This is a genomic window from Pseudomonas sp. MG-9 (genome assembly GCF_018729515.1).
Classification (GTDB): domain Bacteria; phylum Pseudomonadota; class Gammaproteobacteria; order Pseudomonadales; family Pseudomonadaceae; genus Aquipseudomonas; species Aquipseudomonas serboccidentalis.
Genome location: NZ_JAHHZH010000009.1, coordinates 172608 through 230278 on the forward strand (window position 1 = coordinate 172608; position 57671 = coordinate 230278).

The 57671-nt window shown below is 60.8% G+C and carries 53 protein-coding genes and 1 other RNA gene (1 of these 54 only partly in view); 20 read left to right on the plus strand and 34 right to left on the minus strand.

Translation table 11 applies throughout. The features are described 5' to 3' along the window. On the plus strand, positions 1–86 hold the final stretch of the coding sequence (locus KKQ10_RS22805; RefSeq protein WP_215502332.1) for a GNAT family N-acetyltransferase. Its footprint begins 319 nt before the window's first position; the window shows 86 of its 405 coding nt (coding positions 320–405); the start codon falls outside the window, past its left edge; the stop codon is at positions 84–86. 10 nt (positions 87–96) lie between these two features. On the opposite strand, the gene msrA is transcribed toward KKQ10_RS22805, so the two are convergent. The 3 genes from msrA to msrB are packed head-to-tail and all read right to left on the minus strand — an operon-like array spanning position 97 to position 3154. Further along, positions 97–801 (minus strand): peptide-methionine (S)-S-oxide reductase MsrA, encoded by a 705-nt coding sequence (gene msrA / locus KKQ10_RS22810; RefSeq protein WP_215502333.1) that lies wholly within the window; start codon positions 799–801, stop codon positions 97–99. A 15-nt stretch (positions 802–816) separates the two neighbouring features. Further along, the gene (locus tag KKQ10_RS22815; RefSeq protein WP_215502334.1) at positions 817–2592 is read right to left on the minus strand and encodes a cytochrome c biogenesis protein DipZ; all 1776 of its coding nucleotides are present in this window, start codon (positions 2590–2592) and stop codon (positions 817–819) included. Positions 2593–2635: 43 nt separating this feature from the next. Continuing rightward, on the minus strand, positions 2636–3154 hold the full coding sequence (gene msrB, locus KKQ10_RS22820) for a peptide-methionine (R)-S-oxide reductase MsrB (RefSeq protein ID WP_215502335.1): 519 nt from the start codon (positions 3152–3154) through the stop codon (positions 2636–2638). A gap of 151 nt (positions 3155–3305) precedes the next feature. Between msrB and KKQ10_RS22825 the strand changes: the two genes are divergently transcribed. The 3 genes from KKQ10_RS22825 (at position 3306) to KKQ10_RS22835 (ending at position 6354) form a co-directional block, all read left to right on the plus strand. Continuing rightward, a complete protein-coding gene (locus KKQ10_RS22825) occupies positions 3306–4016 on the plus strand; it encodes a response regulator transcription factor (protein WP_215502336.1) in 711 nt (236 codons plus the stop codon). Next, entirely contained in the window at positions 4013–5533 is a 1521-nt protein-coding gene (locus KKQ10_RS22830; protein ID WP_215502337.1) for a sensor histidine kinase, read from the plus strand. Before KKQ10_RS22825 ends, KKQ10_RS22830 begins: the two co-directional genes overlap by 4 nt. 119 nt (positions 5534–5652) lie before the next feature. Then, positions 5653–6354 (plus strand): hypothetical protein, encoded by a 702-nt coding sequence (locus KKQ10_RS22835; RefSeq protein WP_127648188.1) that lies wholly within the window; start codon positions 5653–5655, stop codon positions 6352–6354. 67 nt (positions 6355–6421) lie between these two features. Here the strand turns inward: KKQ10_RS22835 and KKQ10_RS22840 are convergent, their stop codons facing one another. The 9 genes from KKQ10_RS22840 to hmpA all read right to left on the minus strand — a co-directional run bounded on the left by KKQ10_RS22840 (position 6422) and on the right by hmpA (position 15394). After that, the gene (locus KKQ10_RS22840) at positions 6422–6913 is read right to left on the minus strand and encodes a RidA family protein (protein ID WP_127648187.1); all 492 of its coding nucleotides are present in this window, start codon (positions 6911–6913) and stop codon (positions 6422–6424) included. Between the two features lie 295 nt (positions 6914–7208). Next, the gene (cyoE, locus tag KKQ10_RS22845) at positions 7209–8096 is read right to left on the minus strand and encodes a heme o synthase (protein WP_003227980.1); all 888 of its coding nucleotides are present in this window, start codon (positions 8094–8096) and stop codon (positions 7209–7211) included. A 10-nt stretch (positions 8097–8106) separates the two neighbouring features. Continuing rightward, positions 8107–8442, minus strand: a complete 336-nt coding sequence (cyoD, locus tag KKQ10_RS22850; protein WP_003227981.1) for a cytochrome o ubiquinol oxidase subunit IV — start codon at positions 8440–8442, stop codon at positions 8107–8109. Next, positions 8442–9065, minus strand: a complete 624-nt coding sequence (cyoC, locus tag KKQ10_RS22855; protein WP_003227982.1) for a cytochrome o ubiquinol oxidase subunit III — start codon at positions 9063–9065, stop codon at positions 8442–8444. Before cyoC ends, cyoD begins: the two co-directional genes overlap by 1 nt. 3 nt (positions 9066–9068) lie before the next feature. Next, positions 9069–11096: a cytochrome o ubiquinol oxidase subunit I gene (gene cyoB / locus KKQ10_RS22860; RefSeq protein WP_127648186.1), complete on the minus strand. Its 2028-nt coding sequence runs from the start codon at positions 11094–11096 to the stop codon at positions 9069–9071. Positions 11097–11099: 3 nt separating this feature from the next. Then, positions 11100–12041 carry a ubiquinol oxidase subunit II gene (gene cyoA / locus KKQ10_RS22865; protein ID WP_127648185.1) on the minus strand — a complete coding sequence of 314 codons (942 nt, stop codon included), beginning with the start codon at positions 12039–12041 and terminating at the stop codon, positions 11100–11102. A gap of 838 nt (positions 12042–12879) precedes the next feature. Then, positions 12880–13389, minus strand: coding sequence for a disulfide bond formation protein B (locus KKQ10_RS22870; RefSeq protein WP_025109264.1), 510 nt, complete (start codon positions 13387–13389; stop codon positions 12880–12882). Positions 13390–13414: 25 nt separating this feature from the next. Further along, entirely contained in the window at positions 13415–13975 is a 561-nt protein-coding gene (locus KKQ10_RS22875) for an ester cyclase (protein ID WP_215502338.1), read from the minus strand. Between the two features lie 237 nt (positions 13976–14212). Next, positions 14213–15394: an NO-inducible flavohemoprotein gene (hmpA, locus tag KKQ10_RS22880; protein ID WP_127648183.1), complete on the minus strand. Its 1182-nt coding sequence runs from the start codon at positions 15392–15394 to the stop codon at positions 14213–14215. Between the two features lie 162 nt (positions 15395–15556). On the opposite strand from hmpA, the gene norR reads away from it, so the two are divergent. From norR to KKQ10_RS22905, 5 genes are all read left to right on the plus strand, one after another. Then, positions 15557–17110: a nitric oxide reductase transcriptional regulator NorR gene (norR, locus tag KKQ10_RS22885; protein WP_215502339.1), complete on the plus strand. Its 1554-nt coding sequence runs from the start codon at positions 15557–15559 to the stop codon at positions 17108–17110. Positions 17111–17368: 258 nt separating this feature from the next. After that, complete coding sequence (locus KKQ10_RS22890; protein WP_025109268.1) at positions 17369–18271, plus strand: chemotaxis protein CheV; 903 nt, start codon at positions 17369–17371, stop codon at positions 18269–18271. 27 nt (positions 18272–18298) lie between these two features. After that, positions 18299–18757 (plus strand): GNAT family N-acetyltransferase, encoded by a 459-nt coding sequence (locus tag KKQ10_RS22895; protein WP_215502340.1) that lies wholly within the window; start codon positions 18299–18301, stop codon positions 18755–18757. Between the two features lie 150 nt (positions 18758–18907). Then, a complete protein-coding gene (locus KKQ10_RS22900) occupies positions 18908–19234 on the plus strand; it encodes a hypothetical protein (RefSeq protein ID WP_127648180.1) in 327 nt (108 codons plus the stop codon). Positions 19235–19317: 83 nt separating this feature from the next. After that, on the plus strand, positions 19318–20067 hold the full coding sequence (locus KKQ10_RS22905; RefSeq protein WP_215502341.1) for a YkgJ family cysteine cluster protein: 750 nt from the start codon (positions 19318–19320) through the stop codon (positions 20065–20067). Positions 20068–20180: 113 nt separating this feature from the next. On the opposite strand, the gene KKQ10_RS22910 is transcribed toward KKQ10_RS22905, so the two are convergent. The 4 genes from KKQ10_RS22910 to KKQ10_RS22925 form a co-directional block, all read right to left on the minus strand. Beyond that, a complete protein-coding gene (locus tag KKQ10_RS22910) occupies positions 20181–21770 on the minus strand; it encodes a methyl-accepting chemotaxis protein (protein WP_215502342.1) in 1590 nt (529 codons plus the stop codon). A gap of 150 nt (positions 21771–21920) precedes the next feature. Further along, positions 21921–22160, minus strand: coding sequence for a hypothetical protein (locus tag KKQ10_RS22915; RefSeq protein WP_127648177.1), 240 nt, complete (start codon positions 22158–22160; stop codon positions 21921–21923). Between the two features lie 111 nt (positions 22161–22271). Then, a complete protein-coding gene (locus KKQ10_RS22920; protein ID WP_215502343.1) occupies positions 22272–22577 on the minus strand; it encodes a fimbrial protein in 306 nt (101 codons plus the stop codon). A gap of 265 nt (positions 22578–22842) precedes the next feature. Beyond that, the gene (locus tag KKQ10_RS22925; protein WP_215502344.1) at positions 22843–23205 is read right to left on the minus strand and encodes a DUF6124 family protein; all 363 of its coding nucleotides are present in this window, start codon (positions 23203–23205) and stop codon (positions 22843–22845) included. A 945-nt stretch (positions 23206–24150) separates the two neighbouring features. Here KKQ10_RS22925 and KKQ10_RS22930 point away from each other — a divergent pair. From KKQ10_RS22930 to KKQ10_RS22960, 7 genes are all read left to right on the plus strand, one after another. Then, complete coding sequence (locus KKQ10_RS22930) at positions 24151–25308, plus strand: efflux RND transporter periplasmic adaptor subunit (protein WP_215502345.1); 1158 nt, start codon at positions 24151–24153, stop codon at positions 25306–25308. Next, complete coding sequence (locus KKQ10_RS22935; protein WP_215502346.1) at positions 25305–28406, plus strand: multidrug efflux RND transporter permease subunit; 3102 nt, start codon at positions 25305–25307, stop codon at positions 28404–28406. The genes KKQ10_RS22930 and KKQ10_RS22935 overlap by 4 nt, the downstream gene beginning before the upstream one ends. 9 nt (positions 28407–28415) lie before the next feature. After that, positions 28416–29093 carry a heavy metal response regulator transcription factor gene (locus KKQ10_RS22940; protein ID WP_025109277.1) on the plus strand — a complete coding sequence of 226 codons (678 nt, stop codon included), beginning with the start codon at positions 28416–28418 and terminating at the stop codon, positions 29091–29093. Beyond that, the gene (locus KKQ10_RS22945; protein ID WP_215502347.1) at positions 29083–30447 is read left to right on the plus strand and encodes a heavy metal sensor histidine kinase; all 1365 of its coding nucleotides are present in this window, start codon (positions 29083–29085) and stop codon (positions 30445–30447) included. The genes KKQ10_RS22940 and KKQ10_RS22945 overlap by 11 nt, the downstream gene beginning before the upstream one ends. Before the next feature lie 298 nt (positions 30448–30745). After that, the gene (locus tag KKQ10_RS22950) at positions 30746–30967 is read left to right on the plus strand and encodes a hypothetical protein (protein ID WP_215502348.1); all 222 of its coding nucleotides are present in this window, start codon (positions 30746–30748) and stop codon (positions 30965–30967) included. Between the two features lie 196 nt (positions 30968–31163). Beyond that, complete coding sequence (locus KKQ10_RS22955; RefSeq protein ID WP_127648170.1) at positions 31164–32480, plus strand: OprD family porin; 1317 nt, start codon at positions 31164–31166, stop codon at positions 32478–32480. Positions 32481–32672: 192 nt separating this feature from the next. After that, the gene (locus KKQ10_RS22960; RefSeq protein ID WP_127648168.1) at positions 32673–34178 is read left to right on the plus strand and encodes a sensor domain-containing diguanylate cyclase; all 1506 of its coding nucleotides are present in this window, start codon (positions 32673–32675) and stop codon (positions 34176–34178) included. Positions 34179–34327: 149 nt separating this feature from the next. Here KKQ10_RS22960 and lpxC read toward each other — a convergent pair whose 3' ends face one another. The 18 genes from lpxC to rsmI form a co-directional block, all read right to left on the minus strand. Then, entirely contained in the window at positions 34328–35239 is a 912-nt protein-coding gene (lpxC, locus tag KKQ10_RS22965; RefSeq protein ID WP_007916984.1) for a UDP-3-O-acyl-N-acetylglucosamine deacetylase, read from the minus strand. Positions 35240–35351: 112 nt separating this feature from the next. Further along, positions 35352–36548 carry a cell division protein FtsZ gene (gene ftsZ, locus KKQ10_RS22970; RefSeq protein ID WP_025109282.1) on the minus strand — a complete coding sequence of 399 codons (1197 nt, stop codon included), beginning with the start codon at positions 36546–36548 and terminating at the stop codon, positions 35352–35354. A 104-nt stretch (positions 36549–36652) separates the two neighbouring features. After that, on the minus strand, positions 36653–37912 hold the full coding sequence (gene ftsA, locus KKQ10_RS22975) for a cell division protein FtsA (RefSeq protein WP_003228014.1): 1260 nt from the start codon (positions 37910–37912) through the stop codon (positions 36653–36655). 15 nt (positions 37913–37927) lie between these two features. Continuing rightward, entirely contained in the window at positions 37928–38794 is an 867-nt protein-coding gene (locus KKQ10_RS22980; protein ID WP_041073143.1) for a cell division protein FtsQ/DivIB, read from the minus strand. A gap of 4 nt (positions 38795–38798) precedes the next feature. Beyond that, entirely contained in the window at positions 38799–39773 is a 975-nt protein-coding gene (locus KKQ10_RS22985; protein ID WP_127648167.1) for a D-alanine--D-alanine ligase, read from the minus strand. Further along, complete coding sequence (gene murC, locus KKQ10_RS22990; protein WP_127648166.1) at positions 39770–41230, minus strand: UDP-N-acetylmuramate--L-alanine ligase; 1461 nt, start codon at positions 41228–41230, stop codon at positions 39770–39772. The genes KKQ10_RS22985 and murC overlap by 4 nt, the downstream gene beginning before the upstream one ends. Next, positions 41223–42293, minus strand: coding sequence for an undecaprenyldiphospho-muramoylpentapeptide beta-N-acetylglucosaminyltransferase (gene murG / locus KKQ10_RS22995; RefSeq protein WP_127648165.1), 1071 nt, complete (start codon positions 42291–42293; stop codon positions 41223–41225). Before murG ends, murC begins: the two co-directional genes overlap by 8 nt. Beyond that, a complete protein-coding gene (gene ftsW / locus KKQ10_RS23000) occupies positions 42283–43500 on the minus strand; it encodes a putative lipid II flippase FtsW (protein WP_127648164.1) in 1218 nt (405 codons plus the stop codon). The genes murG and ftsW overlap by 11 nt, the downstream gene beginning before the upstream one ends. Beyond that, on the minus strand, positions 43497–44843 hold the full coding sequence (murD, locus tag KKQ10_RS23005; RefSeq protein ID WP_215502349.1) for a UDP-N-acetylmuramoyl-L-alanine--D-glutamate ligase: 1347 nt from the start codon (positions 44841–44843) through the stop codon (positions 43497–43499). Before murD ends, ftsW begins: the two co-directional genes overlap by 4 nt. A 5-nt stretch (positions 44844–44848) precedes the next feature. After that, positions 44849–45931 (minus strand): phospho-N-acetylmuramoyl-pentapeptide-transferase, encoded by a 1083-nt coding sequence (mraY, locus tag KKQ10_RS23010; protein WP_215502350.1) that lies wholly within the window; start codon positions 45929–45931, stop codon positions 44849–44851. After that, complete coding sequence (locus tag KKQ10_RS23015; RefSeq protein WP_215502351.1) at positions 45931–47298, minus strand: UDP-N-acetylmuramoyl-tripeptide--D-alanyl-D-alanine ligase; 1368 nt, start codon at positions 47296–47298, stop codon at positions 45931–45933. Before KKQ10_RS23015 ends, mraY begins: the two co-directional genes overlap by 1 nt. Further along, on the minus strand, positions 47291–48754 hold the full coding sequence (locus KKQ10_RS23020) for a UDP-N-acetylmuramoyl-L-alanyl-D-glutamate--2,6-diaminopimelate ligase (RefSeq protein ID WP_127648161.1): 1464 nt from the start codon (positions 48752–48754) through the stop codon (positions 47291–47293). Before KKQ10_RS23020 ends, KKQ10_RS23015 begins: the two co-directional genes overlap by 8 nt. Next, on the minus strand, positions 48754–50493 hold the full coding sequence (locus KKQ10_RS23025) for a peptidoglycan D,D-transpeptidase FtsI family protein (protein WP_174823762.1): 1740 nt from the start codon (positions 50491–50493) through the stop codon (positions 48754–48756). Before KKQ10_RS23025 ends, KKQ10_RS23020 begins: the two co-directional genes overlap by 1 nt. Continuing rightward, complete coding sequence (ftsL, locus tag KKQ10_RS23030; protein WP_003228022.1) at positions 50493–50786, minus strand: cell division protein FtsL; 294 nt, start codon at positions 50784–50786, stop codon at positions 50493–50495. Before ftsL ends, KKQ10_RS23025 begins: the two co-directional genes overlap by 1 nt. After that, entirely contained in the window at positions 50783–51730 is a 948-nt protein-coding gene (rsmH, locus tag KKQ10_RS23035; RefSeq protein WP_164747831.1) for a 16S rRNA (cytosine(1402)-N(4))-methyltransferase RsmH, read from the minus strand. The genes ftsL and rsmH overlap by 4 nt, the downstream gene beginning before the upstream one ends. Continuing rightward, positions 51727–52182, minus strand: coding sequence for a division/cell wall cluster transcriptional repressor MraZ (gene mraZ, locus KKQ10_RS23040; RefSeq protein ID WP_003205355.1), 456 nt, complete (start codon positions 52180–52182; stop codon positions 51727–51729). Before mraZ ends, rsmH begins: the two co-directional genes overlap by 4 nt. A 401-nt stretch (positions 52183–52583) precedes the next feature. After that, positions 52584–52937: RNase P RNA component class A (rnpB, locus tag KKQ10_RS23045), an RNA gene on the minus strand. 73 nt (positions 52938–53010) lie between these two features. Continuing rightward, on the minus strand, positions 53011–53916 hold the full coding sequence (gene rsmI / locus KKQ10_RS23050) for a 16S rRNA (cytidine(1402)-2'-O)-methyltransferase (RefSeq protein WP_127648159.1): 906 nt from the start codon (positions 53914–53916) through the stop codon (positions 53011–53013). 177 nt (positions 53917–54093) lie between these two features. On the opposite strand from rsmI, the gene KKQ10_RS23055 reads away from it, so the two are divergent. From KKQ10_RS23055 to KKQ10_RS23070, 4 genes are all read left to right on the plus strand, one after another. Next, positions 54094–55905, plus strand: coding sequence for a penicillin-binding protein activator (locus KKQ10_RS23055; protein ID WP_215502352.1), 1812 nt, complete (start codon positions 54094–54096; stop codon positions 55903–55905). Beyond that, positions 55905–56267, plus strand: coding sequence for a YraN family protein (locus KKQ10_RS23060; RefSeq protein WP_025109296.1), 363 nt, complete (start codon positions 55905–55907; stop codon positions 56265–56267). Before KKQ10_RS23055 ends, KKQ10_RS23060 begins: the two co-directional genes overlap by 1 nt. A gap of 104 nt (positions 56268–56371) precedes the next feature. Further along, positions 56372–56965, plus strand: a complete 594-nt coding sequence (locus tag KKQ10_RS23065; RefSeq protein WP_007961622.1) for a phosphoheptose isomerase — start codon at positions 56372–56374, stop codon at positions 56963–56965. After that, positions 56962–57540 (plus strand): BON domain-containing protein, encoded by a 579-nt coding sequence (locus tag KKQ10_RS23070; protein ID WP_127648157.1) that lies wholly within the window; start codon positions 56962–56964, stop codon positions 57538–57540. Before KKQ10_RS23065 ends, KKQ10_RS23070 begins: the two co-directional genes overlap by 4 nt. The last annotated feature ends 131 nt before the right edge of the window (positions 57541–57671 follow it).

Here is a 57671-nt window from a genome sequence, read left to right on the forward strand (position 1 = left end):
CCGGACGTGAAAGCGCGGAGGCATTTTTTACCAGCCTGGGGTTCGCAACGTCGGTGATTGCCATGGAGCGGCCAAGGCCCAAGTAACAGGCCTGGATCAGGTCCCGCTTTTCACCAACACCGGCTTCTCCTGATAACGCTGCGCAAACAACTGCTTCAACTGCGCGACCTTGGGCATGTCGTTGATCACGATGTACGGGTAGGTCGGGTGCTCGGTCAGGAAGTCCTGGTGATAATCCTCTGCCGGGTAGAAGCCGTTGTAGGTTTCCAGTTTCGTGACGATGGGCTGGCTGTAGGCATGCGCCGCGTCGAGTTGAGCGATGTAGGCCTGCGCCACGCGTTGTTGGTCAGCGTTGACCGGGAACAGCGCCGAACGGTATTGCGTGCCGCTGTCGGGGCCCTGACGGTTGAGTTCGGTCGGGTTGTGGGCCACCGAGAAGTAGATCTGCAGCAGGCTGCCATAGCTGACTTGCGTCGGGTCGAAGGTGACTTGTACCGACTCGGCATGACCAGTGTCGCCATCGCTGACCCGCTCGTATTGCGCCGTGTTCGCGGCACCGCCGGCGTAACCGGAAACGGCTTTCTGCACGCCTTTGACGTGTTGAAAAACCCCTTGCACGCCCCAGAAGCAACCACCGGCAAACACTGCGGTTTCACTGTGCGCCTGCGTGGTTTCATCAAGAGCCGGCGGCGGAATGACCACCGCGTCTTCGGCCCCGAAAGAAAACGCCGAGCACTGACCAATCACCCCGGCCATCGCGACGCCCAATAACCCACGCCGCCAATTGTTTTGAAATTTCATGTTGCGCACTCCCGATCAGCCGAAGGTGAAGGCGTAGGCCGATACGCCCGGGTCAAGAAATTCGATGCTGAAGGTTCGATCCCTCACCGCATCGGTTTGTCGCACCAACTGGTACAGGCGCTGCTCGGTCACGCGGCCACTGCCATCCGCAGCGACATCCACCCCGTGGGCATCACCCGGCGCCTGACCGTCAATCGACACTTTGAACCGCACCGGTTTGCCATCCGCGCCGGGCCCCAGCACCAGATGCAGATCGCGGGCGTGAAAGCGGTAGACGATGCGACTGGCCGGCGCGCTGGCGGTGGCGCGCTCGGCACCGACGGCCCATTGGCCGCCGAGGCTCCAGTCATTGAGGGCCAGGTTGGCCGGTGGGTTATAGGTCGCGACCTTGTCAGGCACCAGCCCGCTTTGCGCTACGAAATGTTCCGCGCGCTGGTAGCCGACATAGGTTTCCGGCGACAGCACCTGATTCATGTCCGGCGCCTGTTGCACACCTTTGGCATCGGCGTTGATCAAGCCGTCGGCCACGGTTTTCGCTCCGGCCTCACGCAGCAACTGCTGGATGACCCGTTCCGATTCGGCGTAGTCGCCTTCGCCAAAATGGTGATAACGAATGCGTCCCTGAGCGTCGGCAAAGTAATGCGCCGGCCAGTATTCATTGTTGAAGGCGCGCCAGATCCTGTAGTCGTTATCGATCGCCACCGGGTAGTTGATGCCCAGCGCCTTCATGGCTTTGGTGACGTTGCCCACATCGCGTTCGAAGGCGAATTCCGGGGCGTGCACGCCGATCACTACCAGGCCCTGATCACGGTATTTCTCGGCCCAGGCTTTGACGTATGGCAGCGTGCGCAGGCAGTTGATGCAGGAGTAGGTCCAGAAATCCACCAACACCACTTTGCCCTTGAGTGCCTGGGCGTCCAGCGGTGGCGAGTTGAGCCATTGCACGGCGCCATTGAGCGGCGGCAACTGGCCTTCAACCGGGAGTGTTCCCGGTGCCTTGTCGGCAACTTTCATTGCTCCGCCCATGGCAGGAATCTGCGCCATCATCGTTCCGTTATCAGACGCAGACTTGCCGGACAGTTTGCCGACCAGTGCTTGTTCAATCCCGCCAGTGGACGCTGTCGACAGCCGTGCCAGCAATCCGGTATCGAGGCCCAGCGCAATCGCCGCGACACCCGCGAGCATCGCCGCACCCAACCCACGCCGGATCCACTCCCCGGTGCCGATCGAGCGCTTCATCAGCGCAAACACCTTACCGCCCAGCAACAGCGCCGCTGCCAGCGAAGTCGCGGCGCCCGCCGCGTAGGCGAGCAACAACAGCGTGGTGGCGGTGCTTGCCCCTTGCAGCGCGGCCCCGGTCAGAATCAAGCCGAGAATGGGCCCGGCGCACGGTGCCCAGAGCAGTCCCGTGGCGACGCCGATCAGAAACGACGCGCCGGGACGCGGACGATTGTCCTGCCCGGCGGCCTCGGACAAGCGGCTGCCGGCCGACACCAGCGGCCGGGTCAGGCGCTCGGCGAGGCGCGGCAGCAGCAGCGTCAGCCCGAACAGTGCAACGAACAGCAACGCGAGCCAGCGACCGTACTGATTGACTTGCACCACCCAGCCGCCGCCCACCGCCGCCAGCGTGGCGACGAGGGCGAAGGTCAGCGCCATCCCGGCCAATAGCGGCAAGCCACTCTTGATAAACGGCTGCCCGGTGCGAGCGAAGACAAAAGGCAGAACAGGCAGGATGCACGGACTGACGATCGTCAGCACACCGCCCAGATAAGCGAGAACCAAGAGCCACATGGTGTCGTCCTGTAGAAAGTGAAAATCGAATACGGGCCATGGCTTATGCCGCCACGGGTTTGAAGGTCATCGCCAGGCCATTCATGCAATAGCGCAGGCCGGTGGGTTTCGGGCCGTCGTCGAAGACATGCCCCAGGTGCCCGCCACAGCGTCGACAGTGGACTTCATTGCGGGACATGCCGAAGGAACGGTCTTGCCGCGTGGCCACTGCGTGCTCCAGCGGCGCCCAGAAACTCGGCCAACCGGTGCGGCTGTCGAACTTGGTGGCCGATGAAAACAGCGCCAGCTCACAGCCCGCGCAGACGAACGTGCCGCTGCGATGCTCGTTGTTGAGCGGGCTGGTATAGGCCCGCTCAGTGCCTTCCTCACGCAGGATGGCGTACTGCTCGTCGGAGAGCCGCGCGCGCCACTCACTGTCGCTGTGGGTGATCTCAAACACCTCATCGGCATGGGCCTGATCAATCAGCGCAGCGCCCGGGGACAATTTTGGCAATACACCCGCCACCAGGGCTGCAACGCCCAGCCCGCCGCTCGCTACGAGAATCTGTCGCCGTGTAAACATGGCCGTCTCCAAAAATTCCAAGTGCCTGTCATGGAACACAGCCTAGGCTTGGGTTGATCGCCAAATCCTCACGGGAAGTTAACGAATTCGTGATAACTCGCCCCGGGGAAAAGCCGCACAATGCGTTCACTGCACCGAAGGATTGAGCTTGATGGAACCGACCAGACGCATCCTCGTGGTCGAGGATGACCAACACATCGCCGACCTGATTTGCCTGCACCTGCGCGACGAGCATTACGACGTCGTGCACTGCGCCGACGGCGACGAAGGCATGCGCCTGTTGCAACAGGGACAATGGGATGCGCTGATCCTCGATCTGATGCTGCCGGGCGTCGACGGCCTGGAAATCTGTCGCCGCGCCCGAGCGATGGCGCGCTACACACCAATCATCATCACCAGCGCGCGCTCCAGTGAATTGCACCGCATCCTCGGTCTGGAACTGGGGGCCGACGATTACCTCGCCAAACCGTTTTCGATGCTGGAGCTGGTGGCGCGGGTCAAAGCCTTGCTGCGCCGGGTCGACGCCATGGCGCGCAACCTGAAGATGGACGCCGGCAGCCTGAGTCTCGATGGCCTGAGCATCGACCCGATCAACCGCGACGTCGCCCTCAATGGCGCCCGCCTGGACCTCACGCCGAGGGAATTCGATCTGCTGTATTTCTTCGCCCGGCAACCGGGCAAGGTGTTCTCGCGCATGGACCTGCTCAACGCGGTGTGGGGCTACAGCCATGAAGGTTACGAGCACACGGTCAACACCCACATCAACCGCCTGCGGGCGAAAATCGAAAGCGATCCGGCGCAACCGACGCGCATCCTCACCGTGTGGGGCCGCGGCTATAAATTCGGCACGGAACAACCATGAAACTGACCCTGTCGCAGCGCCTGTCACTGGTGTTCGCCGTGTTGCTGCTGGTGTGCTGCGGCACCTCGGCATGGCTGCAGGTGCGCTCGAGCAAGATGCATGAGCTGGAAGTGGTGCAAGGCCTGTCGCGGGATCTGGCGCAGCACATCGCCCATGACACGGTGCTGATGGACAGCAATGGCCTGATGCCCGGTGCCGTGCGCGAGCTGTTCAGCAAGCTGATGCTGGTCAACCCGAGCGTCGAGGTGTACCTGCTCGACCCTGAGGGGCGGATTGTCGGCAACGCGGCGCCAGAGGGACGGCTGCGCCGGGAGACAGTCGATCTGGCGCCAATCCGCCGGCTGCTCAATGACCAGCCGCTGCCGATCCTCGGCGATGATCCGCGCAGCGTCGACGGGCGCAAGGTGTTCAGCGCCGCGCCGTTGCGAGTCAACGGCAAACCGGCCGGCTATCTGTACGTGGTGCTGCTCAGTGAAGAACACGATCGTTATGCCGAACGCGGTGCGACCAGCGCCGCACTCAATACGGCTCTGCTGTCCATCGCCCTGGTCGCGCTGCTGTGCCTGATTGCCGGCCTCACGGCATTCAACCTGATCACCCGTCCGTTACGTCGGCTGACCGAGACTGTCAGCCGCTTCGACATCGACGGTGCGCCGCAACCGCTGCCTGCCCCGCCGACCGCTGTGGATAAAAGCGCTGACCCGGATGAAATCGCCGTACTCGATAGCGCCTTCCGGCAGATGCAAAACCGTCTCGGTGAGCAATGGCGCTCGCTGACCCGCCAGGATCAGGAGCGCCGCGAGCTGGTGGCGAACATCTCCCATGACCTGCGCACGCCGCTGGCTTCGCTGCACGGCTATCTGGAAACCCTGTCACTCAAGGACGCCACACTCACCGCCGAAGAACGCCGGCGTTATCTGGGTATCGCCCTCGATCAAAGCCGCAAGGTCGGCGGGTTGGCGCAATCGCTGCTGGAACTGGTGCGCCTGGAACACGGTTTTGTGCAGCCGGTGCTGGAGCGCTTCTCCCTGATCGATCTGCTGCAGGACATCTTCCAGAAGTTCGAACTGGCCGCCGAAGCCCGCCACGTCGAACTCAAGGCCAGTTTCGTGCCGAACCTGCCGACCGTCTGCGCGGACCTCGGGCTGATCGAACGGGTGCTGACCAATCTGGTGGACAACGCCTTGCGCCATACCCCTCAGGGCGGTGAGATTGAGCTGGATTTGAAGCCCCGTGGCGCCTTGGTCGAAGTGACGGTCAGCGACACCGGCCCCGGCATCGCACCCCAGTTGCGCGAAGGTCTGTTCCTGCGGCCGTTCAATATCGGCGGGGCGCGGCGCGACGGTGGATTGGGGCTGCGCATCGTGCATCGCATCCTGCAATTGCACGGGCGTGAGATTCAACTGCTGGATGTCGCGGGGCGCGGCGCGACTTTTCGCTTCTCGTTGCCGACCGATCAGCAAACCGCTGAACAGTGGATGATGCGCTCGATGAATTCGGACACGCCGGACAAATAATCCGCACCGCCGGCCTGTTGCTCCGTGACAACACAGCCCCGCTCCCCTAAATTAACCGGCCTGAAAAAGACCTCGCGCTTTCTCATCTCCACTCAAGTTAAAAAAGTAGTGAAATTTCAATGTCCGATTTCAACACCGCTGAATCCGTAGTCACCGAATCGTCCAAAGCGGAATACGAAAACTCCATCAATCTTTCACAACACCTTCCACAAGCCAAAATCATCAGCGAGATGGTGCTGGATGCTTTCCAGTCGACCCGCGAAAGCGACCAGATCCGCGAGCTGCGCGCCGCGATCCGTCAGGCGCACGACAGCTTCGATGACGACAAGGCCTACGAGCTGATGGGCGAACTCAAGCGCCTGAAGGACGCGGAAGCCGCCGACGTCGCCGCCCTGGAAGACCTGAGCAGCAAGTTCTCGATCGGCCGCATCCTGTCCAGCTTCAAGGACGATCCGGCGTTCCAGGAAATCGTCTACGGCCTGGCCCTCAAAGTGCTGAACCAGACCCATCAGGCGATCAGCAACCCGAGCGGCGGCAAGGGCAAGGCTGCCAAGAAAAAAGAACTCGAAATCTTCACCATCAGCAAGGACGGCACCAGCGTGACCCTGCCCCTGCGCACGCCACGTTCGCGCTTGAATGTTGACCGTGAAGCGCTGGAGTTCCTTGGTTTCAGCTTCGTCGGTGAAGGCGAAGAAGCCGAGCTGGACGGCGAAACCTTCGTCGACAACGCCGGCACCGAACACGCGATCAACCGCAAGAACATCATCACCGCCCTGCAACAGCAGACCGCGTTCGATGGCTACAGCATCGCCGCGCAGTAAGCCCCGGCGCAGAAAAAAAGCCCCGCTCTGAGGTTCAGGCGGGGCTTTTTGTCGGGCGGCGCGGGCGTCAGGCTTCCGGCTGCACCGCGACGATCATGTCGACCTCGATTGCCGCGTTCTTCGGCAACTGATACACACCGACCGTGGTGCGGGTGTGTCGGCCAGCGTCACCGAGCACATGGCTGAACACGTCCGATGCACCGTTGGCCACCTCGCTCAGGTCAACGAAGTCCGGGGTGGACTTCACATACACCGTGACCCGCAACAGCGCCCGAATCTTGTCCAGCGACCCTACCGCATCGACGATCAGCGCCAGGCAACGCATGGCACTGATGCTCGCAGCGGCCTGAGCATCCTTGAGCGTCAACTCCAGCCCCACACGACCGGGATACAGAATCCTGCCATTGACCCGTGGCACCATGCCGCTGATGTACAACTCATCGCGATGGCGGATCAGCGGCGCGTAATTGCCGCCGGCGGTGTTCTCGCCATAGATGTCGTAGTTCAGCTCTTCTGCCAGGGCAATGAAGCGTTCATCACAGGTCATCCTCTCAGTCATTTCGCCCAGCCTCTTGATCTATGCAAGCAGTATCGTGGAGTAGAACAGTTGAACGCCGAGGGAATGGCATGGCGCTACCACTGAAGGTTGGATCCAAATCTAGGTGTTTTGACAGTACTCCGCAACCTTCGAAATCGGCGGCGCACGCCATCGCGAGCAGGCTCCCACACATTTGATTGGCGTCGTTCACAAATCCCCTGCTCGCGATGGTGTCACCTCGATTCAGCATAATTCACCCAACAAAAAACCCCGCACATCTCTCAATGTGCGGGGTTTTTCTTGAAGCCATCCAGCCTTACGGCGCGTACGTCAGCAGCAGCTCGGCCGGCACCTTGAAGTCCAGGGACATCATGACGCTCAGTGCGGTGATGGTGAAGATCGAGAACACGAACAGCTTGCGTGCCCAGACCGTGTCATCCACTGCCTTGTAGCCGGTCCAGGCCATGTACAACCAGTACATGCCCATGGCCGCGGCAACGGCGAGGTAGCTCATGCCGGCGTAACCGCTGAAGGTCAGCATCAAGGTCGCCACGAGGAACGCCAGGATGTAGAGCAGGATGTGCTTCTTGGCCACTTCGATTCCGCGCTTGACGGGCAACACCGGAATCGATGCGGCCAGGTAGTCGTTGAAGCGGAAGATCGCGATGGCGTAGGAATGCGGCATCTGCCACAGGCTGAACATCACCAGCAGGGTCAGTGCGGCCATGTCGAAGCTGTTGGTTACGGCAACGTAACCGATCACTGGCGGCATGGCGCCCGACAGACTGCCCACCAGCGTGCCGTGAACCGACTTGCGCTTGAGGTACAGGCTGTAGAAGCCGACGTAGATGATGAAGCCGATTACCGCGAACAGGGCGGCCAACGGGTTGGCCACCTTGTACAACAAGGCAACGCCGAGAACACCCAGGATGGTCGCGTAGACCAGGGCCAGTTTCAGGGAGATCAAGCCCTGGACCAGCACCCGGTTCTTGGTGCGTTCCATCTTCAGGTCGATGTCGCGGTCGATGCAGTTGTTGAACACGCAACCGGAGGCCACAACCAGGGATGTGCCGATCATGGCGGCCAGGAACACCGCCAGATCTACATGCCCTTTCGAGGCCAGGAAGAACCCGCCTGCCACAGAAAGCACGTTACCGAAAATGATCCCCGGTTTGGTGATTTGGATAAAGTGCTTGAGCGACATCGGGTCTACCTCACTTCGCCATCATGTACGTGTGGATGCTGAACATGATCCACAGCGACAGGCCAACCAGCAGCAGGATCACGATGGCCGTAAAGACAAACGCGATCACGTTGTTACGTTGTGCAATCGAACGGTCCAGGTGCAGGAAGTAGTACAGGTGAACGATCACCTGGATTACCGCGAACAGCAGGACGATTGCCAGCGTGGTCGACTTCGGCAAGGTCGGGAACATCACCAGGCCGAACGGGATGGCAGTCAGGATCACCGACAGGATGAAGCCGATGGCGTACGACTTTACGCTGCCGTGGCCAGCATCATGGCTGTCATGGGAGTGTGCATTAGCCATTACAGAGTCCCCATCAGGTAAACAACGGTGAATACGCAGATCCACACCACGTCCAGGAAGTGCCAGAACAGGCTCAGGCAGCTCAGACGGGTCTTGTTGGTCGCCGTCAGGCCGTGCTTGTTGACCTGGTACATCATGATGCCCATCCAGATCAGACCCGCGGATACGTGCAGACCGTGGGTACCGACCAGGGTGAAGAACGCCGACAGGAAGCCCGAACGGCTAGGACCGAAGCCCTCGGAGATCAGCAGGTGGAACTCGTTGATCTCCATGGCGATGAAGCCTGCGCCGAGCAGGAAGGTCATGAACAACCAGCCCAGAACCTGCTGCTTTTTACCTTTGTACAACGCCAGCATGGCGAAGCCGTAGGTGATCGAACTGAACAACAGCAGAGCGGTTTCGCCCAGCACGTATGGCAGCTCGAAGATGTCGTGGCCCGACGGGCCACCGGCGACGTTGTTTACCAGTACTGCGTACACCGCGAAGATCGACGCAAACAGAATGCAGTCGGTCATCAGGTAGAGCCAGAAACCGTATACGGTCATCTCGCCCGAGTCGTGGTGATGGTCATCGTGCCCATGGTCACCATGGGCGTGTCCAACATTGGTCACTAAGTTCGACATGGTTTAAGCCTGTTCCAACGAGGTTACACGGGTGGCATTGGCCGGGATTTTCCCTGCCGCGACCAGACGCTTGTGCTGCTCGGCTTCGATGCGTTCGATCGTTTCAACCGGAACCATATAGCCCTGGTCGTCACGTGCCGCGTGGATCACGAAGTAGATGACAGTGCCGGCCAGGCTGGCGATCGCCAACCACCAGATGTGCCAGATCATCGCGAAACCGAAGACGGTCAGCAGTGCGCCCATCACCACGCCAGTGGCGGTGTTGTTCGGCATGTGGATCGGCTCGTACTTGGCCGGAGCCTGGTACGCGGTACCGTTTTCCTTGGCTTCGGTGAACGGGTCGATGCAGTCAGCCTTAGGCAGCACAGCGAAGTTGTAGAACGGAGGTGGCGACGAGGTCGACCATTCCAGAGTGTGGCCATTCCACGGGTCACCGTGATCGCAAACGTTCTCTGGCTTCTTGCGGTCACGCACACTGACGTACAGCTGGATCAGTTGGCAGGCGATACCGACAGCGATCATCACCGCACCGAACATGGCAACGTACAGGTACGGTACCCACTCAGGGTTGGTGGTGGCGTTCAGACGACGGGTCATGCCCATGAAGCCCAGTGCATAGAGCGGCATGAACGCGACGAAGAAGCCCGAGATCCAGAACCAGAACGCTGCTTTACCCCAGCCTTCGTGCAGCTTGAAGCCGAACGCTTTCGGGAAGTAGAAGCCGAAACCTGCGATGTAGCCGAATACCGCGCCGCCGATGATCACGTTGTGGAAGTGCGCGATCACGAACAGGCTGTTGTGCAGAACGAAGTCAGCACCCGGGATGGCCAGCAGTACGCCGGTCATGCCGCCGATGGCGAAGGTCACCATGAAGCCCAGGGTCCACATCACCTGGCTGGTGAAGCGCAGACGGCCCTGGTAGATGGTGAACAGCCAGTTGAACAGCTTCACACCCGTAGGGATGGAAATCAGCATCGTCGCCAGACCGAAGAAGGCGTTGACGCTGGCACCCGAACCCATGGTGAAGAAGTGGTGCAGCCAAACCATGAAACCCAGTACCGAGATCGCGCCCGAAGCGTAGATCATCGAGTGGTGGCCGAACAGTTTCTTGCCGGTGAACGCCGAGATCACTTCCGAGAAGATGCCGAATGCCGGCAGGATCAGGATGTAAACCTCAGGGTGGCCCCAGGCCCAGAACAGGTTGACGTACATCATCGGATTGCCACCAAGTTCATTGGTGAAAATGTGGAAATCCATGTAACGGTCGAGGGTCAGCAGTGCCAGGGTAGCGGTCAGGATCGGGAACGAAGCCACGATCAGGACGTTAGCCCAGGTGCAGGTCCAGGTGAAGATCGGCATGTCCATCAGCTTCATGCCAGGGGTACGCATTTTCAGCACGGTCGCCAGGAAGTTGACCCCCGTCAGCGTCGTACCTAACCCGGATAGCTGTAGCGCCCAGATGTAGTAGTCCATACCCACGCCAGGGCTGTATTGCAGACCCGACAGCGGCGGATAGGCAACCCAACCGGTCTTGGCGAATTCGCCGACGCCCAGGGACAGGTTGATCAGCACAACGCCGGACACCAGCAGCCAGAAGCTCAGGGAGTTCAGGAACGGGAAGGCAACGTCACGCGCGCCGATCTGCAGCGGCACTGCAAGGTTCATCAGGCCGGTGAAAAATGGCATCGCCATGAAGATGATCATGATCACACCGTGAGCGGTGAAGATCTGGTCATAGTGTTCAGGTGGCAGGTAGCCAGGCGAACCCTCGGTGGCCATGGCCAACTGGGTACGCATCATGATGGCGTCGGCAAAGCCACGCAGCAGCATGACCATGGCAACGACGATGTACATCACGCCGATTTTCTTGTGGTCGACCGACGTCAGCCACTCGGTCCACAAGTACGTCCACTTCTTGAAGTAGGTGATTGCAGCGAACAACGCCAGACCACCGAGCGCGATCATGGAGATGGTCACCATGACAATCGGCTCGTGGAAAGGGATCGCTTCCCAACTTAATTTACCAAACATCGTTTACTCCTCTGCCCCGGCAGCTGAATGCGAATTCGAGTCCATGTCCGTTGCCGCCACTTCTTTCTCTTTCTTCTCGTGCTTCAGCGGCTTGCCCGGTTTCATGCCTTCGTACTTGTCGACGATGGTCTGGAACAGGTTCGGCGTGACCGAGGAGTAGAGCTCGACTGGATTGTTCTGGCTTGGCTTGGCAAGGGCTGCGTATTCAGCTTGTTCAAGCTGTTTAGGTGCCTTTTTGACTTCACTTACCCAGGCGTCGAAATCTTCCTGAGAAGTTGCGATCGCTTTGAATTTCATACCGGTGAAACCAGCGCCGCTGTAGTTGGCGGAGATACCGTCCATTTCAGCGTTGCGGTCAGCGATCAGGTGCAGCTTGGTGGTCATGCCCGCCATCGCGTAGATCTGGCCGCCCAGGCCCGGGATGAAGAACGAGTTCATCACGGCGTCGGAGGTGATGCGGAAATTGACCGGGGTGTGCGCCGGGAACACGATCTTGTTGACCGTGGCAATGCCTTGTTCCGGGTAGATGAACAGCCACTTCCAGTCCAGCGCGACCACTTCGATGGTCACAGGCTTGACGTCAGACTCGATCGGACGATACGGGTCCAGCTTGTGGGTCGAAATGTAGGTGATGTAACCCAGGGCAACGATGATCAGGACCGGGATGGTCCAGACTGCCACTTCGATTTTGGTCGAGTGCGACCATTTCGGGGTGTAGACGGCATCCTTGTTGGATGCGCGGTACTTCCAGGCGAACAGGAAGGTCATGACGATAACCGGCACAACGACCAACAGCATCAGCAGCGTGGCGGTGATGATCAGGTTGCGCTGTTCCAGGCCGACCTGGCCCGTTGGATTGAGCAGGGTCATGTTGCAGCCTCCCAGCAACAACGTGCCGAGCAGCGGCACTAGGCCTAGTAATCTGGGGTACCTGTTTTTACTCATCTCACGACCTCTAAAGCAGCTTGCGCAATGCAGTTGGGTTTTGATCGCCAACACTTCACCCTGCCAAGGGTTGGCATTTTCTTTGGATTGAATAAGGGCCGCCCGTCGCGCGTCAGACGCTCGACAAAACCTGGGACAGCGGTCAGTTCTTATTCGAATTCGTGGTCAAAGGCCTTGTTACAGACCAATTCCATTTGGTGCGGAAAGTTGGAAGGCACCGACACCTGGGTGTCTCGCAGCCTTTCGGCCCCTCGACACCCGACTTCCTGCGCAGCGCCTTATTAAAAAGTTCCTTAATAAAGGCTGAACAGTGCCGGGAATTCAGTGCGGGCGATTGTAGATAGGTAGCGCCCTATACACCATGTCTTATCCCGAAATAATTTTTATCGCTCAGAGCAACAATCCATCACCGTTTTTGCAAAAGTGACCCATGTTATCGAAATCGATTCTCAACAAAAACACCAAAAAACGTAGGTCTATCCACCTCAGTTCAGACAGCTCCGAAGGCTTTTTCCCAGATCCAAAACGGCGCAAAGCCCGATATTCCAAGGCCTCTGGCCATCTGCCAGCGCTTGTTAAAACTGCCTGCTCTGGCACACGCGTGCAAAACCAGAAAAATGCCGAATCAGACCAATCCTTTTTTGTAACAGCGCAGCAATCCGCATCGGCGAAATGCCCTGCGACACGGCGCGTGTGACAACATGTCGCACACCTGCCGCACTCTCTATTGCCGTCCGTCACGGTGATTTCACAAACACTCTGAAATGCAAAACGCCCCGATCGGCTGATCCGCAAATCGGGGCGTTTTCTGTATCGGCCAATCAGCCGAAGAGTTGATTCAGCGCAGGGCTTTTCGGTTACGCGAGGTCAGCAGCGGCACCAGGATCACCACCAGCACGAACGCCACCAGCGCCCATTGCGCCAGCGACAGACCGAGGATCGGCGGATACGGCGTCGAGCAGAAACCGTCGACCTGGAAGCCCAGCGGGAAGATCTTCGCCAGCGGCAGGTCATCGACAATCGGCTGCAACACATCGATGCCGCAGCTCACCGCCGGATAGAACTGGGTGTAAACGTGATGCCCGGCGACGCCGGCGCCGGCGATCGCGCAGATCACCACCAGCACTTCGAACACCGTGATGCTGCGTCGAGTGCGCATGGCCGCGCCAATGAAGGCGAACAGCGCGATCAGCAGCAATGCATAACGCTGCAGAATGCACAGCGGGCATGGCGCCTCGCCCAGCACGATCTGCATGTACAGCGCGCCACCAATCAACGCCAGGCAGATAATGCCCAGCAGCACCAGAAAGCGCCGCTCACGCCCCAGTCGAATCGTTTCCTCGCTCATCGCGTTTCCCTTGTATGTCCATGGTTCAGCTGGCCGGCGGCTGCGCTTGCAGTTGCGCCATCAGGCTGATGTTGTCTTCGATATGCCAATTGGCCGCGATGCGACCGTTGTCGATCTGATAGATATCGGTTGCCCGGAAGTCTACACGCTGGCCCTGCCCTTTGAGAGCCTTGAACGTGCCGTTGAAGTGGCCGCGAAAGTGCAGATGCACCACCACGCGGTCACCGGCGATGATCATTTGCTCGATCTCGCAGCTCAGGTCCGGCACCGCCGTGCGAAAGAACTTCGACGCCAGCAACGGCCCGGTCGGCCCCTGCACCCGACCTTCGGGCGGAGTCTTGTCGACGAACTGCGGCGACAAGGCTGCCGTGGCCAAGGCCTCTTCCCCACTGTTCCAGAAACTGCCGTAACGCCGCGCCGCCAACTCCATCGCCTCTCGTTGAGCCTTGGGCAGATTCTGATCGACAATCAGGCTCTGCGGTGTGATCAAGGCCGATTCGGCAGAAGCAAACGGACTGGCCAGCAACGCGGCCGACAGGCCCAGGGTTGCCAGGCTCAAACGAGAGGAGAAGATGATGTGCGACATGGGGGCGATCCTGATCAGTTAAACGAACGAGCGCCTATCATCAGCATCGGGGAATAAACGATAAACCGGTTAAGAAACGATTAACCTTTAAACAGAATTTAATAATAGAGACCGCGTAACGGCCATCGCGAGCAGGCTCACTCCTACAAGGGATCTGCGTGGTACACCATTTTCATGTACACCACCGCCCCTGTAGGAGTGAGCCTGCTCGCGATGAAGGCGACTCGGTTTTAAGGATTATTCCAAAGCAGCCGCCGGCCCGAAGAATTCGTAACGGCTCTGCTTCTCAGGCACACCCAAGGCTTTTAGATGGCGCTTGATCGCGCCCATGAAACCTTTCGGCCCAAGGAAGTAAGCGTCGACATCCCGTTGCGCCGGCAGCCACTCGCCCAACTGTTCCTGACTCAAGATCCCGACCTTGTCCGCCGCCGGGCTCACGCCGTCATCCTCGGCATAGCAATAGAAGCGCTTGAGCTGCGGATGACGCGCCGCCAACCCGTCGATCCAGTCGCGGAACGCATGCACGCTGCCGTTGCGCGCGCAGTGGATAAAGTGCACCGGGCGCTCGGTTTGCAGCGCCGCTTCGAGCATCGCCAGGGTCGGCGTGATGCCGACACCGCCACTGATCAGCACCAGCGGTTTGTCGCTGGCAGTCAGGGTGAACTCGCCCGATGGCGGGAACAGCTGAATGCTCGCGCCGACGTGCAGTTGATCGTGCAAGTGGTTGGACGCACGACCACCCGGTTCGCGTTTGACGCTGATGCGGTACTGACCTTTATTGGCCAGCGCCGACAGCGAGTAGTTGCGGCGGACTTCTTCGCCGTCGAGGATCAGCTTCATACCGATGTACTGGCCCGGTTCGGCGGCGAGGATCGGACCTTTGTCCACTGGCTCGAAGTAGAACGAAGTGATCTCCGCGCTCTCCTCGACCCGGTCCACCACGATGAACTCCCGCGCCCCACGCCAGCCGCCGACCGCCTGCTCTTTCTGGTCGTAGATCGCCGCTTCGGCACCGATCAGGATCTCGGCCAGTTGCCCGTAAGCGGCGCCCCACGCGCTCATCACTTCAGGCGTGGCGATCTCGTCGCCCAGCACTTCGGAGATGGCGCGCAGCAGGCACGAACCAACAATCGGGTAATGCTCCGGCAGGATCTGCAGGGCCACGTGCTTGTTGATGATCTTCGCCACCAGATCGCCCAACTGGTCGAGCTGGTCGATGTGCCGGGCGTACATCAACACACCATTGGCCAAGGCACGCGGCTGGTCGCCACTGGCCTGGTGCGCCTGGTTGAACAGCGGGCGAACTTCGGGGTATTCAGAGAGCATCATGCGGTAGAAGTGGGTGATCAGCGCTTCACCACCGCTTTCCAGCAGGGGCACAGTGGACTTGATGATGGCACGATCCTGGACGCTAAGCATAAGAGTGACTCCTGAGCTTTCTGAGAATTACCTTAGGCTCTTCAGTTTTCGTGCCATGTTTTTTATCTATATAAATCAATAGCTTATATTTTACGTAGTCATTTAGACTCAAAGCGCTTTATAGTCATAGCGACTACATCGTGTCTCTTTGACTGCAGGATCATGACCGCCAAACCTCTGCTCACCGCTTTACTGCCGCTGGTCTCCGACCTGTCCCGCGAACTGCCCGAAGGCGAGCGCTACCGGCGCCTGCTCGAAGCCATGCGCGCCCTGCTGCCGTGCGACGCCGCCGCGTTGCTGCGCCTGGACGGCGAATGGCTGGTGCCGCTGGCGGTGGATGGTTTGAGCACCGACACCCTCGGCCGGCGCTTCAAGGTCAGCGAACACCCACGCTTTGCGATCCTGCTCGACGGCGCCGGGCCGACGCGGTTCGCCGCCGACAGCGACTTGCCTGATCCGTATGACGGCCTGGTCGATGGTCACGGCGATCACCTCGAAGTGCACGACTGCCTCGGTTGCCCGTTGTTCGTCGATGAAAAACTCTGGGGCCTGATCACCCTCGATGCCCTCGACCCGGAGCGTTTCGAGCCGATCGAACTCGATGTCCTGCAAGCCTTCGCCAGCCTTGCCTCGGCCACGGTCAACGCCGCCGAGCGCATCGAACGCCTGGCGTTGCGCGCCGAGGACGAGCACCAGCGCGCTGAGGTCTACCGCCAGGCCAGCGGCCAGCAGCAGCGTGAAATGATCGGCCAGAGCAAGACGCACAAACGTCTGGTGGAGGAAATCAATCTGGTCGGCGGCAGCGATCTGACCGTGCTGATCACCGGCGAAACCGGGGTCGGCAAGGAACTGGTGGCGCAGGCGATCCACGCCGCCTCCCCGCGCGCCGACAAACCGATCATCAGCCTCAACTGCGCCGCGCTGCCCGACACTCTGGTCGAGAGCGAACTGTTCGGCCACGTGCGCGGAGCCTTCACCGGCGCCACCAGCGACCGTCGCGGCAAGTTCGAACTGGCCAATGGCGGCACGCTGTTTCTCGATGAAGTCGGCGAGCTGTCGCTGACCGTGCAGGCCAAGTTGCTGCGGGTGCTGCAAAGCGGCCAATTGCAGCGCCTGGGTTCGGACAGGGAACATCAGGTCGACGTGCGCCTGATCGCCGCGACCAACCGCGATCTGGCCGAAGAGGTGCGCAGCGGCCGTTACCGCGCCGACTTCTATCACCGCTTGAGCGTGTATCCGCTGCGGGTCCCGGCGCTGCGTGATCGTGGGCGCGATGTGTTGCTGCTCAGCGGCTTCTTTCTGGAACAGAACCGCTCGCGCATGGGCCTCAACAGCCTGCGCCTGAGCAGCGACGCTCAGGAAGCGTTGCTCGCCTACACTTGGCCGGGCAACGTGCGAGAGCTGGAGCATTTGATTGGTCGCAGCGCGTTGAAGGCGCTGGGCAACTGCAAGGTACGGCCGAAGATACTCAGCCTGAGCGCGGCGGATCTGGATTTACCGCGTGAGGTTGTGGATAACTCGCCCGAGCCTGTCACTGACTTGAATACTGCGCCGTTGCCGACCGGCGACTTGCGCAGTGCCACCGAGCAATATCAGCGGCAATTGATCAGCGCGGCGCTGGCGCGCCATCAGGATAACTGGGCGAGTGCGGCGCGGGAGTTGGGGCTGGATCGGGCGAACCTAGGCCGAATGGCTAAACGGCTGGGCATGAAATAGAACTCTATTGTGGTGAGGGGGCTTGCCCCCGTTCGGCCGCGAAGCGGTCGTAAAACCAGCAATGCCTCACTGCCAGAGGAACAGGGCGCGCTTCGCACTCCAACGGGGGCAAGCCCCCTCGCCACAAAGGTCTCAGCACCGTTTGGCCGAGATTGGGGATTGAGCCTAAAGCCTGCCCCCGACAAGTCGATAACCCGGCATCAATAGTTTTTGGCGATTTGCACCCTCGCCCATCACCTTTTTCAACAGAAGGTTTATATGTCTTCCACCAAAGCCCGCGCAGACTCACTTTCGCTTCTGCTGTTTACCTTGCGCAGCGGCAAGCTGATGGCGATCAACCTGCTGAAAGTCAGTGAAATCATCCCCTGCCCGCCGCTGACCAAACTGCCGGAGTCGCACCCGCACGTCAAAGGCATCGCCACCCTGCGCGGCGCGTCGCTGTCGGTGATCGACCTCAGCCGCGCCATCGGCGAGCGGCCGCTGGAAGACCCGAATGGCGGTTGCCTGATCGTCACCGACGTCAGCCGCTCAAAGCAGGGTCTGCATGTGCAGGCCGTGAGCAAAATCGTCCATTGCCTGACCACCGACATCAAACCACCGCCGTTCGGCTCCGGCGGCTCGCGCGCCTACATCACCGGCGTGACCTCGGTCGACGGCACGCTGGTGCAAGTGCTGGACATCGAGAAAGTCATCCACAGCATCGCCCCGGCGCAAATTGAAATGGCCCCGACCGACCTGAGCATGGAAGACGCCGAAGTCCTCGGCAATGCGCGGATTCTGGTGGTCGACGACAGCCAGGTGGCGTTGCAGCAATCGGTGCACACCCTGCGCAATCTCGGTCTGCAGTGCCACACCGCGCGCAGTGCCAAGGAAGCCATCGATTGCCTGCTGGATCTGCAAGGCACCGCGCAGCAGATCAACCTGATCGTCTCCGACATCGAAATGTCCGAAATGGACGGCTATGCCTTCACCCGCACCCTGCGCGAAACCCCGGATTTTGCCCACCTCTACGTGCTGCTGCACACCTCGCTCGACAGCGCGATGAACAGCGAAAAAGCCCGTCTGGCCGGCGCCAACGCAGTGCTGACCAAGTTCTCCTCGCCAGAACTGACCCAGCGCCTGATCGAAGCGGCCAAACACGTCGCGGCCAACGGTCACTGAGTCTTGGCCCAGATCTATTGCTTGCTGATGCGGCGCGACCTTCGCCAAGGCGTGCCGCCGATCGACTGGCCGGATGATGTCGAGCTGAGCACCTACCGCCCGGAACTGGCGTCGGCCGTGCATCAACTGATGCAGCTCGGCTACCGCGAAGGCGGCGGTCGGGTGCCGACGCTTGATGAGTGGCAACAACGGTTTGAAAGCGACCCCGAATACGATCCCCAGTTGTGCTTCATCGTCAGCGATGCCGAAGGCGTGATCGGTGTGGCGCAGTGTTGGACCAGTTCGTATATCAAGAATCTGGTGGTGCATCCGCGTCTGCAAGGACGTGGTCTGGGACGGGCGTTGCTGCTGAATGCATTCAAGGTGTTTCAGCAGCGCCGTGAAGGTTTTGTCGATCTGAAGGTGCTGGAAGACAACCTGCGGGCGCAGCGTTTGTATGAAAGTGCCGGGATGTATGTGGTTCGCCGGGAGTTGGTGCCGGACTGACTCAAAGTCAAAAGATCGCAGCCTTCGGCAGCTCCTACACGGATCTCTGTGGGAGCTGCCGAAGGCTGCGATCTTTTAGCGGTGCCCCAGGCAACAAAACTCCTTAGGCATACTCCAACGCTTGGACACTCAAGACCAAGGATGCCGCCCATGAAGCTCCTCACTTTCAGCCTGCTCTGCCTTACCGCCCTCGCCTCCCAGGCCCACGCCTCCAGCCCCGACGCCTGGGCCGCCTACGACAAAACCGTCCTCGCCAGTTGCACCAAGGCCAGTGGCCTCAAAGACGTCAAACCCGTCGGCACACCCGCGCAATTCGATGACCGCGTCGGCTACACCGCCGTGCTGCTGCAAGGCCAATACCCGCAAAAGCACATGAAAGGCCAGCAAGGCACCGAGCTGTGCCTGTACAACAAAAAGTCGAAAACCGCGTTCATCACCGAGTGGGACTCGATCCGCCCGAGCGCCAAGGCACAATGAATGGCGCATAACTTGCTTCGACCAGGTTCTGCACGGCGATTTTACGTCGCCGTTTCACCCCCGGATTGAAGATTGATCGTTCGATGAATACGACGTTTTCCTGCGTCGGTTGCGGCAAATGCTGCACCGACCACCATGTCCCCCTGACCCTCGCCGAAGCCCGCATGTGGGCGGCGGATGGCGGTCAGGTGATCGTGCTGGCGGAGGCTTTTCTCGGCAACGGCCTGGGTTTGCCGGCGCAGCAGCGTGAGCACGCCGAGCGGCGTTCGCTGGAAGTGCGCAGCGGCACCACGGATGCCCACGTGGCAATCACCTTTGCCGCCTACAACGTCGGTCGCTGCCGGAATCTTGACGAAGACAACCTGTGCCGCATCTACGAACGCCGGCCGCTGGTGTGCAGGATTTATCCTGCGGAAATCAACCCGCACATCCCGCTCAACCCGGCCGCCAAGGATTGCCCGCCGGAGTCGTGGCAACAGGGGCCACTGTTGATTGTCGGCGGGGAGTTGGTCGATCAGGAACTGGTCGAGCTGATCCAGCGTTCGCGCCAGGCGGATCGGGATGACATCCGCATCAAAGATGCGATCTGCGCCGCGCTGGGCATTCGCACCACGGCGCTCAAGGGTGATGGGTTTACCGCGTATTTGCCGGACATGAGCGCGTTTGCGTCGGTGATCGATCAGGTTTCAGTACAGCCGCCGGGCGAGACACCCAGTGAATGGCTGTTTCATTTGTCCGGTGATGACGTGGCCGGGCAATTGTTGGCGGCCGGGGCGCTGGTGGTGACGGAGCCGGCGCAGACGTATGCGTTTATCTCTCTGCGCGCGGCTTGATCCAGAATTTTCGCCGGGGCTGGCCCCTTCGCGAGCAGGCTCGCGCCCACATTTGAAATGCATTCTTCTGTAGGAGTGAGCCTGCTCGCGATAGGGCCAGTCTGAACAAAACCTCAATCCCGAACCCGGCGCCGCCCCCAAAACTCCCGCGCCAGCAACCGCAAATCCCCCGCCAACCCCGCCACATCTTCAGAATTGCGCTGACTCTGCCGCCCCTCATCCACCGTCAACTCCGACGCCGCCCGAATGCTGACGATGTTGCGGTTGATGTCTTCGCTCACCGCGCTCTGCTGCTCCACCGCGGCGGCGATCTGCAGGCTCATCTCGGTGATCTGCTCGACCCGCTCGCTGATCCCGTCCAGCGCCCGCGCCGCGCGCTGTGCCTGTTCGACACTGTTATCCACATGCTCGCTGCTCTGCTGCATCACCAGCACCGCGTCCCGCGCGCCGTTCTGCAGGGTGCTGATCATCCGTTGAATCTCGTTGGTCGATTGCTGCGTACGTTGCGCCAACCCGCGCACCTCATCGGCCACCACCGCAAACCCGCGCCCGGCATCCCCGGCCCGCGCCGCTTCGATCGCCGCGTTGAGCGCCAGCAGATTGGTCTGCTCGGCGATGCTGCGGATCACCTCCAGCACCCCGGAAATCTCGCTGCTGTGGCCTTCGAGCTGATGGATCACCTGGGTCGCCCGCCCAAGTTCTTCCGCCAGACGCAACACCGCACTGCGACTTTCACCGACCAGCAAATGCCCCTCACGGGTTTCCGTACCCGCCATGTCCGCCGCGTCCGATGCCTGCTGCGCATGGCTGGCGACCTGCGCCACACTCGCGGCCATCTGATGAATCGCCGCCGCCACCTGATCGGTTTCCGCCTGCTGGGCCAGCGAGCTGCTGTGGCTGCTTTGCAGATGATCAACCAATTGCGCTGCGTGTCCGGCCAACTGCTGCGACGCATCGCCGATACGCCCGACCACCGCGCCAACCTGGGCCTCGAGCATCTGCAGGGCAAACTCGATCTGGCCGAATTCATCGCGGCGCCCGGTGTAGATGCTCTGGCTCAGCGGATTGTCCGCAACCTCACGCGCCCGCTCGGTCAGCCGCTCCAGCGGCCGCAAGATCCAGCGCACGCCCAACGCACAAAGACTGCTGCCGGCAACAAACGCCAGCCCATCGATCCACGCCGACTCCGGGCGCAACCACGCCTCGATCCCCAACACCAGCCCCAGCAACACGCTGGCCAACGTCGTGATCCTGCCGCGCAAACCGAGGCGCGGCAGCGGCCGCCGCCCCTTCAACTCACCGCGCAACTGCGCATACACCCGCTCGGCCACCGGCACCAGCCGCGCATCCGGCCGGGTGCGCACCGACTGATACTCCACCGCCACACCGTTCTGCGTGACCGGCGTGACATACGCGCTGACCCAGTAGTGATCACCGTTCTTGCAGCGATTCTTCACCAGCCCCATCCACGAGCGCCCGCTTTTGAGTGTCTGCCACATGTGCGCAAACGCCTGCGTCGGCATGTCCGGGTGACGCAACAGGTTGTGTGGCGTACCGAGCAATTCGTCGCGGCTGTAACCGCTGATCCTGATGAAGTCGTCGTTGGCGTAGGTGATCGCGCTGGTCAGATCGGTGGTCGAAAGAATGTTCGCATCCAGCGCCACATCGACATTACGGCCAGTTACCGGGAGATTGATCTTCATGCAATAGCGCGCTCGTTTTATTGAAAGAGTCGGCAGGGCTGCTGACTCTAAGCGCACCAATTGGTTAAATATTGATCTGGCTCAGGGGATGAGCACTTAGCCATCACTGCGACGGAAAATCGCAGTCGATGGCTGAAGGCGGGATAAAACTCAGCGCTTGCCCATCGACCGACGGGTGCCCGGCGGCGCCATGCCCGGGGTCTTGGTGTGGCCATTCTTGGCGCCGTTCTTGTACCACGGCTGGTTCGAACCCTTGGCAGCCGCCAGCTCACCCGGTTTGAACGGGAACTTGAAAGTCGGGATCTCGGGTTTGGTTTCGCTGGCGTCAGTCAGCTCGGCCGGGACATCGCTCACGGCGTCGTCAACCGGTGGTTGGGTCGGGGAAGTCATAAAAGCTCCGCAAAGCAAAAAGTCGGGCCCGAACAATGAGCCGCGAAGGCGCGCAGTATACCTGCGCGCCCGGCCTCGGCACCTGAAGATTTGCAGCGCACGCCGAACGGTTTACAGGTAGGTGATGGTGACGATGCCTTGGTCGGTTGAGGTCTTCAACGGTTGATAGGACATGGAAACCGGCAGCGTCTGATGGCTGCAGGCGTTGCGATACGTGTCCACATCGACTTGCACACCGGGCTTGATTTCAACCCGACGGAACTCGCTGGAAGACGACGTTCCGGCACGTCCTATTGCACAGCCGGGATCGACGATTTGCCCGGTGAAACGGATCTCGCCGGATTGACTGCCTGGCGCGGCGAACGCGGTAAGTGGAAGCAAAAGAAGCACACACGACATTGCGGTTTTCAGCTTCATATCTAGACACTCCCGAAGTGAGGCCCAGCGAAACCCGGGCTACACGATGTTTATCCGCGCACAGGGCTCGATCTTGAGAAGCGTAGTCGGCAAATGAGTCCCGAATTGGGGATGATCGATCCCTTTTGAGGACCACTTAACAAAAATGGCCGCTAGAGATGTGTCGCCCGACCAGACGTCTTCGCAAGCAGGCTCGCTTACAGGTGGACGGCGCTTCCCTGTGCGAGCCTGCTCGCGAAGAACGATGACGCGGTCTTCAGTTGGATTAAGTGCGAGGATCAACCCGATCCAGCGCCCGGTTCACCGCCAGTTCGGCGAGCATGACGATCTGCTGGATCGCCAGCGCCGTACTGCGCTGCGGACGACTGAGCTGATCGGCCAGATCACCGGCCATGACATTGGCTGAAGCCAGCGATTCGCAGGCGTGGGCGAGCAGGTTTTCGGTGTCGATATTCGGGTGGATGAGGAACATCGTACTGGGCTGACGCGGCTTGACCGGTTCGGGGCAGAGGTAGAAATCGAGGGCGCGCTTGATGGCTTCACGGGTTTTGATCTGATCGTCAGCGCGGATGGCGTCTTTGAGTGGGGTGGTGGGATCGATGGGTGGATCTGGAACTGGCTTAGTCATTGGAAACCCTATTTTGCAAATGGGAGCCATCCCTTGCCGTTTCTCACGCGGCGAAGTGGGTGGCAGCTATGTGCGGGGTGAGAAACCGGAAAAATAGGAAACCGGCCAGACCGAAGTCTGCCCGCACATAGCCGCCATAACGTATTTGCAGGCAGCGGATAGCCGCCGGCAATTATGCGGACTGATGGACTGAATCACTAATTTTTCAGGGTTCTCACACCCGATCGCCGAGTTTTCGGCGACGACCCAAGACTAGAGAGCGCATGTCCGACGGACAACCTGAAAACCTTGTGGGAAGGTTCTGGTTATTCCACACATTTTTAAACACAACCACACTCACTGTAGGAGCTGCCGAAGGCTGCGATCTTTTGACTTTGGCTTTCACAACTCAAAAGCAAGATCAAAAGATCGCAGCCTTCGGCAGCTCCTACAGGGGGACTGGGTGTATTCAGTTAGAGATTGGTCAGCTGGCAGGCCCCACAATTTAGATTTGTGTGCCCCGAACACGGCGCAGCCGCCCCACTCAACAGGATGAGCGTTAGCTCGGCTGCAGCTCTTGATCCACCGGCGACGTCGGAAGGCTGAGTGGAGGGATTGATCCGGGGGTGGGAGCGCAGCGACCGTTTGACGCAGCCAAACACAGCGAAAGGAGGTGCAGCGAAGCAAACCGGAGACGCTGCGCCCGGATCGATCCCGGAGCGAAGGAACCCCGAGCCCCAGCGAGCGGGCCGCACGTAGGAGCAAGCGTTTTTTGCTTACTTTTTTTGGCGTTTGAAAAAAAGTGAGTCGCCGTAAGGGCGAAACCCTAAGCCGCCGTTACCGCAGCAACGGATATGTACACAACGAAACTGACAGCGCTGACAGCCAGCCGTCACCCTCCTGACCCCCAAACAAGTTTATAAAGACCCAACCTGCCCAAACTCCAGACCCTGGCGCCCCAATCGCATGCGAATCCAGAAAAACAAAGCCCTGCCAGCCTTGGTGATCGCCCTGGCCGCCGCAGGCATATGGTGGGCAAGCAAACCCGCTCCGACCAAACTGACAACCCCGACCGCCATCCCGGTGCGCGTCGTCGCCGTCAGCGAAAAAGACGTCCCCCGCTACACCAGCGGCATCGGCTCGGTGCTCTCGCTACACAGCGTGGTCGTGCGCCCACAAGTCGACGGCATCCTCACCAAAATCCTCGTCAAGGAAGGCCAACTGGTAAAAACCGGCGACCTACTGGCCACCATCGACGACCGCTCGATCCGCGCCAGCCTCGACCAGGCCCGGGCGCAACTGGGCGAAAGCCAGGCGCAACTGCAAGTCGCCCTGGTCAATCTCAAACGCTACAAACTGCTCAGCGTCGACGACGGCGTCTCCAAGCAGACCTACGACCAGCAACAAGCGCTGGTCAACCAATTGAAAGCCACTGCCCAAGGCAACCAGGCCTCGATCGACGCGGCGCAGGTACAACTTTCCTACACGCAGATTCGCTCCCCGGTCACCGGCCGCGTCGGTATTCGCACGGTCGATGAAGGCAACTTCCTGCGCATGACCGACACCACTGGCCTGTTCACCGTGACCCAGATCGACCCGATTGCCGTCGAGTTCTCCCTGCCCCAGCAAATGCTGCCGACCCTGCAAGGCCTGATCAACGACCCGCAACACGCGCAGGTCAAGGCGTACATCGGCGCCGATACCGATGGCGAAACCGGCAACCTGCTCGGCGAAGGTCACCTGACGCTGATCGACAACCAGATCAACGCCAACACCGGCACCATCCGCGCCAAGGCCGAGTTCGACAACGCCAGCCAGAAGCTCTGGCCGGGCCTGCTGGTGACGGTAAAAATTCAGACGGCGCTGGACAAGGATGCGCTGGTGGTCCCGCCCACCGTCGTACAACGCGGTCTCGACCAACATTTCGTTTACCGCGTGAACGGCGACAAGGTCGAAGCCGTACAAGTGCAGATGGTTTATCAGGGCAGCGGCCAGGACATCATCAAAGGCGTGAAGGCCGGTGATGTGCTGGTGACCGACGGCCAGTCGCGGCTCAAACCCGGCTCGACCGTGCAAGTCATGAGCGAGCCGCCGCAAGTGGTGCAAGCGGAGCCGAAACCATGAAGGCGCACAAAGGCGTCTCTACCTGGTGCATCGATCACCCGGTCGCGACGATTCTGCTGACCATCGCTCTGGTGCTGGTCGGGTTGATTGCCTTCCCGCAATTACCAATTGCCCCACTGCCGGAAGCGGAATTTCCGACGATTCAGGTCTCGGCGCAGTTGCCCGGGGCCAGCCCCGACACCATGGCCTCGTCCGTGGCCACGCCGCTGGAGGTGCAATTCAGCGCCATCCCCGGCATGACCCAGATGACCTCCAGCAGCGCGCTCGGCTCCAGCTTGCTGACCCTGCAATTCACCCTCGACAAGAGCATCGACACCGCCGCCCAGGAAGTACAAGCGGCGATCAACACCGCCGCCGGCAAACTGCCCAAGGACATGCCGACGCTACCGACCTGGAAGAAGGTCAACCCGGCTGACAGCCCGGTGCTGATCCTCAGCGTCAGCTCGACGCAAATGCCCGGCACCGAACTCAGCGACCTGGTGGAAACCCTGCTGTCGCGTCAGATCAGTCAGATCGACGGTGTCGGCCAGATCAACATCACCGGTCAGCAACGTCCGGCGATCCGCGTGCAGGTTTCGGCCAACAAACTGGCCGCCATCGGCCTGACCCTGGCCGACATTCGTCTGGCGATCCAGCAGACCAGCCTCAACCTCGCCAAAGGTGCGTTGTACGGCGAATCGAGCATCTCCACGCTGTCGACCAACGACCAGTTGTTCCACCCCGAGGACTACAGCCAGCTCATCGTTTCCTACAAGGATGGCGCCCCGGTTCATCTGCGCGATGTCGCCAAAGTCGTCAACGGTTCGGAAAATGCCTACGTGCAAGCGTGGGCCGGTGATCAGCCGGGGGTGAATCTGGTGATCTCCCGTCAACCGGGCGCGAACATTGTTGAAACCGTGGACCGCATTCAAGCCGCCCTGCCCGGCCTCGAAGCCATGCTGCCGGCGTCGGTGCAGGTGAAAACCCTGATCGACCGCACCCAGACCATCCGCGCCTCGCTGCATGAAGTCGAAATCACCCTGTTGATCGCGATCCTGCTGGTGGTCGCGGTGATGGCGTTGTTCTTGCGCCAGTTGTCGGCGACGCTGATTGTGTCGGCGGTGCTCGGCGTGTCGCTGATCGCCAGTTTCGCCCTGATGTACCTCTTGGGGTTCAGCCTGAACAACCTGACGCTGGTGGCGATTGTCGTGGCGGTCGGGTTTGTGGTGGACGATGCGATTGTGGTGGTGGAGAACATCCACCGGCATCTGGAGGCCGGAGACAACATGCGCGAAGCGGCGATCAAGGGCGCCGGGGAGATCGGCTTCACCGTGGTCTCGATCAGCTTCTCGCTGGTGGCGGCGTTCATTCCGCTGCTGTTCATGGGGGGTGTGGTCGGACGGCTGTTCAAGGAGTTCGCCCTGACCGCGACCTCGACCATCATGATTTCCGTGGTGGTGTCGCTGACCCTGGCGCCAACGCTGGCAGCGCTGTTCATGCGCAAACCGGTGCATCACACCCACGACAAACCGGGCTTCAGCGAACGCCTGCTGGGCTGGTACGAAAAAGGCCTGCGCCGCGCCCTCGCCCATCAGAAGCTGATGATTGGCGTGTTCGGCCTGTCGCTGGCGATGGCGATTGGCGGTTACATTTTTATCCCCAAAGGTTTCTTCCCGGTACAGGACACCGGTTTTGTCCTCGGCACCACCGAAGCCGCTGCGGATATCTCCTACGGCGACATGGTGAAAAAACACCTGGCGATGGCCGAAATCGTCGCTGCCGACCCGGCCGTGCAGGCGTTTTCCCACTCGGTGGGTGTGTCCGGCAGTAACCAGACCATCGCCAACGGGCGCTTCTGGATCGCCCTGAAAAAACGTGGTGACCGTGATGTCTCGGCCAGCCAGTTCATCGACCGGATTCGTCCGCAACTGATGAAAGTCCCCGGCATCGTCCTGTACCTGCGCGCAGGGCAAGACATCAACCTCAGTTCCGGCCCGAGCCGTGCGCAGTATCAATACGTGCTCAAGAGCAATGACGGCGCGACCCTCGCCACCTGGACCCAGCGTCTGACGGAAAAACTGCGCAGCAACCCGGCGTTCCGCGACATTTCCAACGACCTGCAACTGGGCGGCAGCATCACTCACATCAGCATCGACCGCAGCGCCGCCGCGCGTTTCGGCCTCACCGCCAGCGATGTCGACGAGGCGCTGTACGACGCCTTCGGCCAGCGCCAGATCAACGAGTTCCAGACCCAGGTGAACCAGTACAACGTGATTCTGGAGCTGAACACCCAACAACGCGGCAAGGCCGAAAGCCTCAACTATTTCTACCTGCGCTCGCCGCTGAGTGGCGAGATGGTGCCGCTGTCGGCGCTGGCCAAATTCGATGCGCCGACCATCGGCCCGCTGTCGATTGCCCATGACGGTATGTTCCCGGCCGCCAACCTGTCGTTCAACCTCGCGCCCGGCGTGGCGTTGGGCGATGCGGTGATCCTGCTCAATCAGGCCAAGGCCGAGATCGGCATGCCGACCGCCATCAGCGGCAACTTCCAGGGCGCGGCGCAGGCGTTCCAGAGTTCGCTGGCCAGTCAGCCGTGGCTGATTCTCGCGGCGCTGGTGGCGGTGTACATCATTCTCGGCGTGCTTTATGAGAGTTTCGTGCATCCGCTGACGATCATTTCGACGCTGCCGGCAGCCGGTCTTGGCGCGGTGATCATGCTGTGGATCTGCGGCCAGGACTTCTCGATCATGGCGTTGATCGGGCTGGTGCTGCTGATCGGTATCGTCAAGAAAAACGGCATCCTGATGATCGACTTCGCCCTCGAGGCGCAGCGCAATCGTGGACTGCCACCGCAGGATGCGATTTACGAGGCGTGCATCACGCGGTTCCGGCCAATCATCATGACCACCCTCGCCGCCCTGCTCGGCGCCCTGCCGCTGATGCTCGGCTACGGCACCGGCGCCGAACTGCGTCAACCGTTGGGGATCGCGGTAGTGGGCGGTTTGCTGGTCAGCCAGATGCTGACGCTGTTTACTACGCCGGTCATATACTTGTGGCTTGAGCGGCTGTTCCACCGGCCCAAACCAATGCCCACGGCGGCACTGGCGACCACAGACTGAGGCAGGGTCATGCGCGTTCTGATTATCGAAGACGAGGAAAAAACTGCGGATTATTTGCACCGCGGTCTGACGGAACAGGGTTACACCGTGGACCTGGCCCGCGACGGCGTTGAGGGCCTGCACCTGGCGCTGGAAGGCGACTACGCGGTGATCGTCCTCGACGTGATGTTGCCGGGCCTGGATGGCTTTGGCGTGCTGCGCGCGTTGCGGGCGCGCAAGCAGACCCCGGTGATCATGCTCACCGCTCGCGAACGGGTCGAAGACCGGATCAAGGGCTTGCGCGACGGCGCCGACGATTACCTCGGCAAACCGTTCTCCTTCCTCGAACTGGTGGCGCGCCTGCAAGCGCTGACCCGGCGCAGCGGTGGCCATGAACCGGTGCAGGTGAGCATCGCCGACCTGTGGATCGATCTGATCAGCCGCAAGGCGACGCGCGCCGGCACCCGGCTGGATCTGACCGCGAAAGAGTTCTCGCTGCTCAGCGTATTGGCCCGACGTCAGGGTGAAATCCTTTCGAAAACCGCGATTGCCGAGATGGTCTGGGACATCAATTTCGACAGCGACGCCAACGTCGTCGAAGTCGCGATCAAACGCCTGCGGGCCAAGCTCGACGGACCGTTTGACGAAAAACTGCTGCACACCATTCGCGGCATGGGTTATGTGCTGGAGAGCCGTGGTGTCCAGTAATTCGATTGCCCTGCGTTTGAGCGGCATGTTCACCCTGGTGGCGCTGCTGGTGTTTCTGTTGATCGGCGGCGCGCTGTATCAGCAGGTCGACAAGGGCTTGGGCCTGCTGCCGGAAGCCGAGCTGGACGCGCGTTACAGCGTGCTCGAATCGGCCCTCAATCGTTATGGCACCCCCGAGCATTGGGTGAAGATCAATGCCAAGCTCAAGCTGCTCGGCGAGGAAGACAAACGCATCCGTTTCTGGGTGGTCAGCGGTAATCCCGGTTACGAGTATGGCGAGCCGGACGCGCGGATCCGCGACTTCGCCAAGGGCCCGACGGGCATGCATGACCTGCAGTTGCCCGAACATCCTTATCCGCTGAAAGTGCTGTTGACTGAATTGCCGGCCAAGGATCAGCGCCCGCCGCTGCGCTTCATGATCGGCATCGACACCGAGACCTTTCACGAGACCCAACACAACCTGCTGATCGCCTTGGTCAGCCTGGCAATTATCGGTGTGCTGATGGCCTCGGCATTGGGTTACTGGGTCGCACGGATCGGCCTCAAACCGCTGATCAAACTGTCCCACGAAGCCCAGCGCCTGGCGCCGCCACTACGGGCCGGGCGCTTGCGAATGTCACCCTTGCCGCCGGAGCTTGAGCAGTTTGTCGAGTCGTTCAACTCGACGCTGGAGCGGGTCGAACAGGCCTATTCGCGCCTGGAGTCGTTCAACGCCGACGTGGCCCATGAACTGCGCTCGCCGCTGACCAACCTGATTGGCCAGACCCAGGTCGCACTGACGCGTGGACGCTCCGCCGAACACTACTTCGAAGTGCTGCAATCCAATCTCGAAGAGCTGGAGCGCCTGCGCTCGATCATCAACGACATGCTGTTTCTCGCGAGCGCCGACCAGGGCAGCAAAGCGACCAAACTCACCGAAACTTCGTTGGCCGATGAAGTCGCGACCACGCTGGAGTATCTGGATTTCATCCTCGAAGACGCGCAAGTGCAGGTACACGTCAGTGGCGATGCGCAGGTGCGGATCGAGATCGCGCATCTGCGCCGTGCGTTGATCAATCTGCTGAGCAATGCGGTGCAGCACACCGAGCCGGGCAAGGTGATCGAGGTGCACATTGAGGTTGAAGCACATCAGGTCAGCATCGGCGTGGCCAACCCGGGATCGCCGATTGCCAGCGAGCACTTGCCGCGTCTGTTCGAGCGCTTCTACCGGGTCGATGCGTCGCGCAGCAACAGCGGCAATAACCATGGGCTGGGGCTGGCGATCGTCAAGGCGATTGCGCTGATGCATGGCGGCGATGTGTTTGTGCGCAGTGATCGCGGGATGAATACCTTCGGGATTCACCTGCCGGTCTGACGGTGTATGTTCCAGTGACAGCCAGACGTTGTGGCGAGGGGGCTTGCCCCGTTCGATGGCGAAGCCGTCGTAGAATCCGATTTCCCCGATTACTCAAGTGAATCGCGTTTGAGGTTTTGGGGCGGCTTCGCATCCCAACGGGGGCAAGCCCCCTCGCCACAGAGTTCTGTACGCTTCGGCACTTTATCTTTGCTTCTGCTGTAACAGTCATTTATGAAAATCATGCTGTTTCCCGGCGCCCGGCAACCTTATCTTTGCCCGCACCAAACAGCACTTGCCAAGCAAGAAGGTTTTCAAGATGTCCAACAGTATGGGTATTGCCAGCGCTTTCGTTTTGTCCTCATTGTTCCTGTCGCCGATGGCGATGGCTGAAGAATCGCAGTCGTTCGTAGCGCACAATGCCGCTCGCGCTCACGCATTCGAACAGTCTCAGGCAGACGTGATGGCCGAGTCGCAAGACGCCTCGCAAGCCCCACAGGCCGCCACTTCCCAAGCTCAAGCGTCTGAGAAAGACAGCTGAGTCGCGCACCACGAAAAATTTCCCTCGACGCGGTGGTTCGGCTCTTCCCGTTCAACCGTCGTCCTTCCAGGCCGCTGTCTTTCAGCGGCCTTTTTTTCGTTGTGGTCTGAAAGCCGTTTGGTTCGTCTGTAACAACAAGAAATATCCCGCCCCTCAAGACATTGAGTGTCAGTTGACCCAAGGAGCTCCATCGCAAGTGCGTTACCCAGTCAGCTTCACCCCGCTGTTCATTGCAATTGCCGCAACGATTGCCCCCACCGCCCATGCCGACGAAACCGCCAAAGAAGGTTTCGTCGAAGGTTCGAGCCTCAACCTCAACGCTCGCAACTACTACATGAATCGCAACCGTTTGCAGCAGACGGACGACAACATCGAGTGGGGCCAGGGGTTTCTCGGGATCTTCAAGTCGGGTTACACCGAAGGCACGGTCGGTTTCGGCATCGATGCCCACGCCATGCTCGGGTTGAAACTCGACGGCGGTGGCGGTACCGATGGTTCGAGCATCCTGCCGATCAGCGATGGCAACGGCAAAGCCCCGGGCGCGTTCTCGACCGCCGGCGGCACGCTGAAAATGCGTGCGTTTGATACTGAACTGAAGGCCGGCGACCTGTTCCTGACCAACCCGGTGATTGCCGGCGGTGACAGCCGCATGCTGCCGCAGACCTTTCGTGGCGTCAGCCTGACCAACCACAGCTTCGACGGCTGGATGTTCGAAGGTGGCCAGGCCAGCTTCACCAAGCCTTACAACCAGAGCGGTCGCCAGCGCATCGGCACCTCGTACGGCAAACTTGCCGACGGCGACGAAAGCCGCCACCTGAACTGGGCCGGGGTTTCCTGGAGTGGCGTCGAAGGCCTGACCAGCAACCTGTACGCCGCCGAGCTGAAGGACATCTGGAACCAGTACTACTACGACCTCGACTACACGTGGCAGTTGAACGATCTGGTCAGCCTCAACCCGGGCCTGCACTTCTATCACACGCAAGACACCGGCGACGCGCTGCTGGGCGACATCGACAACAACACCTACAGTCTGCACTTCACCGTCGGCATCGGCAGCCACAGCGTTACTGCTGCGTATCAGCGGGTCAACGGCAACACGCCGTTCGACTACATCAGCCAGGGCGACAGCGTTTACCTCGACAACTCCCAGCAGTACTCGGACTTCAACGGTCCGAACGAGCGCTCGTGGAAGCTCAAGTACGCCTACGACTTCGCCGGTCTCGGCCTGCCGGGCCTGACATCGGCGGTCTCTTATTCGCGCGGCACCGTGGACCTGACCAAGGTCGATCCGGACAGTAAGGGCTATGCTTCGTGGTACAGCGCCGATGGTCGCAACGCCAAGCACTGGGAGCGCGACATCGACTTGAAATACGTGGTACAGAGCGGTCAGGCGAAAGATCTCGCAGTACGCCTGCAGTGGGCGACCAACCGTGGCGGCAACGGCTACGGCGCGATCGACACCGACACAGATGAATACCGTGTAATTGTCGACTACCCGATCAACGTCTTCTAAGATCCACCAAAGTCAGTCGCGACTGGCACAGAACCTGTGGCGAGGGAGCTTGCTCCCGCTGGACTGCGCAGCAGCCCCCTCTTCAAAAACGGGGGCCGCTAGGCGCCCCAGCGGGAGCAAGCTCCCTCGCCACAGATGGTTCAGTGTTTGTGCAACTACGCTTATAAGACTTCCCCAACCGACAACCCCACCATGATCGCGAGCCGTACCCCACCTGCTGCGGGCAAGACCGGACGTCCCGAATTGCTGCTGATCTGCGGCAGTTCGCTGACGGTGATCGCGATTCTGTGCATCGTCACGTTTTTGCTGATCCGCGAGCACGCCAACGCTCAGGAGTCGGCCACCCGCAGCGCCACCACCATCGCGCAGTTGATCGACGCTGACGTCCTGCGCACCGTCGAGTTGTACGACCTGACCCTGCAAGGCTTGATCGCCGCCGCGCAGCGCGATGACTTGCGCGACGTCAGCCCGCAAATCCGCCATCTGGCCCTGTTCGATCGCTCGACCGCTGCGCGCTTCAAGGGCGACATCCTGTTGCTCGACAAGCATGGCGATGTGGTCGCCGATTCATCGCGGATCGAACCCAAACCGGGCAACTTCGCTGACCGCGAATACTTCCTCGCCCACGCGTTCAACCGCGACACCGGCATGTTCATCAGCCGCCCCTTCAAGACCCGCTGCAATTGCGACGAAGCCAACCAGTGGCGTATCAGCTTCAGCCGGCGGATCTCCTCGGACACCGGCGAATTCGCCGGCGTGGCCGTGGCGTCGATGAAGCTCGATTATTTCGATCAGCTGTTCAACAGCCTCGACATTGGCAAAGACAGCACACTGAACATCATCAACAGCGACGGCATCCTGTTGGCGCAGAAGCCGTACCTGCAAAGCGATTCCATCGGCAAGAACTTCGGCAACCGGCCCAACGTGGTGCGGATCCTCGCAGACAAGGATGGCAATGGCAGTTTCACCAGCACCTCGAGCATGGACCATCAGCAGCGCCTCTACACCTATTCGCGGGTCGGTAATTTGCCGCTGACGGTGATGGTTGCGCTCTCCAGCGAAGAAGTGTTTGGTACTTGGCGTCGTACCGCGATGTTGATCAGTGGAGCCACCGGCGTGCTCTGTGCGGGTCTGCTGTGGCTGACCTGGCTGCTCGCCCGCGAACTGCGTTTGCGCCAACGCGCCGAACGCGAACTGGCGCAACTGGCCGCCACCGATGCGCTGACCGGCTTAGCCAACCGGCGGATGCTCGACCAGTCGCTGCGCCACGAATGGTTCCGCGCCCAGCGCTCGGGGCAGCCGTTGTCGGTGATGATGATCGACGCCGACCACTTCAAGGCCTTCAACGATCGCCATGGGCATCAGGCCGGTGATCAGGCGCTGCGCGAACTGGCCAAGGTGATCACAGCGAACGTGCGACGACCGGCAGACCTGGTCGCCCGCTATGGCGGCGAAGAGTTCTCGGTGATCCTCGCCGAAACCGGCAGCACCGGCGCTCGGCAGATTGCCGAGCATATTCGCCAGGCGGTCGAACAAATGCCGAGGGTCGAGGGCGCGGATGTGGCGATGACCGTCAGCATCGGCATCAGCACCTGGACGGCGGCGGTCGAGATGTCGCTGGAGCAACTGCTGTTTGCGGCGGACAAGGCGTTGTATCAGGCCAAAGAGAGTGGTCGCAATCGCGTAGTCAGTTCGTAAGATCAAAAGATCGCAGCCTTCGGCAGCTCCTACTTTTGGAATACATTTCCCTGTAGGAACTGCCGAAGGCTGTGATCTTTTGCTTTTAACAGGGGCATAAAAAAAGGCCATCCGAGGATGGCCTTCAAAAAACTAGAGAGGTTTTTTACTTACACTGCCGCAACCGGGCGCATGTAAGAGATCGGTGCAGTGCTCGCGTCTTCGAACGTCACGACTTCCCACGCATCTGTCTGCTCAATCAACTTGCGCAGCAGCTGGTTGTTCAGTGCATGACCGGACTTGAAGCCTTTGAACTCACCAATCAGGCTGTTGCCCAGAAGGTACAGGTCGCCAATCGCATCGAGGATCTTGTGCTTCACGAATTCGTCTTCGTAGCGAAGGCCGTCTTCGTTCAGTACACCATCGGCATCTACCACGATCGCGTTTTCAACGCTGCCGCCGAGTGCGAGGTTGTGCTTGCGCAGGTACTCGATGTCACTCATGAAACCGAAAGTACGGGCGCGGCTGACTTCTTTTACGAACGAAGTGCTGGAAAAATCCACGCTTGCACTTTGGGTGCGGTCCCGGAAAACCGGGTGATCGAAGTCGATCTCGAAACTCACCTTGAACCCTTCGAAAGGGACGAAAGTGGCGCGCTTGTCGCCGTCTTCCACTGTCACTTCACGCAGGATGCGGATAAATTTCTTGGCGGCGTCCTGCTCTTCCAGGCCTGCCGATTGAATCAGGAATACGAACGGTCCAGCGCTGCCATCCATGATCGGGACTTCGGACGCGGAGAGCTCGACGTAGGCGTTATCGATGCCCAGGCCAGCCATGGCCGAGAGCAAGTGCTCTACCGTGTCCACTTTGACGTCGCCGTTAATCAGCGTCGTCGACATAGTGGTTTCACCGACGTTTTCCGCGCGGGCAGGAATCTGCACCACAGGGTCGAGGTCAGCGCGACAAAACACAATGCCAGTGTCGACAGGCGCAGGCTTGAGGGTCAGGTAGACCTTCTCCCCGGAATGCAGGCCTACACCTGTGGCACGGATAATATTTTTCAGTGTGCGTTGTTTAATCATGGCTTGGGCCGCTTCAGCGCAAATTGCGAACTGGTATCAACAAAGGCTGGCGATAATAGCAGACCGAGCCTTTGCTGAACACCAATCACCGTCATAGCCCTGATACATTCCATCAATCGGCCTGACGACGCAGGAATGCCGGGATGTCCAGGTAGTCCAGATCGTCCTGCGGGTTCATCTTCGCGGCAGTCGCAGCACCGGCCTGAGCCTGGTTGCGCATGACGGTCGGACGGTCCAGGTCACGGTAGTTCACCGCCGGTGCTTCCTGACGCGCAGGGGCCGGTTGTTGAACCTGAGCGGCGGCCATGGAGGTGTGAACGGTGTTGTCGATGACCTTCACAGGCTTCTCGATTTTCGCGCCCAGACCGGTGGCAACCACAGTCACGTGCAGCTCGTCGCGCATGTCCGGATCGATAACGGTACCGACCTTGACCATTGCGTGCTCGGAAGCGAAGGCTTCGATGATGCTACCCACGTCGGAGTACTCACCCAGGGACAGGTCAGGACCGGCGGTGATGTTCACCAGGATGCCGCGCGCGCCTTGCAGGTTCACGTCTTCCAGCAGCGGGTTGCGGATCGCCGCTTCAGTGGCTTCACGTGCACGGTTCGGACCGCTGGCGCAGCCAGTGCCCATCATCGCCATGCCCATTTCGCTCATCACGGTACGCACGTCGGCGAAGTCGACGTTGATCATGCCCGGACGCTTGATGATGTCGGAGATACCGCGCACGGCACCGGCCAGTACATCGTCAGCCTTGGCGAAAGCCGACAGCAGGCTGGCGTCTTTACCGAGGATGGTCAGCAGCTTCTCGTTAGGAATGGTGATCAACGAGTCGACGCTTTCGGAGAGCATGCGGATGCCTTCATCGGCGATCTGCATACGCTTGCGGCCTTCGAACGGGAACGGACGGGTCACGACCGCAACGGTCAGGATGCCCATTTCCTTGGCCACTTCGGCGATGATCGGCGCAGCACCGGTACCGGTACCGCCGCCCATGCCAGTGGTGATGAACACCATGTTGGTGCCGGCCAGCACTTCAGCGATGCGCTCGCGATCTTCCAGCGCAGCCTGACGGCCGACTTCCGGGTTGGCGCCGGCGCCCAGGCCTTTGGTCACGCCGGTGCCCAGTTGCAGGATGGTCCGCGCGCCGATGTTTTTCAGCGCTTGAGCATCAGTGTTGGCGCAGATGAATTCAACGCCTTCGATGTTGCTCTTGACCATGTGGTTGACAGCGTTGCCGCCGCCACCGCCAACACCGATAACTTTGATTACCGGGCTTGCGGGGATGTTGTCTACGAGTTCGAACATTTTCCCTCTCCTTACATTCTCTAGTTTTTTCGCCTACTGCATTTTTGTTGCGGTGCATCTACTGCTACTGCTTGCCGCCTGAAGCTTGACGCTCCGAGCTGCTTTTAAAAGTTGCCTTGAACCCACTTCTTCAATCGGTCCAGCAACGGCGCCTGTGGCTCATCGTTGCTGTAGCTGTCGCGGCTGCCGATGCCCGAGAACGAGATCCCGTCGGACTGCTTCTGCAGGCCGTACATCAACAAGCCAACGCCAGTGGAATAAATCGGGTTGCGGACCACGTCATCCAGGCCCTTCACGCCATGCGGCACACCCAGACGAACCGGCATGTGGAAGATTTCCTCGGCCAGTTCGGTGGCGCCTTCCATCTTCGACGTACCGCCGGTCAGGACAATGCCCGCCGGGATCAGGTCTTCGTAGCCGCTGCGACGCAGTTCGGCCTGGATCAGGGTGAACAGTTCGTCGTAACGCGGCTCGACCACTTCGGCCAGGGCCTGACGCGACAGTTCGCGCGGTGGACGGTCGCCCACGCTCGGCACCTTGATGGTTTCGCCGGCACCGGCCAGTTTGGCCAGGGCGCAGGCGTAGCGGATCTTGATCTCTTCGGCGTACTGGGTCGGGGTGCGCAACGCCATGGCGATGTCGTTGGTCACCTGATCACCGGCAATCGGGATCACCGCGGTGTGGCGGATCGCGCCTTCGGTGAAGATCGCGATGTCGGTGGTGCCGCCGCCGATGTCGACCAGGCACACGCCCAGTTCTTTTTCGTCGTCGGTCAGTACCGAGTAGGCCGAAGCCAGTTGCTCAAGAATGATGTCGTCGATTTCCAGACCGCAGCGGCGCACGCATTTTTCAATGTTCTGTGCAGCGTTGACGGCGCAGGTGACCACATGAACCTTGGCCTCCAGACGTACGCCAGACATGCCCAGTGGCTCGCGAACGCCTTCCTGGTTATCGATCACGTAATCCTGCGGCAGGGTGTGCAGCACGCGCTGGTCAGCCGGGATCGCCACAGCCTGGGCGGCGTCGAGTACACGCTCAAGGTCAGCCGAGCTGACTTCGCGATCACGAATCGCCACGATGCCGTGGGAGTTCAGGCTGCGGATGTGATTGCCGGCCACGCCGACGAACGCCGAGTGAATGCGGCAGCCCGCCATCAGTTGGGCTTCTTCGATCGCGCGCTGGATCGATTGCACGGTGGACTCGATGTTCACCACCACGCCCTTCTTCAGGCCGCGGGATGGGTGAGTACCGATACCGACGATTTCCAGCGTGCCGTCGTCCGCGACCTCGCCTACCAGCGCCACCACCTTGGAGGTGCCGATATCCAGACCGACGATCATTTTGCCGCTTTGCACGTTTGCCATGGGTCCTGCCTCTTCTTAATTCTTTGCGACAGCGGGTTGGGCTGTCGTCGGCGCTACTGGTTCCCGCCAGCCAACAGCGAGGCCGTTGGCGTAGCGCAGATCGATGCGCGCAATGTTCGTAATCTGGTCTTTAAGCGTCTTGTCATAGATGGCAATGAAGCGGCGCATCTTTTCCACCAGGTTGCCGCGTCCCAGCAGCAACTCGATGCCGGGGCCCGAACTGCCGGCACCAGTGGTCAGGAACCAGCTGCCGCGTTCACGCAGTTCCAGGCGTGCAATCGAGAAGCCCAGCGGCCTGAGCATCTGGCTCAGCACCTGGTATTGCTGCATCACTTGCTGCTGGGCCCGCTGTGGGCCGAACAGCTGTGGCAGGTGTTCGTAGTTCGCCAGTTCCTTTGGCGTGAACGCCTGGCCCTGGTTGTTCAGCAGCGACTCGTCGCCCCAACGGGCCACTGGCAGTTGCTCTTCGAGGCGGATCACCACCTGGTCCGGCCACACCCGGCGTACTTCGGCGTGGGCGATCCATGGCATCTGCTCAAGCTCGGTGCGCATGCCGGCCAGGTCGATGGTGAAGAAGCTCGACGCCACGTACGGGGCGATTCGCTGCTGCACCGCTTGCTGGCTGATGTAGCTCAGGTCGCCCTGCACGGCGATCTTGGTGATCGGCCGGTCGGCGTACGGCAGCAAACGCTGCGCGCCTTCGTAGGTACCGAACCCCAGCGCCACCAGCAGCACCGGCCAGAACAGGCTTTTCAGAAAACCGAAATTGGCTTTCGGCAGGCGCGCAGACATCGGCTCTTTGGCCACCATTCGGCTGGCACCCCGCGGCACCGGCTTGCGGCCGGGTGCGGGTGGCTGATGTCTGAGCTGAGCGCCTTGCATGGTCTTAACCTCGCGCCTCTTTATTACCGGAGCCTTCAACACTGGCGGCCAGAATGGCCAGGACCAGTTGCTGGAAATCCAGACCGGCAGCACGCGCCGCCATCGGCACCAGGCTGTGATCGGTCATGCCCGGTGCGGTGTTCACTTCCAGGAACCAGAACTGCCCGTCGGCGTCCTGCATCACGTCCGCCCTGCCCCAACCGGCAATACCCAGCGCCTCACAGGCCTTGGCCGTGAGATCCATGAGTTCCTGTTCCTTGGCGGCATCCAGCCCGCACGGAATGCGGTACTGGGTATCGTTGGCGATGTACTTGGCGTCGTAGTCGTAGAACGTGTGCGGTGTACCCAGGGCGATAGGAGGCAACACCTGGTCACGCAGGGTGGCGATGGTGAACTCCGGACCTTGAATCCATTGCTCAACCAAGACTTGCGAATCGTAGGTACTGGCCGCTTTCCATGCGTCGATCAACTCGGACGCAGAACTCACTTTGGCCATCCCGATACTTGAACCTTCATGCGCCGGTTTGACGATCAAAGGGAAGCCCAGTTCCGTCGCGGCGGAAATACAATCGGCTTCGCTGCACAGTACGGCGTGACGCGGCGTCGGAATCCCGAGGCTGTGCCAGACCTGCTTGGTGCGCAGTTTGTCCATCGCCAGTGCCGAGGCAAGAATGCCGCTGCCGGTGTACGGAATGCCGGCGCATTCGAGCAGGCCCTGCATGGAGCCGTCTTCACCGCCACGACCGTGGAGGATGATGAACGCGCGGTCGATCTTTTCATTCAGCAGACGCTGCAGAAAATCCTCGCCGACATCGATCCCGAACGCGTCCACGCCGGCGCTTTGCAGCGCGTCGAGTACAGCGTTACCGGATTTCAGCGAAACCTCACGCTCGGCACTCATGCCACCAAACAGCACGGCGACACGGCCGAAGTCTTTCGGCGCGATAGTGGAGAACAGGTTGGCGTAGGCAGCAGTCATTTCAACTTCCCCTCGACCGACGCGGCCACGGCGCCGGCGAACAATTCACTTTTCAACAGCTTCGGCGCGAGACCGCCGATATCACCGGCGCCCTGGCACAGCAGGATGTCGCCGGCACGCAGTAGCGGTTTGACCAGCGGCGCCAGGTCGACACCGCGCTCGATGTAGATCGGGTCGAGCTGACCGCGCTGACGGATGCTGTTGCACAGCTTGCGGCTGTCGGCGCCCGGGATCGGCTCTTCGCCGGCCGGATAGACTTCCATCAGCAGCAGCACGTTGGCGTCGGCCAGTACATTGACGAAATCGTCGTACAGGTCACGGGTGCGGCTGTAGCGGTGCGGCTGGTAGACCATCACCAGACGGCGCTCCGGCCAGCCACCGCGTACGGCCTTGATCACGGCGGCGACTTCGGTCGGGTGGTGACCGTAGTCGTCGACCAGCATCACGTTGCCGCCGTCCACCGGCAGTTCGCCGTAGACCTGAAAGCGTCGGCCAACGCCCTGGAACCCGGACAGGCCCTGGACAATGGCTTCATCGCTGACGCCTTCGTCGGTGGCGATGCAGATGGTCGCCAGCGAGTTGAGCACGTTATGGTTGCCCGGCATGTTCACCGACACATCCAGCGGCTCACGGTCCGGGCGCAGCACGGTGAAGAAGGTCTGCATGCCCTGCTGGCGCACATTGATTGCGCGCACGTCAGCGTCTTCGCTGAAGCCGTAGGTCACGGTCGGACGTTTGACCAGCGGCAGGATTTCACGCACCACCGGATCGTCCAGGCACATCACCGCCAAACCGTAGAACGGCAGGTTGTGCAGGAATTCGACGAAGGTTTTCTTCAGTTTGTTGAAGTCACCGTCGTAAGTCGCCATGTGGTCGGCGTCGATGTTGGTCACCACCGCCACCAGCGGTTGCAGGTGCAGGAAACTGGCATCGCTTTCGTCGGCTTCGGCGATCAGGTAGCGGCTGGTGCCGAGCTGGGCATTGGTGCCCGCAGCATTCAGACGGCCACCGATGACGAAGGTCGGATCCAGACCACCGGCCGCGAACACCGAAGCGATCAGGCTGGTGGTGGTGGTTTTGCCGTGGGTACCGGCGACGGCGATGCCGTGGCGATAGCGCATCAGCTCGGCGAGCATTTCGGCACGCGGGACCACTGGAATGCGGCGCTCCAGCGCGGTCGCCACTTCCGGGTTGGAGGTGTTGACGGCGCTCGAGACCACCAGCACATCGGCGGTCGCGGCGTTCTCGGCGTGGTGGCCGATATAAATGTGCGCACCAAACGATTCCAGACGCTCGGTCACCGGCGAAGCTTTCAGGTCGGAACCGGACACTTCATAGCCCAGGTTGAGCAGCACTTCCGCGATGCCGCACATGCCCACGCCGCCGATACCGACGAAGTGAATGCGACGGATACGGCGCATTTCCGGTTGCGGCATGGCTTTCTGATTCTCAACCATGGGCCACCTCCAGGCAGGTATCGACCACGCTACGGGTGGCATCGGGTTTGGCCAGACGGCGGGCCGCTTGGGCCATTTCTTCGAGTCGTTGCGGTTGCATCAAGACCTCTGTCAGGCGCGCGGCAAGGTCCGCGGCACCAGTCGTTCTTTGCGGCATCAGGAAGGCTGCGCCTTCACGGGCCAAATAATCGGCGTTGCGGGTCTGGTGATCGTCGATCGCGTGGGGCAAAGGCACCAGTATCGAGGGCAGACCGACGGCAGCCAGCTCACTGATGGTCAGCGCGCCAGCGCGGCACACCACCAGGTCAGCCCAGCCATAGGCCTGGGCCATGTCTTTGATGAACGGCTGCACCTGCGCATCCACGCCGGCGGCGCGATAGCGCTCTGCAGTCACTTCATCGTGGTTTTTGCCGGCCTGATGAAACACTTCCGGGCGCAAATCGGCAGGGACTTGCGCCAGGGCTTCAGGCAGCAACTTGTTCAACGGTTCTGCGCCCAGGCTTCCGCCAAGGATCAGCAAACGCGCTTTGCGACCGGCCAGGGCAGGTCGCGATGTTTCGAGGAACAGCTCGCTGCGCACCGGGTTTCCGGTGGTACGGCGGGTGTCCGACAGAGTAAAGGTGTCGGGGAACGCTTCACACACCCGGGCGGCGAACGGCACCAGCAACCGATTGGCGGTGCCGGCCACGGCGTTCTGCTCGTGAACGATCACCGGCACACCGGCCAATTTGGCGGCGATACCACCAGGGCCGGTCACATAACCACCGAAGCCGACCACGCAGACTGGACGCAGCTTGCGAATCACCGCCCGCGCCTGCCACACCGACTTGAGCAGCATGAACGGTGCCTTGAGCAGCGACAGCTTGCCCTTGCCACGCAACCCCGTGGCATTGATGCGGTGCAGCTCAAGACCTGCAGCCGGCACCAGATCGTTTTCGATCCCGCGTGGCGTGCCGAGCCAGTGCACGGTGTAGCCGCGCGCCTGGAATTCGCGGGCACAGGACAGCGCCGGGAACACGTGGCCGCCGGTACCGCCGGCCATGATCAATACGTTAGCGCCCATGGTTCGGCTCCTCGGCGAAGTCGCTCTCATGGAACTCCATCTCTTCACTGCCCAGGTGGGTTCGACTCTCCCACTCGATCCTCAGCAACAAGCCAAGGCAGGCGCAGCAGATCACCAGGGAACTGCCGCCATAACTGAGGAACGGCAGGGTCAGACCCTTGGTCGGCAGCAGGCCGACGTTCACCCCGATGTTGATCAGGAACTGGCCGATCCACAGGAACGACAGACCGTAGGCCACGTAGGCCGCGAAGAACTGCTTGGCCTTCTCGGCCCACAGACCGATGTACATGCCACGGATACACACGAAGACGAACAGCGCCACGGTGCACAGCGAACCGACGGCGCCCAGTTCTTCGGCGAGCACCGAGAACACGAAGTCGGTGTGCGCTTCGGGCAGGTAGAACTGTTTCTGCACGCTGTTGCCCAGGCCGACGCCCAGCCACTCACCGCGACCGAAGGCAATCAACGCTTGCGACAACTGATAGCCTGCACCGAACTGGTCGGCCCACGGGTCAGCAAAGTTGGTCAGACGCGCCATCCGGTATGGCTGCATCTGAATCAGCAAGACCACGGCCCCGACCGCCAACACCACCATCAGCGAGAAACGGAACAGCCCGACCCCACCGAGGAACAGCATCGCTGCCGCAGCCCCCATCATCACGACGGTGGCACCGAAGTCCGGCTCCATCAGCAACAGGCCCGCCATCGGCAGCAGCACGATGAACGGCTTGAAGAAGCCCATCCAGCTCTCGCGCACTTCTTTCTGCCGACGCACCAGGTAACCGGCGAGGTAGATCACCACGAACACCTTGGCAATCTCGGACGGCTGCACGTTGAAGAAGCTGAAACCGATCCAGCGCATCGAACCGTTCACTTCGCGGCCGATCCCGGGGACGATCACCATCACCAGCAGACCGAATGCGCCGATCAGCATCATCCAGCCCAGACGCTGCCAGGTGGCGATCGGAATCATCATGGTAACGATGCAGGCACCCAGGCCCAGCGCCACATAGATCAGGTGGCGAATCATGTAGTACAGCGCGCTGCCCGATTGCGCCGCCGCCACTTCGGTGGACGCCGAGGCAATCATGACCAGGCCCAGGCCCAGCAGCGCCAGGCAACCAGCGAGCATCGGGAAGTCGAGGTCAATGCCACGGCCAGTGATGATCGGCGACGGGTACGGCTTGATGATATTGCGCAGGCTCATGCCAGATCCTCCACGGCGCGGACGAACTGGTGACCACGGTCTTCGTAATTCTTGAACATGTCGAAACTGGCGCAGGCCGGCGACAGCAGCACCACGTCACCTGGTTGGGCGACCGCACGGCATTGCTCGACGGCGTCGACCAGCGACGTGGCGCGAATCAGCGGCACAGCGTCGCCGATGGCGGCGCCGATCTTGTCGGAATCACGACCCATCAGGATCACGGCGCGGCAGTTGGCCGCCACCGGATCACGCAAGTCGTTGAACTCGGCGCCTTTGCCGTCGCCACCGGCGATCAGAATGACCTTGCCGTCGATGTCCGCACCCAGGCCTTCGATAGCCGCGAGCGCCGCACCGACGTTGGTGGCCTTGGAATCGTTGTAGTAGCCGACGCCGTCCAGATCACGAACCCACTGGCAGCGATGTTCGAGGCCGGTGAAGTTGCGCAGCGCATCCAGCATGGCGTCGAACGGCAGACCGACCGCATGACCGAGCGCCAGCGCCGCGAGGGCGTTGGCCTGGTTGTGCGCACCGCGCACTTTCAGTTCGCGCACCGGCATCAGGTTCTGGAATTCGAAGGCCAGGTATTTCTCGCCGTTTTCTTCACGCAGGCCGAAGGCTTTGAAATCCGGCTTGTTCAGACCGAAGGTCCAGCATGGCTGACCTTCGCCGATCAACGGACGGCTGAGCGCGTCCTGGCGGTTGACCACGAACTGCTTCGCCCCACGGAAAATCCGGTGCTTGGCCAGGTGGTACGCCGGCAGGCCGCTGTAGCGGTCCATGTGGTCTTCGCTGATGTTGAGTACGGTGGCCACTTCGGCGTTGAGCTGGTCGGTGGTTTCCAGCTGGAAGCTCGACAGCTCCATCACGTACAGCTCGACGTCGTCGCTGAGCAACTCAAGCGCCGGCGTACCGAGGTTGCCGCCCACCGCGACGCGTTTGCCGGCCGCAGCCGCCATCTCGCCGACCAGGGTGGTGACGGTGCTTTTCGCGTTGGAACCGGTAATGGCCACGATCGGCGCCCGTGCGTTACGCGCGAACAGCTCGATGTCGCCGGACATTTTCACGCCACGGGCCGCAGCGGCTTGCAGGGCCGGGGTCGCCAGCGCCAGGCCGGGGCTCACGTAGAGCTCGTCGGCACGGCACAGGAATTCGACGTCCAGCTCGCCACAACGCACTTCCACGTGCGGATAGTCACGTTTGAGCGTGGCCAGTTCCGGTGGATTGTCCCGCGTATCGGCGACGGCAAACGACACGCCCCGGTTCGCCAGGAAGCGAACCAGGGACATGCCGCTCTTGCCGAGGCCGACAACGATGCGGAAGTGGTCAGAAGCGATCAGAGACACTCGTTCTACCTCAGCTTCAGGGTGGCAAGGCCGATCAGCACGAGAATCACGGTGATGATCCAGAAACGGACGATCACGCGTGGCTCGGGCCAGCCCTTGAGTTCAAAGTGGTGGTGAATCGGTGCCATGCGGAACACACGGCGACCGGTCAGCTTGAAGGAAGCAACCTGGATAACCACCGACAGGGTTTCCATCACGAACACACCGCCCATGATGAACAGCACGATTTCCTGACGCACGATCACCGCGATGGTGCCCAGTGCCGCGCCCAGCGCCAGTGCACCGACGTCGCCCATGAACACTTGCGCCGGATAGGTGTTGAACCACAGAAAACCGAGGCCGGCACCGATCAACGCGCCGCAGAACACGATCAGTTCGCCCGCGCCCGGCACGTAAGGGATCAGCAGGTATTCGGCGAATTTCACGTTACCCGACAGGTAGCAGAAAATGCCCAGGCCACCGCCGACCATCACGGTTGGCATGATTGCCAGGCCGTCGAGGCCGTCAGTCAGGTTGACCGCATTGCTCGAACCGACGATCACGAAGTAGGTCAGCACGATGAAACCGGCGCCCAGCGGAATGCTGTAGTCCTTGAGCATCGGCAGGATCAGCGTGGTTTCCACCGGCGTGGTAGCGGTCATATAAAGGAAGATCGCCGCGCCCAGGCCAAACACCGATTGCCAGAAATATTTCCAGCGGCTTGGCAGGCCACGGGAGTTCTTCTCGATCACCTTGCGGTAGTCGTCGACCCAGCCGATGGCGCCGAACAGCAGGGTCACCAACAATACGACCCACACGTAGCGGTTGCTCAGGTCAGCCCACAGCAGGGTGCTGACACCGATGGAGGACAGAATCAGTGCGCCGCCCATGGTCGGTGTACCCGACTTGGACAGGTGCGATTGCGGGCCGTCATTGCGAACGGACTGGCCGATCTGACGCTTCTGCAGGGTGCGGATCATCCACGGGCCATAGCACAGCGACAAGACCAGCGCAGTCAGCACACCGAGGATCCCGCGCAGGGTCAGGTACTGGAAGACCGCGAAGCCTTTGTAGAACTGTTGCAGATACTCCGCTAGCAGCAGCAGCATTAATGTTTCTCCAGACTGGACCCGCACAGAGCCGCAACGATGTTTTCCATCGCTGCACTGCGCGAACCCTTGATCAAAATGGTGGTGTTTGTGTCCTGCTCGGCGTCGAGGGCCTGGATCAGTTCGGCTTGCGTACCGAAGTGATGCGCCTCTTTACCGAATGCGTTTACGGCGTGAACCATGTTCGGTCCGACCGCGTAAAGCGCGGAAACCTTGCCCCGGGCGTACTCGCCCACGTCGCGGTGCCCCTGCTCCGCCCAGTCGCCCAACTCGCCGATATCTCCGAGCACCAGGACGGTGCGGCCGGAAAAGCCGGCGAGTATATCAACGGCAGCGCACATGGAGGTGGGGTTTGCGTTGTAAGTGTCATCGATCACGCGCATGCCGTTTTTCGCCAGTTGCGCGACGGTGCGACCCTTGACCGGTTGCACGGCGCCAAGCCCGGTGGCAATGCCGAACAGCGACACGCCCAAGGCGTGAGCGGCAGCGGCAGCAGCCATGGCGTTGGCGACGTTATGCGTGCCGAGCAGGTTCAACTGAACGTGCTCGACACCTTCAGGTGTATGCAGGTTGAAGGCCGGGCAACCACGGGCGTCGGTGCTCAGGTCACTGGCGTAGAAATCTGCCTGAGGACTGCTCAGGGAGAAGGTCAGCACCTTGCGTGCGCCGGCGCGGGTCTTCCAGATACCGAAGGCCTTGTCGTCGAGGTTGAGCACGGCAACGCCATCCGCCGCCAGCCCGTCGATGATCTCGCCTTTGGCTTCGACGATTTTTTCCGGGCCGCCGAATTCACCGACGTGTGCGGTGCCGGCATTGTTCAGAATCGCCACATGCGGCCGGGTCAACCCGACGGTGTAGGCGATTTCGCCCAGGCGCGAGGCACCCAGTTCGATCACGGCCGCGGTATGTTCCGGGGCCAGTTCGAGCAGGGTCAGCGGTGCGCCCAGATCATTGTTCAGGTTGCCACGGGTAGCAAGTACCGGCCCACGCGTACGCAGGATGCTCGCCAGCATCTCCTTGACCGTGGTCTTGCCGCTGGAGCCGGTGATGGCAGCGACCGGCTGAGTGAACGCGGCACGGTTCAACGCCCCCAACTGGCCGAGGGCCTGACGGGTATCCTTGACCAGCAATTGCGGCAAGGTGCTGTCGGGCACTTCGCGCTCGACCAGCGCCGCGACGGCGCCTTTGCCGGCAACCTCGTTCAGGTAGTCATGACCGTCGAAACGCGGACCGGTCAGGGCAATGAACAACTGCCCGGGCTTGATCGCGCGGCTGTCGATGCTGACGCCGTCGAAACTGGCATCGCTGCTGACCAGACGTGCGTCGAGCACGTTGCTCAGTTCGCTCAATGTCAGGGCCTTAAGCATGGGCCACCTCCCATGCAGTGAGGGCATGATCGGCTTCGACCAGATCGGAGAAATCGTGACGCTCGCCGTTGATTTCCTGATAGTCCTCGTGGCCTTTACCGGCCAGGACAATCACGTCATCCGCCGAAGCACCGGCGATCAACTGGGCAATCGCCTGACCACGACCGGCAACGAAGGTGACTTTATCCACAGCGGTGAAGCCTGCGCGGATGTCATCGAAAATCTGCGCCGGATCTTCCGTGCGCGGGTTGTCATCGGTGACCAGTACGCGGTCAGCCAGACGCTCGACCACTTCGGCCATCAGCGGACGCTTGCCACGATCGCGGTCACCGCCGCAGCCGAACAGGCACAGCAACTGGCCTTTGACGTGTGGGCGCAGCGCGGTCAGAACTTTTTCCAGGGCATCCGGGGTGTGGGCGTAATCGACCACCACCAGCGGCTGAGTACCACCACCCAGACGCTGCATGCGTCCGGCCGGGCCTTCGAGTTTCGGCAGCACCTTGAGAATTTCGTCGAGGGCATAGTCCAGACCGAGCAAGGCGCCGACGGCTGCCAGCACGTTGCTCAGATTGAAACGGCCGAGCAGTGTGCTGCGCAGATGATGCTCGCCTTGTGGCGTGACCAGCGTGGCGCGCACGCCGTGATCATCGAACTGCGCTTCACGGCAATAAAGGTAGGCGCTGCTGTCGAGCAGGCTGTAGCTGATCAGACGCGAGTCACGTTTTTCAGCGGCCAGTTGCCGGCCGAAATCGTCGTCGAGGTTGACCACCCGGCACTTCAAGTCATTCCAGGCGAACAGTTTGGCCTTGGCCTCGGCGTACGCTTGCATGGTGCCGTGATAATCCAGGTGATCGCGGGACAGGTTGGTCATCACCGCCACGTCGAACGCCAACGCGGTGACCCGGCCCTGATCCAGACCGTGGGACGAAACTTCCATGGCCACGGCTTTGGCCCCGGCCTTTTTCAGGTCGGCCAGGGTGGCTTGCACGGCAATCGGGTTCGGCGTGGTGTGCAGACCGCTTTGCAGCGCGCCATAGAAGCCGGAACCCAGAGTCCCGACAATGCCGCAATGCTGACCGAGCAGATCCAGTGCCTGCGCGACCAGTTGGGTCACGCTGGTTTTGCCGTTGGTGCCTGTGACGCCGACCAGGTTCAGGTGACGACTCGGCTCGCCATAAAAACGCCCGGCAATGTCGGACAGCTGCGCAGCCAGCCCCTTGACCGGAATCAACGGCACTTCGGTGATCGGCAGCACGGTGGCGCCTTCCACTTCGTAGGCAACCGCCGCCGCGCCGCGCTGCAAGGCATCGGCGATGTGCGCACGGCCATCGAATTTGCCGCCCGGCACGGCGAGGAACAAATCACCGGCGCGTACGTTGCGGCTGTCCAGCGCCAATTCACGGATCAACAGATCGTGGCCGGCGTGGGGAAATATCTTGTTCAGACTCAGAGACATCAGCCGCGCCCTCCATTGGCTTTCAGCGGAACGACCGGCGTAGCGTTGGCCTGTTGGGTGGTCGGCAGGTTGTCCGGGGTCACGTTCATCAGACGCAGGGTGCCGGACATCACACGGCTGAACACCGGCGCCGAAACCAGACCACCGAAGTAGCCGGCCTTGGACGGTTCATCGATCACCACAACGATGGCGTAACGCGGATCGCTCATCGGACCGAAACCGGCGAACAGCGAGCGGTAGGAGTTTTCGGCGTAGCCCTTGGTGCCCACCGATGTTTTACGTGCAGTACCGGACTTGCCAGCCACGTGATACGCCGGCACCTGCGCACGGAACACGCCGCGCGGTGCTTCGATCACTTGCTGCAGCATGCCCTGCATGGTTTTCGCGACCGATTCCGGCAGCACCTGGGTGGTCTGCGGCGCCTTGTCGGTTTTGATCAGGGTCAGAGGCGCGAGACGACCGTTATTGGCCAGCGCCGAGAATGCGTGCACCAGTTGAATCGCAGTCACGGAAATACCGTAGCCATACGACAGCGTTGCGGTCTCAGCCTTGCGCCAGTCGCGGTAGTTCGGCAGGTTGCCGACGCGCTCGCCCGGGAAGCCGAGGCCGGTGTCCTGGCCCAGGCCGACTTTCTGTGCGAGGCGGTAAATGGTTTCACCGCCGATATCGAACGCGACCTTACTCATGCCGACGTTACTGGAATTGATCAGAATACCGGTCATGTCCAGCACCGGACCTTCGCTTTTGGAAACGTCCTTGATCGTGTATTTACCGATCTGCAACGTGCCCGGATACACCTCGACGGTGTCGGTCGGTTTCCAGCGGCCGGACTCGATGGCAGCGCTCATCGAGATCGCTTTCATGGTCGAACCTGGTTCGAACACGTCGATCATCGCGCGGTTACGCATCATCGCCGGTTGCAGGTTGCGACGGTTGTTCGGGTTGTAGGTCGGCTGGTTGACCATGGCGAGGATTTCGCCGGTCTTCACGTCCATGATCACCAGACTGCCGGCCTTGGCGCCGTTCTCGATGATCGCGTTGCGCAGTTCGCGGTTGGCCAGGTATTGCAGGCGCAGGTCAATCGACAACGCCAAGGGCTTGCCGGCCTTGGCGTTCTTGGTGACCTGGACATCCTTGATCAACCGACCGCGCCGATCCTTGATGACCTGCCGCTTGCCCGGCACCCCGGCCAGCCACTCGTCGTAGGCCAGTTCGACGCCTTCGCGCCCGTGATCGTCGATGTCGGTAAAGCCGACCATGTGCGCGGTGACTTCACCGGCCGGATAAAAGCGGCGGAACTCTTCGATGCCGTAAACGCCCGGCACTTTCAGGTCGAGCACGGTCTGGCCCTGCTCGGGGGTCAACCCGCGCACCAGGTAAATGAATTCTTTGTTGGCCTGGGCTTCAAGGCGTTCTGCCAGGGCTTTCGGATCCTGACCCAGCGCTGCCGCCAATGCCGGCCACTTCTCTTTGGCCGTCTGCATTTCCTTGGCGTTGGCCCACAGGGTGGTCACCGGGGTACTCACGGCCAAAGGCTCGCCGTTGCGGTCAGTGATCAGACCACGGTGCGCCGGAATCGGAATGTGACGGAGACTGCGCGCGTCGCCCTGCCCCTTGAGGAAATCGCGGTCAACCACTTGCAGGTCGATGATGCGCCAGCAGATCGCCGCGACCATGACGCCAAGCAGTGCCACCATCAGACGGAAGCGCCACGGAAAGAGTGCCCCTTCGAGTTTCATCATGGCGCCACCATCTTCACGTCAGCCGCGCCCGGGATGTGCATTTTCAGTTGTTCGGTGGCCAGCACTTCGATCCGGCTGTGCGCGGTCCAGGTGCTTTGTTCGAGAATCAGACGCCCCCACTCGGCCTGCGCCTTGTCGCGCACGCTGAGCTCGTTGTAAAGGGTGTTGAGCAACTGGCGGTTCCAGTGCGCGCTGTAAGACACGCCGATGGCCGACACGAGCACGCCGATAAACAGCAGCAGCATGATAAAGCTGCCGCCCGGCAGGGGTTTGGCGAAAAGCTTGCTCACCGCAACTTCTCCGCGACACGCATGACAGCGCTACGGGAACGTGGGTTGGCTTTGAGTTCGGCGTCGGAGGCCGTCTGCGCTTTGCCATGGATCTTGATTTTCGGTTCGAACGCCACGTGGCGAACCGGCAGATTGCGCGGCAAGTTGTCGGCTTCGCCTTTCACCAGCTTGCGCATGAACAGCTTGACGATGCGGTCTTCCAGCGAGTGGAAGCTGATGACCACCAGACGGCCACCCACCTCCAGCGCATCCAGCGCGGCTTCGAGACCGGTTTCCAGATCACCCAGTTCGTTGTTGACGTGAATGCGCAACCCCTGGAACGCACGGGTAGCCGGGTTCTTGCCCTTCTCCCACGCCGGGTTGGCGACCTTCAAGACCTCGGCCAGGTCGGCGGTGCGTTCGAACGGCTTGATATCGCGGCGCTCGGCCACGGCACGGGCCATCCGACCGGAGAAACGTTCTTCGCCGTACTCCTTGAACACCCGGGCGATTTCTTCCACCGGTGCGGTGTTGACGAATTCGGCGGCGCTGATGCCTCGGGACGGATCCATGCGCATGTCCAGCGGGCCGTCGTTGAGAAAACTGAAGCCGCGCTCGGCGTCGTCAAGCTGCGGCGAAGACACGCCCAGATCCAGCAGGATCCCGCTGACCTTGCCGGCCAGACCGCGCTCGGCCACTTCCGAACCCAGCTCGGCAAAGCTGCGCTGCACAACGACAAAGCGGCCGTCTTCGGCCGCTAGCGTTTGCCCGGTGGCAATCGCTTGTGGATCTTTGTCGAATCCGATGAGCCGACCGTCCGTCCCGAGCTGGCTGAGGATCAACCGACTGTGCCCGCCGCGCCCGAACGTACCGTCCAGATAGCAACCATCAGGACGTACGGCGAGAGCCTCGACGGCTTCGTCAAGCAGTACGGTGATGTGGTTAAAGCCGCTATCAATAGTCACAGGATCAAATCACGCAGTTCGTCAGGCATGGCGCCCGGTTGTTGAATAGCAGCAAGGTCAGCGGCAGATACCGCGTTCCATGCATCCTCGTCCCACAGTTGGAACTTGTTCAGTTGGCCTACCAGCATCGCGCGCTTGTCCAGCTTGGCGTATTCGCGCAGACGCGGTGGAACCAGAAAACGACCACTGCCATCGAGTTCGAGGTCGACGGCATTACCAATCAATAAACGTTGCAGGCGACGGTTCTCTTCGCGAAGCGAAGGGAGTGCACGCAACTTGGTTTCAATAATTTCCCACTCGTCGAGCGGGTAGACACACAGGCATGGATCAACGGCATCGATGGTGACGATCAATTGGCCGGAACTACGCGAAACGAGCTCGTCACGGTACCGGCTCGGCATGGCGAGACGGCCCTTTGCATCGAGACTGATAGCGTTAGCTCCGCGAAACACGTCAGCGTTTCTCCAATTTTTATCGTTTTAAGCTCAAAAAACCCACTTCATGCCACTTTCCGCCACTTGCGCACACTATAGGAATGCGCCCACCACACCGTCAAGGCGCGGATTAAAGGAAAACCCTTACAGAACGGAGATTTAGGAGCTTAAAAGGAGGGGTAACGAGAATCTGACGGATACTTTTGACCAATAACTTGATGCAGCACGGAGAGCTGCGCTCGAAAGTTAAAGTAATTTGTTAAGAGTAAGATTTTTTCGGTATTACAAAAGCGCTTCTGCTGTTGATTGAAGCAAGGTGGGAAATGGCTATTACTGCATTTGCCGCTGCCGAACTTTAGCGCAGGCCTGCCGATAATACACAGCCCTGATGCCTTTGATTCAAGCAGGGAAAGAAAAAGGTGGAGAGTCGATCTGTAAGCCGGGTTCTGTCTTGAACAGTCATTCGTCTACGATGGCCATCACTGGACATCTTTAGCAACCTACCCGGTCCCAGCGCGGGCCACGCCTTGGGACCCTATTTGGTCTTGCTCCAAGTGGGGTTTACCTAGCCACGAACTGTTGCCAGACGTGCGGTGCGCTCTTACCGCACCTTTTCACCCTTACCGGCGCCGAAGCGCTTAGGCGGTTATTTTCTGTGGCACTTTCCGTAGGCTCACGCCTCCCAGGCATTACCTGGCACTTCGCCCTATGGAGCCCGGACTTTCCTCCCCCCCCTAATTTTCATAGAGGGCAGCGACTGTCCGATCGACTCTCCGCCGCGCAGGTTAACGGCAGAGCGCCCGAAGAACAAGCGCTAATAGCCGCGAAACCTGTCTGCGCGACGGGTTACTCGCCCTTCTGCTTGTCCAGTGCGACCTGGTACAGCACGTTTTTGCGCTCACCGGTGATTTGCGCAGCCAGCGCCGCGGCACGCTTGAGCGGCATCTCTTCCAGCAGCAGATCAAGGATGCGCATCGCCTCGCTGCTGACGGCGTCTTCGGACTCCGGCGCGGACCAGCCGGCCACCAGCACCACGCATTCGCCGCGCTGCTGATTGCTGTCGGATTCGACAAACGCCCGCAGCTCGGCCAACGGCAAACCTTTAAGCGTCTCGAAAGTCTTGGTGATTTCACGGGCCAGCAACGCCTGACGCTCGCCGCCGAACACCGCCTCCATGTCCTGCAGGCATTCAAGAATGCGATGCGGGGCTTCATAGAAAATCAGCGTGCGCGGCTCTTCCTTGACCGCTTCCAGGCGTGCCTTGCGCCCCACCGACTTGGCCGGCAGAAACCCTTCAAAGATGAAGCGATCGGACGGCAGCCCCGCCGCCGACAACGCCGCGATCAACGCACAGGCACCCGGTACTGGCACCACATTGATCCCTGCCGCCCGCGCCTGACGCACCAGGTGATAACCCGGATCGGAAATCAGCGGGGTACCGGCATCGGAGATCAGCGCGACGTTGTCGCCCGCCAGCAAGCGGGTAATAAAACGGCTACCTTCATCACGCTCGTTGTGCTCATGGCACGCGGCCAACGGCGTGGCAATCCCGAAGTGCTGCATCAACCGCGCCGAGTGACGCGTATCTTCAGCGGCGATCAGCGCTACTTCGCGAAGGATTTTCAGGGCCCGGGCGCTGATGTCGTCCAGGTTGCCGATGGGCGTCGCCACCACATAAAGCGAGCCAGCAGCGGAATTCAAAGGACCTGGAGCAGTCAAAGCGCACACCTCATGATCGGTAAAAGCCGGCATTGTAACGCGTCACGAGACTTGCGATGCGTTCCGGCCGACGCCGGTTTTGCGCGTCTTTGTGCGATGCCGCAACATTTGCTTCAGCTAAATTGACGGTTTCACGCCAGTAACATCGCGCCCCGGCCAGCGCTTGGGTACAATTCCACGCTAATTTGATCGAGTATCAGGAACACTTACATGATCGCTTGCCTGCGGCTGTTCACTGCCCTCTGCTTCGCTGCCTTGCTGGCGGCCTGCGCCAGCTCCCCTTCCTCCAGCCTTGGCGAACTTCCACGGACTCCGGATGCCAGCATCGAGCAACTGCTCGAACAGGCGACCCAGGCCAAGACGCCGGAAAAAGCCGCCCTGTTGCGCCTGAGCGCGGCAGACCTGGCTTATCGCCAAGGCAACGCCGGCCAGTCCGCGCTGATCTTGCAACAAGTGCCGATGGAGCAGTTGAAGCCTGGCCAGCAGATCTTCGCCAGCACCCTGTCTGCTGAACTGGCGATGACGCGCAATCAGCCCAAGGCTGCGCTGACCGCCCTGAGCCATCCGAGCCTGCAACACCTGAGCGAGATGCCGGAAGAGCAGCAGGTGCGCACGGGCACCGTGCATGCCCGCGCGCTGGAAGCCGACGGCCAGACCCTGGCAGCCGCTCGCGAGCGCATCTTTATCGCGCCAATGCTCAAAGGCGAAGCCGCCAGCAAGAACCACGAAGCGATCTGGACCCTGATCGCCTCGCTGCCGACAGATCAACTGCAACCCAACACCGCCGACGATCTCGGTGGCTGGATGGGCCTGGCCCTGGCGGTGAAAACGGCCGGCACCCTGGAGCAGCAGCAAGCCGCGATCGATGCCTGGCGCGCGCAGAATCCAAAACACCCGGCCGCGATCAACCTGCCGTTGCCGCTGACCAAACTCAAGGAACTGGCCAGCCAGCCCCTGAGCAAGATCGCCCTGCTGCTGCCGCAAGACGGCCCGCTGGCTTCGGTCGGCAAAGCGCTTCGTGAAGGCTTCATGGCGGCGCACTACCAGGCGCAACAGGCCGGTCAGAAGCCGCCAGCCATTGAGTTCTACGACAGCTCCAAGCTGACCTCGATGGACGAGTTCTACCGCAAGGCCCAGGCCGATGGCGTGCAATTGGTAGTCGGCCCGCTGGAAAAACCGCTGGTCAAACAACTGAGCACTCGCCCGCAACTGCCGATCACTACCCTCGCGCTGAACTACAGCGAGGGCGATCAAGGCCCGGCACAACTGTTCCAGTTCGGTCTGGCCGCTGAAGACGAAGCCCGCGAAGTCTCGCGCCGGGCCCGTGCCGACGGCCTGCACCGCGCAGCGATCATGGTGCCGAAGGGCGAATGGGGCGACCGCGTACTGCGTGCGTTCAGCCAGGACTGGCAGGCCAATGGCGGCAGCATCGTTGCCACCGAGCGTGTCGATCAGCCGGTGCAACTGGCCCAGCAGATCGCCGACATGTTCCAGCTGCGTCAAAGCGAAGCCCGCGCCAAGAGTCTGCAGAATGCCGCCGGCACCAACGTAGCCGCACAGCCTTCGCGTCGTCAGGACATCGAATTCATCTTCCTGGCTGCCACTCCGCAACAGGCGCAGCAGATCAAGCCGACCCTGAACTTCCAGTACGCCGGTGACGTTCCGGTCTACGCCACCTCTCACGTCTACAGCGCCAGCGGTGATGTGAACCAGTACAACGACATGAACGGCGTTCGCTTCTGCGAAACCCCATGGCTGCTCGAAGCCAACGACCCGCTGCGCCAACAAGTCACCGCACAATGGCCACAAGCGGCCGGCAGCCTCGGCCGTTTGTACGCGATGGGTGTCGACGCCTACCGCCTGGCACCGCGCCTGGGTCAGTTGAAGGCCCTGCCGGACAGCCGCATCGAAGGTCAGTCGGGTAGCCTGGGCATGACCCAGACCCAACGCGTGGTACGCCAGTTGCCTTGGGCGCAGTTCGTCAACGGTCAGGTTCAACGCCTGCCGGACACCCCGCGCTAATGCCCGACAGCTCGCACCTGCAAAGCGGTAAAGATGCCGAGCGCCAGGCGCTCGAGCATCTGCAACATCAGGGTCTGCGCCTGTTGGCGCAGAACTGGTCATGCAAACGCGGCGAGCTTGATCTGGTCATGCTTGATGGCGATACAGTAGTATTCGTTGAAGTCCGTTACAGAAAAAACACTCAATGGGGTGGCGCGCTCGCTAGCATCGATGAGCGCAAACGGCAGAAACTGATTTTCGCCGCACAGTATTTTCTTCAGCGCGAGTCGCGCTGGGCCGACTCCCCTTGCCGCTTCGACGTGGTGGCCATCGACAGGCACCCGGATCAGTTGAACTGGCTGCAGAATGCGTTCGATGGTTGATTCTCTGCACACCACCCCGGACACTTTCACCGACAACTTTTGCTCTTTGCTTTGCGGGCTGCACATTCACGTGCCGAACAGCCGCGCTACTTAAGGTCACACAGATGGACATGCAATCCCGAATTCGCCAGCTTTTCCAGGCCAGTATCGACACCAAGCAACAGGCGATGGACGTACTTGCACCGCACATCGAGCAAGCCAGCCAGATCATGGTCAATGCCCTGCTCAACGAAGGCAAAATGCTTTCGTGCGGCAACGGTGGCTCTGCCGGCGACGCCCAGCACTTCTCATCCGAACTGCTGAACCGCTTCGAGCGCGAACGTCCGAGCCTGCCCGCCATCGCCCTGACCACCGACAGCTCGACGATCACCTCGATCGCCAATGACTACAGCTACAACGAAGTGTTCTCCAAGCAGATCCGCGCGCTCGGTCAGCCAGGCGATGTGTTGCTGGCCATTTCGACCAGCGGTAACTCGGCAAACATTATTCAAGCGATCCAGGCCGCACATGATCGCGAAATGATTGTCGTAGCATTGACTGGCCGCGACGGCGGCGGCATGGCATCGCTGCTGCTGCCTGAAGACGTCGAGATTCGCGTACCGGCCCATGTCACTGCACGTATTCAGGAAGTCCATCTGCTGGCGATCCATTGCCTCTGCGATCTGATCGACAGCCAACTGTTCGGGAGTGAAGAATGACCCCTAATCGCCTTGGCCTTCTGGCCTTGACCCTGTGCCTCGGCATCAGTGGCTGCACCTCGGTGGTGAATGCCAGCCGTGAAGCGCCGATTGAAGACGACCGCGGCACCCGAACCTTCGGTAGCAAAATCGATGACTCGCTGATCGAGACCAAAGTCGGCGTCAACGTGGCCAAGGCCGACCCGGCCCTGGACAACGATTCGCACATCGTCGTCACCAGCTTCAACGGCGTGGTGCTGCTCGCCGGCCAGACGCCGCGCGAAGACCTCAAGGCCAAGGCCGAACAGGCCGCCGCCAACGTCCAGCGCGTGAAGAAGGTGCACAACGAGCTGCAAGTGCTGCAACCTTCCTCCCTGCTGGCACGCCAGAACGACGCCTGGCTGACCACCAAGATCAAGACTCAGATGCTGACCGACGCCAACATTCCCGGCTCGCGCATCAAAGTCGTGACCGAGAACGGCATCGTCTATCTGCTGGGCCTGCTGACCAAGCAGGAAGCTCAACAGGCGACCAATCTGGTGCAAAGCGTTTCCGGCGTGCAGAAGATCGTGAAGCTGTTCGAATACATCGACTGACCTACACCCCTGTAGGAGCTGCCGCAGGCTGCGATCTTTTGATCTTGTTGTTTAAGATCAAGATCAAAAGATCGCAGCCTTCGGCAGCTCCTACGTAATAAAAAAGGCGACCCTTTCGGGTCGCCTTTTTT

What these genes read in the sequence shown, in the direction of transcription:
- msrA (WP_215502333.1), bottom strand. Translation starts at nt 801, where the DNA reads ATGAAATTTCAAAACAATTGGCGGCGTGGGTTATTGGGCGTCGCGATG.
- KKQ10_RS22815 (WP_215502334.1), bottom strand. Translation starts at nt 2,592, where the DNA reads ATGTGGCTCTTGGTTCTCGCTTATCTGGGCGGTGTGCTGACGATCGTC.
- msrB (WP_215502335.1), bottom strand. Translation starts at nt 3,154, where the DNA reads ATGTTTACACGGCGACAGATTCTCGTAGCGAGCGGCGGGCTGGGCGTT.
- KKQ10_RS22825 (WP_215502336.1), top strand. Translation starts at nt 3,306, where the DNA reads ATGGAACCGACCAGACGCATCCTCGTGGTCGAGGATGACCAACACATC.
- KKQ10_RS22830 (WP_215502337.1), top strand. Translation starts at nt 4,013, where the DNA reads ATGAAACTGACCCTGTCGCAGCGCCTGTCACTGGTGTTCGCCGTGTTG.
- KKQ10_RS22835 (WP_127648188.1), top strand. Translation starts at nt 5,653, where the DNA reads ATGTCCGATTTCAACACCGCTGAATCCGTAGTCACCGAATCGTCCAAA.
- KKQ10_RS22840 (WP_127648187.1), bottom strand. Translation starts at nt 6,913, where the DNA reads ATGACTGAGAGGATGACCTGTGATGAACGCTTCATTGCCCTGGCAGAA.
- cyoE (WP_003227980.1), bottom strand. Translation starts at nt 8,096, where the DNA reads ATGTCGCTCAAGCACTTTATCCAAATCACCAAACCGGGGATCATTTTC.
- cyoD (WP_003227981.1), bottom strand. Translation starts at nt 8,442, where the DNA reads ATGGCTAATGCACACTCCCATGACAGCCATGATGCTGGCCACGGCAGC.
- cyoC (WP_003227982.1), bottom strand. Translation starts at nt 9,065, where the DNA reads ATGTCGAACTTAGTGACCAATGTTGGACACGCCCATGGTGACCATGGG.
- cyoB (WP_127648186.1), bottom strand. Translation starts at nt 11,096, where the DNA reads ATGTTTGGTAAATTAAGTTGGGAAGCGATCCCTTTCCACGAGCCGATT.
- cyoA (WP_127648185.1), bottom strand. Translation starts at nt 12,041, where the DNA reads ATGAGTAAAAACAGGTACCCCAGATTACTAGGCCTAGTGCCGCTGCTC.
- KKQ10_RS22870 (WP_025109264.1), bottom strand. Translation starts at nt 13,389, where the DNA reads ATGAGCGAGGAAACGATTCGACTGGGGCGTGAGCGGCGCTTTCTGGTG.
- KKQ10_RS22875 (WP_215502338.1), bottom strand. Translation starts at nt 13,975, where the DNA reads ATGTCGCACATCATCTTCTCCTCTCGTTTGAGCCTGGCAACCCTGGGC.
- hmpA (WP_127648183.1), bottom strand. Translation starts at nt 15,394, where the DNA reads ATGCTTAGCGTCCAGGATCGTGCCATCATCAAGTCCACTGTGCCCCTG.
- norR (WP_215502339.1), top strand. Translation starts at nt 15,557, where the DNA reads ATGACCGCCAAACCTCTGCTCACCGCTTTACTGCCGCTGGTCTCCGAC.
- KKQ10_RS22890 (WP_025109268.1), top strand. Translation starts at nt 17,369, where the DNA reads ATGTCTTCCACCAAAGCCCGCGCAGACTCACTTTCGCTTCTGCTGTTT.
- KKQ10_RS22895 (WP_215502340.1), top strand. Translation starts at nt 18,299, where the DNA reads ATGCGGCGCGACCTTCGCCAAGGCGTGCCGCCGATCGACTGGCCGGAT.
- KKQ10_RS22900 (WP_127648180.1), top strand. Translation starts at nt 18,908, where the DNA reads ATGAAGCTCCTCACTTTCAGCCTGCTCTGCCTTACCGCCCTCGCCTCC.
- KKQ10_RS22905 (WP_215502341.1), top strand. Translation starts at nt 19,318, where the DNA reads ATGAATACGACGTTTTCCTGCGTCGGTTGCGGCAAATGCTGCACCGAC.
- KKQ10_RS22910 (WP_215502342.1), bottom strand. Translation starts at nt 21,770, where the DNA reads ATGAAGATCAATCTCCCGGTAACTGGCCGTAATGTCGATGTGGCGCTG.
- KKQ10_RS22915 (WP_127648177.1), bottom strand. Translation starts at nt 22,160, where the DNA reads ATGACTTCCCCGACCCAACCACCGGTTGACGACGCCGTGAGCGATGTC.
- KKQ10_RS22920 (WP_215502343.1), bottom strand. Translation starts at nt 22,577, where the DNA reads ATGAAGCTGAAAACCGCAATGTCGTGTGTGCTTCTTTTGCTTCCACTT.
- KKQ10_RS22925 (WP_215502344.1), bottom strand. Translation starts at nt 23,205, where the DNA reads ATGACTAAGCCAGTTCCAGATCCACCCATCGATCCCACCACCCCACTC.
- KKQ10_RS22930 (WP_215502345.1), top strand. Translation starts at nt 24,151, where the DNA reads ATGCGAATCCAGAAAAACAAAGCCCTGCCAGCCTTGGTGATCGCCCTG.
- KKQ10_RS22935 (WP_215502346.1), top strand. Translation starts at nt 25,305, where the DNA reads ATGAAGGCGCACAAAGGCGTCTCTACCTGGTGCATCGATCACCCGGTC.
- KKQ10_RS22940 (WP_025109277.1), top strand. Translation starts at nt 28,416, where the DNA reads ATGCGCGTTCTGATTATCGAAGACGAGGAAAAAACTGCGGATTATTTG.
- KKQ10_RS22950 (WP_215502348.1), top strand. Translation starts at nt 30,746, where the DNA reads ATGTCCAACAGTATGGGTATTGCCAGCGCTTTCGTTTTGTCCTCATTG.
- KKQ10_RS22960 (WP_127648168.1), top strand. Translation starts at nt 32,673, where the DNA reads ATGATCGCGAGCCGTACCCCACCTGCTGCGGGCAAGACCGGACGTCCC.
- lpxC (WP_007916984.1), bottom strand. Translation starts at nt 35,239, where the DNA reads ATGATTAAACAACGCACACTGAAAAATATTATCCGTGCCACAGGTGTA.
- ftsZ (WP_025109282.1), bottom strand. Translation starts at nt 36,548, where the DNA reads ATGTTCGAACTCGTAGACAACATCCCCGCAAGCCCGGTAATCAAAGTT.
- ftsA (WP_003228014.1), bottom strand. Translation starts at nt 37,912, where the DNA reads ATGGCAAACGTGCAAAGCGGCAAAATGATCGTCGGTCTGGATATCGGC.
- KKQ10_RS22980 (WP_041073143.1), bottom strand. Translation starts at nt 38,794, where the DNA reads ATGCAAGGCGCTCAGCTCAGACATCAGCCACCCGCACCCGGCCGCAAG.
- KKQ10_RS22985 (WP_127648167.1), bottom strand. Translation starts at nt 39,773, where the DNA reads ATGACTGCTGCCTACGCCAACCTGTTCTCCACTATCGCGCCGAAAGAC.
- murC (WP_127648166.1), bottom strand. Translation starts at nt 41,230, where the DNA reads ATGGTTGAGAATCAGAAAGCCATGCCGCAACCGGAAATGCGCCGTATC.
- murG (WP_127648165.1), bottom strand. Translation starts at nt 42,293, where the DNA reads ATGGGCGCTAACGTATTGATCATGGCCGGCGGTACCGGCGGCCACGTG.
- ftsW (WP_127648164.1), bottom strand. Translation starts at nt 43,500, where the DNA reads ATGAGCCTGCGCAATATCATCAAGCCGTACCCGTCGCCGATCATCACT.
- mraY (WP_215502350.1), bottom strand. Translation starts at nt 45,931, where the DNA reads ATGCTGCTGCTGCTAGCGGAGTATCTGCAACAGTTCTACAAAGGCTTC.
- KKQ10_RS23015 (WP_215502351.1), bottom strand. Translation starts at nt 47,298, where the DNA reads ATGCTTAAGGCCCTGACATTGAGCGAACTGAGCAACGTGCTCGACGCA.
- KKQ10_RS23020 (WP_127648161.1), bottom strand. Translation starts at nt 48,754, where the DNA reads ATGTCTCTGAGTCTGAACAAGATATTTCCCCACGCCGGCCACGATCTG.
- KKQ10_RS23025 (WP_174823762.1), bottom strand. Translation starts at nt 50,493, where the DNA reads ATGAAACTCGAAGGGGCACTCTTTCCGTGGCGCTTCCGTCTGATGGTG.
- rsmI (WP_127648159.1), bottom strand. Translation starts at nt 53,916, where the DNA reads ATGCCGGCTTTTACCGATCATGAGGTGTGCGCTTTGACTGCTCCAGGT.
- KKQ10_RS23055 (WP_215502352.1), top strand. Translation starts at nt 54,094, where the DNA reads ATGATCGCTTGCCTGCGGCTGTTCACTGCCCTCTGCTTCGCTGCCTTG.
- KKQ10_RS23060 (WP_025109296.1), top strand. Translation starts at nt 55,905, where the DNA reads ATGCCCGACAGCTCGCACCTGCAAAGCGGTAAAGATGCCGAGCGCCAG.
- KKQ10_RS23065 (WP_007961622.1), top strand. Translation starts at nt 56,372, where the DNA reads ATGGACATGCAATCCCGAATTCGCCAGCTTTTCCAGGCCAGTATCGAC.
- KKQ10_RS23070 (WP_127648157.1), top strand. Translation starts at nt 56,962, where the DNA reads ATGACCCCTAATCGCCTTGGCCTTCTGGCCTTGACCCTGTGCCTCGGC.